53 protein-coding genes and 1 pseudogene (1 of these 54 cut by a window edge) are annotated in these 55,459 nt (G+C 72.6%); 28 read left to right on the top strand and 26 right to left on the bottom strand.

Annotation, left to right across the window (positions count from 1 at the left end; translation table 11 throughout):
- The 6 genes from ACFXG1_RS21960 to ACFXG1_RS21935 all read right to left on the bottom strand — a co-directional run.
- Positions 1-817, bottom strand: partial view of a cysteine desulfurase gene (locus tag ACFXG1_RS21960; RefSeq protein WP_384717783.1) — the 5' portion only. Its footprint begins 443 nt before the window's first position; only the first 817 of its 1,260 coding nucleotides appear in the window; it begins with the start codon at positions 815-817; its stop codon lies beyond the left edge, outside the window.
- The gene (gene sufC / locus ACFXG1_RS21955; protein WP_384744200.1) at positions 814-1,578 is read right to left on the bottom strand and encodes a Fe-S cluster assembly ATPase SufC; all 765 of its coding nucleotides are present in this window, start codon (positions 1,576-1,578) and stop codon (positions 814-816) included. The genes ACFXG1_RS21960 and sufC overlap by 4 nt, the downstream gene beginning before the upstream one ends.
- A gap of 7 nt (positions 1,579-1,585) precedes the next feature.
- Positions 1,586-1,903, bottom strand: a complete 318-nt coding sequence (locus tag ACFXG1_RS21950) for a non-heme iron oxygenase ferredoxin subunit (protein WP_358828862.1) — start codon at positions 1,901-1,903, stop codon at positions 1,586-1,588.
- A complete protein-coding gene (sufD, locus tag ACFXG1_RS21945; RefSeq protein ID WP_384744198.1) occupies positions 1,900-3,081 on the bottom strand; it encodes a Fe-S cluster assembly protein SufD in 1,182 nt (393 codons plus the stop codon). Before sufD ends, ACFXG1_RS21950 begins: the two co-directional genes overlap by 4 nt.
- A gap of 96 nt (positions 3,082-3,177) precedes the next feature.
- Positions 3,178-4,599, bottom strand: a complete 1,422-nt coding sequence (gene sufB / locus ACFXG1_RS21940) for a Fe-S cluster assembly protein SufB (RefSeq protein WP_384718532.1) — start codon at positions 4,597-4,599, stop codon at positions 3,178-3,180.
- On the bottom strand, positions 4,596-5,375 hold the full coding sequence (locus tag ACFXG1_RS21935) for a helix-turn-helix transcriptional regulator (protein WP_384718534.1): 780 nt from the start codon (positions 5,373-5,375) through the stop codon (positions 4,596-4,598). Before ACFXG1_RS21935 ends, sufB begins: the two co-directional genes overlap by 4 nt.
- A gap of 348 nt (positions 5,376-5,723) precedes the next feature.
- On the opposite strand from ACFXG1_RS21935, the gene ACFXG1_RS21930 reads away from it, so the two are divergent.
- From ACFXG1_RS21930 to ACFXG1_RS21920, 3 genes are all read left to right on the top strand, one after another.
- The gene (locus tag ACFXG1_RS21930; protein ID WP_384718536.1) at positions 5,724-6,647 is read left to right on the top strand and encodes an ABC transporter ATP-binding protein; all 924 of its coding nucleotides are present in this window, start codon (positions 5,724-5,726) and stop codon (positions 6,645-6,647) included.
- Positions 6,647-7,423, top strand: a complete 777-nt coding sequence (locus ACFXG1_RS21925) for an ABC transporter permease (protein WP_384718538.1) — start codon at positions 6,647-6,649, stop codon at positions 7,421-7,423. The genes ACFXG1_RS21930 and ACFXG1_RS21925 overlap by 1 nt, the downstream gene beginning before the upstream one ends.
- 88 nt (positions 7,424-7,511) lie before the next feature.
- Entirely contained in the window at positions 7,512-8,471 is a 960-nt protein-coding gene (locus ACFXG1_RS21920; protein WP_384718540.1) for a heme A synthase, read from the top strand.
- Between the two features lie 169 nt (positions 8,472-8,640).
- On the opposite strand, the gene ACFXG1_RS21915 is transcribed toward ACFXG1_RS21920, so the two are convergent.
- The 3 genes from ACFXG1_RS21915 to ACFXG1_RS21905 all read right to left on the bottom strand — a co-directional run bounded on the left by ACFXG1_RS21915 (position 8,641) and on the right by ACFXG1_RS21905 (position 11,365).
- Positions 8,641-9,630, bottom strand: coding sequence for a methyltransferase (locus ACFXG1_RS21915; RefSeq protein ID WP_384710819.1), 990 nt, complete (start codon positions 9,628-9,630; stop codon positions 8,641-8,643).
- A gap of 212 nt (positions 9,631-9,842) precedes the next feature.
- Complete coding sequence (locus tag ACFXG1_RS21910) at positions 9,843-10,757, bottom strand: helix-turn-helix domain-containing protein (protein WP_384710794.1); 915 nt, start codon at positions 10,755-10,757, stop codon at positions 9,843-9,845.
- Positions 10,758-10,876: 119 nt separating this feature from the next.
- Complete coding sequence (locus tag ACFXG1_RS21905) at positions 10,877-11,365, bottom strand: GNAT family N-acetyltransferase (protein WP_384710797.1); 489 nt, start codon at positions 11,363-11,365, stop codon at positions 10,877-10,879.
- A 117-nt stretch (positions 11,366-11,482) separates the two neighbouring features.
- Here ACFXG1_RS21905 and ACFXG1_RS21900 point away from each other — a divergent pair, with 117 nt between their 5' ends.
- The 3 genes from ACFXG1_RS21900 to ACFXG1_RS21890 all read left to right on the top strand — a co-directional run bounded on the left by ACFXG1_RS21900 (position 11,483) and on the right by ACFXG1_RS21890 (position 15,047).
- A complete protein-coding gene (locus ACFXG1_RS21900; protein ID WP_384710800.1) occupies positions 11,483-12,283 on the top strand; it encodes an exodeoxyribonuclease III in 801 nt (266 codons plus the stop codon).
- A gap of 380 nt (positions 12,284-12,663) precedes the next feature.
- Positions 12,664-14,160 carry a flavin-containing monooxygenase gene (locus ACFXG1_RS21895; protein WP_384710822.1) on the top strand — a complete coding sequence of 499 codons (1,497 nt, stop codon included), beginning with the start codon at positions 12,664-12,666 and terminating at the stop codon, positions 14,158-14,160.
- Entirely contained in the window at positions 14,157-15,047 is an 891-nt protein-coding gene (locus ACFXG1_RS21890; protein ID WP_384710804.1) for an alpha/beta fold hydrolase, read from the top strand. Before ACFXG1_RS21895 ends, ACFXG1_RS21890 begins: the two co-directional genes overlap by 4 nt.
- Before the next feature lie 111 nt (positions 15,048-15,158).
- Here ACFXG1_RS21890 and ACFXG1_RS21885 read toward each other — a convergent pair whose 3' ends face one another.
- Together ACFXG1_RS21885 and ACFXG1_RS21880 are read right to left on the bottom strand one after the other, a co-directional pair.
- On the bottom strand, positions 15,159-16,040 hold the full coding sequence (locus ACFXG1_RS21885) for an LLM class F420-dependent oxidoreductase (protein WP_384710807.1): 882 nt from the start codon (positions 16,038-16,040) through the stop codon (positions 15,159-15,161).
- Between the two features lie 29 nt (positions 16,041-16,069).
- Positions 16,070-19,681, bottom strand: a complete 3,612-nt coding sequence (locus ACFXG1_RS21880) for a S41 family peptidase (protein ID WP_384744193.1) — start codon at positions 19,679-19,681, stop codon at positions 16,070-16,072.
- Positions 19,682-19,958: 277 nt separating this feature from the next.
- Between ACFXG1_RS21880 and ACFXG1_RS21875 the strand changes: the two are divergent.
- Both ACFXG1_RS21875 and ACFXG1_RS21870 read left to right on the top strand, forming a co-directional pair.
- Positions 19,959-20,539: pseudogene (locus tag ACFXG1_RS21875) on the top strand (TetR/AcrR family transcriptional regulator).
- 318 nt (positions 20,540-20,857) lie between these two features.
- The gene (locus tag ACFXG1_RS21870) at positions 20,858-23,089 is read left to right on the top strand and encodes an MMPL family transporter (RefSeq protein WP_384710816.1); all 2,232 of its coding nucleotides are present in this window, start codon (positions 20,858-20,860) and stop codon (positions 23,087-23,089) included.
- A 183-nt stretch (positions 23,090-23,272) separates the two neighbouring features.
- Here ACFXG1_RS21870 and ACFXG1_RS21865 read toward each other — a convergent pair whose 3' ends face one another.
- A complete protein-coding gene (locus ACFXG1_RS21865) occupies positions 23,273-23,704 on the bottom strand; it encodes an SsgA family sporulation/cell division regulator (RefSeq protein WP_384717908.1) in 432 nt (143 codons plus the stop codon).
- Between the two features lie 237 nt (positions 23,705-23,941).
- Here ACFXG1_RS21865 and ACFXG1_RS21860 point away from each other — a divergent pair, with 237 nt between their 5' ends.
- The 5 genes from ACFXG1_RS21860 to ACFXG1_RS21840 all read left to right on the top strand — a co-directional run bounded on the left by ACFXG1_RS21860 (position 23,942) and on the right by ACFXG1_RS21840 (position 28,587).
- Positions 23,942-25,210, top strand: a complete 1,269-nt coding sequence (locus ACFXG1_RS21860) for an energy-coupling factor ABC transporter permease (protein WP_384717906.1) — start codon at positions 23,942-23,944, stop codon at positions 25,208-25,210.
- Positions 25,211-25,212: 2 nt separating this feature from the next.
- Entirely contained in the window at positions 25,213-25,986 is a 774-nt protein-coding gene (cbiQ, locus tag ACFXG1_RS21855; protein WP_384717904.1) for a cobalt ECF transporter T component CbiQ, read from the top strand.
- On the top strand, positions 25,983-26,777 hold the full coding sequence (locus tag ACFXG1_RS21850; RefSeq protein WP_384717902.1) for an energy-coupling factor ABC transporter ATP-binding protein: 795 nt from the start codon (positions 25,983-25,985) through the stop codon (positions 26,775-26,777). The genes cbiQ and ACFXG1_RS21850 overlap by 4 nt, the downstream gene beginning before the upstream one ends.
- A gap of 42 nt (positions 26,778-26,819) precedes the next feature.
- Positions 26,820-28,037, top strand: a complete 1,218-nt coding sequence (locus ACFXG1_RS21845) for a serine hydrolase domain-containing protein (protein ID WP_384744189.1) — start codon at positions 26,820-26,822, stop codon at positions 28,035-28,037.
- A 70-nt stretch (positions 28,038-28,107) separates the two neighbouring features.
- Positions 28,108-28,587, top strand: a complete 480-nt coding sequence (locus ACFXG1_RS21840; RefSeq protein WP_384717900.1) for a DUF5680 domain-containing protein — start codon at positions 28,108-28,110, stop codon at positions 28,585-28,587.
- A 30-nt stretch (positions 28,588-28,617) separates the two neighbouring features.
- On the opposite strand, the gene ACFXG1_RS21835 is transcribed toward ACFXG1_RS21840, so the two are convergent.
- Positions 28,618-29,133 carry a hypothetical protein gene (locus tag ACFXG1_RS21835; RefSeq protein ID WP_384717898.1) on the bottom strand — a complete coding sequence of 172 codons (516 nt, stop codon included), beginning with the start codon at positions 29,131-29,133 and terminating at the stop codon, positions 28,618-28,620.
- A 46-nt stretch (positions 29,134-29,179) separates the two neighbouring features.
- Here ACFXG1_RS21835 and ACFXG1_RS21830 point away from each other — a divergent pair, with 46 nt between their 5' ends.
- Entirely contained in the window at positions 29,180-29,953 is a 774-nt protein-coding gene (locus tag ACFXG1_RS21830) for an SDR family NAD(P)-dependent oxidoreductase (RefSeq protein ID WP_384744186.1), read from the top strand.
- 79 nt (positions 29,954-30,032) lie between these two features.
- Here the strand turns inward: ACFXG1_RS21830 and ACFXG1_RS21825 are convergent, their stop codons facing one another.
- Both ACFXG1_RS21825 and ACFXG1_RS21820 read right to left on the bottom strand, forming a co-directional pair.
- A complete protein-coding gene (locus tag ACFXG1_RS21825) occupies positions 30,033-30,353 on the bottom strand; it encodes a 4a-hydroxytetrahydrobiopterin dehydratase (RefSeq protein ID WP_384722232.1) in 321 nt (106 codons plus the stop codon).
- Positions 30,346-31,599, bottom strand: a complete 1,254-nt coding sequence (locus ACFXG1_RS21820) for a Twin-arginine translocation pathway signal (protein ID WP_384722235.1) — start codon at positions 31,597-31,599, stop codon at positions 30,346-30,348. Before ACFXG1_RS21820 ends, ACFXG1_RS21825 begins: the two co-directional genes overlap by 8 nt.
- A gap of 194 nt (positions 31,600-31,793) precedes the next feature.
- Between ACFXG1_RS21820 and ACFXG1_RS21815 the strand changes: the two genes are divergently transcribed.
- From ACFXG1_RS21815 to ACFXG1_RS21805, 3 genes are read left to right on the top strand one after another with little or no spacing between them, the layout of a single operon-like run.
- Positions 31,794-31,988: a hypothetical protein gene (locus ACFXG1_RS21815; protein ID WP_384722238.1), complete on the top strand. Its 195-nt coding sequence runs from the start codon at positions 31,794-31,796 to the stop codon at positions 31,986-31,988.
- A 15-nt stretch (positions 31,989-32,003) separates the two neighbouring features.
- On the top strand, positions 32,004-32,258 hold the full coding sequence (locus ACFXG1_RS21810; protein ID WP_384744184.1) for a hypothetical protein: 255 nt from the start codon (positions 32,004-32,006) through the stop codon (positions 32,256-32,258).
- The gene (locus tag ACFXG1_RS21805) at positions 32,255-32,443 is read left to right on the top strand and encodes a hypothetical protein (RefSeq protein WP_384720246.1); all 189 of its coding nucleotides are present in this window, start codon (positions 32,255-32,257) and stop codon (positions 32,441-32,443) included. The genes ACFXG1_RS21810 and ACFXG1_RS21805 overlap by 4 nt, the downstream gene beginning before the upstream one ends.
- A 388-nt stretch (positions 32,444-32,831) precedes the next feature.
- On the opposite strand, the gene ACFXG1_RS21800 is transcribed toward ACFXG1_RS21805, so the two are convergent.
- The 7 genes from ACFXG1_RS21800 to ACFXG1_RS21770 form a co-directional block, all read right to left on the bottom strand.
- Positions 32,832-33,443, bottom strand: coding sequence for an isochorismatase family protein (locus tag ACFXG1_RS21800; protein WP_384720243.1), 612 nt, complete (start codon positions 33,441-33,443; stop codon positions 32,832-32,834).
- Between the two features lie 85 nt (positions 33,444-33,528).
- Complete coding sequence (locus ACFXG1_RS21795) at positions 33,529-34,530, bottom strand: GlxA family transcriptional regulator (protein ID WP_384720240.1); 1,002 nt, start codon at positions 34,528-34,530, stop codon at positions 33,529-33,531.
- A 78-nt stretch (positions 34,531-34,608) separates the two neighbouring features.
- Entirely contained in the window at positions 34,609-35,466 is an 858-nt protein-coding gene (locus ACFXG1_RS21790; RefSeq protein ID WP_384720237.1) for a hypothetical protein, read from the bottom strand.
- Between the two features lie 101 nt (positions 35,467-35,567).
- A complete protein-coding gene (locus ACFXG1_RS21785; protein WP_384744181.1) occupies positions 35,568-36,848 on the bottom strand; it encodes a penicillin-binding transpeptidase domain-containing protein in 1,281 nt (426 codons plus the stop codon).
- Positions 36,849-36,970: 122 nt separating this feature from the next.
- Positions 36,971-38,071: an NADAR family protein gene (locus tag ACFXG1_RS21780; RefSeq protein WP_384717542.1), complete on the bottom strand. Its 1,101-nt coding sequence runs from the start codon at positions 38,069-38,071 to the stop codon at positions 36,971-36,973.
- 46 nt (positions 38,072-38,117) lie between these two features.
- Complete coding sequence (locus ACFXG1_RS21775) at positions 38,118-39,179, bottom strand: DUF5954 family protein (RefSeq protein ID WP_384717539.1); 1,062 nt, start codon at positions 39,177-39,179, stop codon at positions 38,118-38,120.
- Between the two features lie 46 nt (positions 39,180-39,225).
- Entirely contained in the window at positions 39,226-40,347 is a 1,122-nt protein-coding gene (locus ACFXG1_RS21770; protein WP_384717536.1) for a helix-turn-helix domain-containing protein, read from the bottom strand.
- Positions 40,348-40,567: 220 nt separating this feature from the next.
- Here ACFXG1_RS21770 and ACFXG1_RS21765 point away from each other — a divergent pair, with 220 nt between their 5' ends.
- Both ACFXG1_RS21765 and ACFXG1_RS21760 read left to right on the top strand, forming a co-directional pair.
- Entirely contained in the window at positions 40,568-41,479 is a 912-nt protein-coding gene (locus tag ACFXG1_RS21765) for an ABC transporter ATP-binding protein (RefSeq protein WP_384717533.1), read from the top strand.
- Complete coding sequence (locus ACFXG1_RS21760; protein ID WP_384744178.1) at positions 41,476-42,345, top strand: ABC transporter permease; 870 nt, start codon at positions 41,476-41,478, stop codon at positions 42,343-42,345. The genes ACFXG1_RS21765 and ACFXG1_RS21760 overlap by 4 nt, the downstream gene beginning before the upstream one ends.
- 64 nt (positions 42,346-42,409) lie before the next feature.
- Here ACFXG1_RS21760 and ACFXG1_RS21755 read toward each other — a convergent pair whose 3' ends face one another.
- From ACFXG1_RS21755 to ACFXG1_RS21740, 4 genes are all read right to left on the bottom strand, one after another.
- Positions 42,410-42,793, bottom strand: coding sequence for a winged helix-turn-helix transcriptional regulator (locus ACFXG1_RS21755; RefSeq protein ID WP_384720858.1), 384 nt, complete (start codon positions 42,791-42,793; stop codon positions 42,410-42,412).
- A gap of 141 nt (positions 42,794-42,934) precedes the next feature.
- Positions 42,935-43,471: a YbaK/EbsC family protein gene (locus ACFXG1_RS21750; protein WP_384720855.1), complete on the bottom strand. Its 537-nt coding sequence runs from the start codon at positions 43,469-43,471 to the stop codon at positions 42,935-42,937.
- A 105-nt stretch (positions 43,472-43,576) separates the two neighbouring features.
- Entirely contained in the window at positions 43,577-45,211 is a 1,635-nt protein-coding gene (locus ACFXG1_RS21745; RefSeq protein WP_384720852.1) for a penicillin-binding transpeptidase domain-containing protein, read from the bottom strand.
- A gap of 109 nt (positions 45,212-45,320) precedes the next feature.
- Complete coding sequence (locus ACFXG1_RS21740; RefSeq protein ID WP_384744175.1) at positions 45,321-47,045, bottom strand: dolichyl-phosphate-mannose--protein mannosyltransferase; 1,725 nt, start codon at positions 47,043-47,045, stop codon at positions 45,321-45,323.
- Positions 47,046-47,252: 207 nt separating this feature from the next.
- On the opposite strand from ACFXG1_RS21740, the gene rsmI reads away from it, so the two are divergent.
- The 9 genes from rsmI to ACFXG1_RS21695 all read left to right on the top strand — a co-directional run bounded on the left by rsmI (position 47,253) and on the right by ACFXG1_RS21695 (position 55,271).
- Positions 47,253-48,191 carry a 16S rRNA (cytidine(1402)-2'-O)-methyltransferase gene (gene rsmI, locus ACFXG1_RS21735; RefSeq protein WP_384744173.1) on the top strand — a complete coding sequence of 313 codons (939 nt, stop codon included), beginning with the start codon at positions 47,253-47,255 and terminating at the stop codon, positions 48,189-48,191.
- A 216-nt stretch (positions 48,192-48,407) separates the two neighbouring features.
- Positions 48,408-48,869 (top strand): hypothetical protein, encoded by a 462-nt coding sequence (locus ACFXG1_RS21730; RefSeq protein WP_384715959.1) that lies wholly within the window; start codon positions 48,408-48,410, stop codon positions 48,867-48,869.
- A gap of 95 nt (positions 48,870-48,964) precedes the next feature.
- Complete coding sequence (locus tag ACFXG1_RS21725) at positions 48,965-49,843, top strand: TatD family hydrolase (RefSeq protein ID WP_384715956.1); 879 nt, start codon at positions 48,965-48,967, stop codon at positions 49,841-49,843.
- 74 nt (positions 49,844-49,917) lie between these two features.
- Positions 49,918-51,207, top strand: coding sequence for a ubiquitin-like domain-containing protein (locus tag ACFXG1_RS21720; protein WP_384715953.1), 1,290 nt, complete (start codon positions 49,918-49,920; stop codon positions 51,205-51,207).
- Between the two features lie 202 nt (positions 51,208-51,409).
- On the top strand, positions 51,410-52,243 hold the full coding sequence (gene rsmA / locus ACFXG1_RS21715; protein WP_384715968.1) for a 16S rRNA (adenine(1518)-N(6)/adenine(1519)-N(6))-dimethyltransferase RsmA: 834 nt from the start codon (positions 51,410-51,412) through the stop codon (positions 52,241-52,243).
- Positions 52,240-53,151: a 4-(cytidine 5'-diphospho)-2-C-methyl-D-erythritol kinase gene (locus ACFXG1_RS21710; protein ID WP_384715950.1), complete on the top strand. Its 912-nt coding sequence runs from the start codon at positions 52,240-52,242 to the stop codon at positions 53,149-53,151. The genes rsmA and ACFXG1_RS21710 overlap by 4 nt, the downstream gene beginning before the upstream one ends.
- A 239-nt stretch (positions 53,152-53,390) precedes the next feature.
- Positions 53,391-53,660, top strand: a complete 270-nt coding sequence (locus tag ACFXG1_RS21705) for a hypothetical protein (protein WP_384744170.1) — start codon at positions 53,391-53,393, stop codon at positions 53,658-53,660.
- Positions 53,661-53,796: 136 nt separating this feature from the next.
- Positions 53,797-54,264 (top strand): hypothetical protein, encoded by a 468-nt coding sequence (locus ACFXG1_RS21700; RefSeq protein ID WP_384723723.1) that lies wholly within the window; start codon positions 53,797-53,799, stop codon positions 54,262-54,264.
- A 131-nt stretch (positions 54,265-54,395) separates the two neighbouring features.
- Positions 54,396-55,271, top strand: coding sequence for a glycosyltransferase family 2 protein (locus ACFXG1_RS21695; protein ID WP_384744169.1), 876 nt, complete (start codon positions 54,396-54,398; stop codon positions 55,269-55,271).
- The last annotated feature ends 188 nt before the right edge of the window (positions 55,272-55,459 follow it).

The following is a 55,459-nucleotide window of genomic DNA, read 5'->3' as shown; positions in this document are numbered from 1 at the left end:
GCATCGAAACGGTCTCGATCATCTCGCCGCCGCCGAGGAACGGCGGCAGGTCCTCCAGCAGCTCCTGCCGTCCCCACAGCACGCCGATCCCGGTCGGGCCGCACATCTTGTGGCCGGTGAAGGCCACGAAGTCGGCGCCGAGGGCCTGGACGTCCAGCGGGGAGTGCGGGGCGGCCTGGGAGGCGTCGATCAGCACCAGCGCGCCGACCTCGTGGGCGCGCCGGACGATCGCCTCGACCGGGTTGATCGTGCCCAGGATGTTGGAGACCAGCACAAAGGAGACGATCTTCGTCCGCTCGGTGATGACCTCTTCGATGTTGCTCAGGTCGAGACGGCCGTCGTCGGTGAGGCCGAACCACTTCAGCTTCGCGCCGGTGCGCTGCGCCAGCAGCTGCCACGGCACGATGTTGGAGTGGTGCTCCATCTCCGTGATGACGACCTCGGTCTCACGGTCGACCCGGTAGGGCTCGTCGGCCCAGCCGAGCATGTTGGCGACCAGGTTGAGCGACTCCGAGGCGTTCTTGGTGAAGATCACCTCGTCCCGGCTGGGCGCGTTGATGAACTCCGCGACCTTGGTCCGGGCGTCCTCGTACAGCGCCGTGGCCTCTTCGGCGAGCACATGGACACCACGGTGCACATTGGCGTGGTGCCGCTCGTAGTACGTGCTCATCGCCTCGATGACCTGGCGCGGCTTCTGAGAGCTGGCCGCGCTGTCCAGGTACACGAGCTTCTTGCCGTCGTGGATCACCCGGTCGAGGATCGGGAAGTCCTTACGGATGGCCTCGGTGTCGAGCAGCCCCGGCAGCTCTGCGCTCATGTGGTCACGCCCCCCTTGACGTACTCCTCGTAGCCCTCGGCCTCCAGCTTGTCCGCCAGCTCGGGACCGCCGGACTCGGCGATCCGGCCGGCCGCGAAGACATGCACGTGGTCGGGCTTGATGTACCGCAGGATGCGGGTGTAGTGGGTGATCAGCAGGGTGCCGACCTCGCCGCTCTCGCGGATCCGGTTCACGCCCTCGGAGACGACGCGCAGGGCGTCGACGTCGAGGCCGGAGTCGGTCTCGTCCAGGATCGCGATCTTCGGCTTCAGCAGCTCCAGCTGAAGGATCTCGTGCCGCTTCTTCTCACCGCCGGAGAAGCCCTCGTTGACGTTGCGCTCGGCGAAGGCCGGGTCCATCTGGAGCCGCTCCATCGCCTCCCTGACCTCCTTCACCCAGGTACGCAGCTTGGGCGCCTCGCCGCGGATCGCGGTGGCGGAGGTGCGCAGGAAGTTGGAGACGGAGACACCGGGGACCTCGACCGGGTACTGCATGGCGAGGAAGAGACCGGCGCGGGCGCGCTCGTCGACGGACATCTCCAGGACGTCGTCGCCGTCCAGGGTGACCTGGCCACCGGTGATCGTGTACTTGGGGTGGCCCGCGAGCGAGTAGGCGAGGGTGGACTTGCCGGAGCCGTTGGGGCCCATGATGGCGTGGGTCTCGCCCTGCTTCACGGTCAGGTCGACGCCCTTGAGGATCTCCCGGGAGCCGTTCTCGGCTTCGACGGAGACGTGGAGGTCGCGGATTTCAAGCGTTGCCATGGGTAGCTCAGGACTCCTGGGTGAGGGAGACGAGCACATCGTCCCCTTCGATCTTTACGGGGTATACGGGGACGGGGCGCGTCGCGGGCAGTCCGGACGGCTTTCCGGTACGCAGGTCGAAGCTGGAGCCGTGGAGCCAGCACTCGATCTGACAGTCCTCCACCTCGCCCTCGGAGAGCGAGACGTTGGCGTGCGAGCAGATGTCGTAGATCGCGAAGACCTCGCCCTCGGTACGGACGACCGAGACCGGCAGGCCGTCGAGCTCCACCCGTTTGGGGGTGTCGTCCTCCAGCTCACTGAGCGCGCAGGCTCGGACGAACGTCATGCGACCGACGCCTCCAGCTCTTCCTCGATCTTGGCGATCAGGCGCTCCTCGACATCGGGGAGACCGATCTGCTGGACCAGCTCGGCGAAGAAGCCGCGGACCACCAGACGGCGGGCCTCGTGCTGCGGGATACCCCGGGCCATCAGGTAGAAGAGCTGTTCGTCGTCGAACCGGCCGGTGGCCGACGCGTGTCCGGCGCCGACGATCTCACCGGTCTCGATCTCCAGGTTCGGCACCGAGTCGACCCGGGCGCCGTCCGTGAGGACCAGGTTCCGGTTCATCTCGTAGGTGTCGGTGCCCTCGGCCGCGACCCGGATGACGACGTCGCCGATCCAGACGGCGTGGGCCTCGGCGCCCTGGAGCGCGCCCTTGTAGACCACGTTGGACTTGTTGTGCGGCGCGTTGTGGTCGACCAGGAGGCGGTGCTCCTGGTGCTGTCCGCGGTCGGTGAAGTAGAGCCCGAACAGCTCGGCCTCGCCGCCGGTGGCCGCGTAGGCGACCCGGGGGTGGATCCGTACCAGATCGCCGCCGAAGGTGACGACGACGGACTTGAAGGAGGCGTCCCGGCCCACCAGCGCGTCCTGCTGGGAGACATGGACGGCCTTGTCGTCCCAGTCCTGGACGGAGACGACGGTCAGCTTGGCGCCGTCGCCGAGTACGTACTCGACATTGGCGGCCAGGACCGCGTCACCGGTGTGGTCGATCACGACGACGGCCTCGGCGAAGGCGCCGAGCTCGACGACGAGATGGCCGTAGGCGACCCCGCCCTCGCCGTGGACGGCGATCCGGACCGGCTCGGTCAGCACGGCCTCCTTGGGCACGGTGACGACCGACGCCTGCTCGAAGGAGGTGTACGCCTGGGCCGCCACCCGGTCCACGGGCGTGCCCGCCCGGCCGAGCCGGGCGTCGTCGCGGCCCACGGTCTCGACGGTGACGCCCTCGGGGGCCTCCACGGCCACCTTCACGCCGCCGGAGGCGACGGCGGTGCCGTCGTGGAGTCCGGCGAGCCGCTCCAGCGGGGTGAACCGCCACTCCTCCTCGCGGCCGTGCGGGACCGGGAAGTCCGCCACGTCGAACGACGGGGGCGCGCTCATCCGGGTGGCGACGGTCGATTCGGCGGCCACCGCGATCGCGCCGGCGGTGGTGGAACCCGCCGGGATGTTCTGAGCCTCAGCCATGGCTGTCGTCGTGCTCTCTCTCTGCCTGTGGTGAAGGAAATCTGTCGGCGGGGGCGGGCACGGCGATGCCCGCCCCACAGGGGTGCGGCGGCCGGGTCAGCCGACCGAACCCTCCATCTGGAGCTCGATCAGCCGGTTGAGTTCCAGCGCGTACTCCATCGGCAGTTCCTTGGCGATCGGCTCGACGAAGCCGCGCACGATCATCGCCATCGCCTCGAACTCGGTCATGCCCCGGCTCATCAGGTAGAAGAGCTGGTCCTCGGAGACCTTGGAGACGGTCGCCTCGTGGCCCATGGACACGTCGTCCTCGCGGACGTCGACGTACGGGTAGGTGTCCGAGCGGGAGATCGTGTCCACGAGCAGCGCGTCGCAGAGCACGTTCGACTTGGCGCCGGGGGCGCCCTCGCCGATCTCGATCAGACCGCGGTAGGAGGTGCGTCCGCCGCCCCGCGCCACCGACTTGGAGACGATGTTGGAGGAGGTGTTGGGCGCCATGTGGACCATCTTGGCCCCGGCGTCCTGGTGCTGGCCCTCGCCCGCGAAGGCGATGGAGAGCGTCTCGCCCCTGGCGTGCTCGCCCATCAGGTAGACGGCCGGGTACTTCATGGTGACCTTGGAGCCGATGTTGCCGTCGACCCACTCCATGGTCGCGCCCTCGTAGGCCACGGCGCGCTTGGTGACCAGGTTGTAGACGTTGTTCGACCAGTTCTGGATCGTCGTGTAGCGGCAGCGGCCGCCCTTCTTGACGATGATCTCCACCACGGCGCTGTGCAGCGAGTCGGAGGAGTAGATCGGGGCGGTGCAGCCCTCGACGTAGTGGACGTAGGCGTCCTCGTCGACGACGATCAGGGTCCGCTCGAACTGGCCCATGTTCTCGGTGTTGATCCGGAAGTACGCCTGGAGCGGGATGTCGACGTGGACACCCTTCGGGACGTAGATGAACGAGCCGCCGGACCAGACGGCGGTGTTCAGCGACGCGAACTTGTTGTCGCCGACCGGGATGACGGTGCCGAAGTACTCCTTGAAGAGGTCCTCGTGCTCCTTCAGCGCCGTGTCGGTGTCGACGAAGATGACGCCCTGCTCCTCCAGGTCCTCACGGATCTGGTGGTAGACGACCTCCGACTCGTACTGCGCGGCGACACCGGCGACCAGGCGCTGCTTCTCCGCCTCCGGGATGCCGAGCCGGTCGTAGGTGTTCTTGATGTCCTCGGGCAGGTCCTCCCAGGACGCCGCCTGGCGCTCGGTGGACCGGACGAAGTACTTGATGTTGTCGAAGTCGATGCCGGAGAGGTCGGAGCCCCAGTTCGGCATGGGCTTCCGGTCGAACAGCCGCAGGCCCTTGAGGCGCAGCTTCAGCATCCACTCCGGCTCGTTCTTCTTCCCGGAGATGTCGCGGACGACGTCCTCGGAGAGGCCGCGCTTGGCCGCGGCGCCGGCTGCGTCGGAGTCGGCCCAGCCGAATTCGTAGGTGCCCAGACCCTCCAGTTCGGGGTGAGCAGTCTCCGTGGGGAGAGTCATGCGGGGTTCCTCCCGGCCGTGCGTGTGGATGCTGATGATGTCGTCTGTGGGGCGGATGCCGTCCGCGGACCCCGCGGGGTGCCGCGCGGGCTCCCGGGGATGAACGTCGTACAGACCCCGTCGCCGTGGGCGATCGTGGCCAGCCGCTGTACATGGGTCCCGAGGAGCTCGGAGAAGATCTCGGTCTCCGCCTCGCACAGCTGCGGGTACCGCTCGGCGACGTGCGCGACCGGGCAGTGGTGCTGGCAGAGCTGCTCGCCCTGCTGCCCCCCCGGGGCGGCACGCGCCACAGCAGCGTACCCGTCGGCGCTGAGGGCTTTCGCCAGTGCCGCCGTGCGCCCGTCGGGCGGGGCCGCGGCGACGGCCTCGCGGTAGGGCTTCGCCTGGTGGTCCATGCGGTCGCGGGCGAAGGCGGCGACGGCCGCCTCTCCCCCGGCGTTCCGCTCGATCCAGCGGAGGGCGTCGACCGCGAGGGAGTCGTAGGACTGGTCGAAGGCGTCCCGGCCGCAGTCGGTCAGGACGAAGACCTTGGCCGGCCTGCCGCGGGTCCTGGCGCCGTACACCCGCTTCTCCCGGGCCGCGACGGTGTTCTCCGCGACGAGGGTGTCGAGGTGGCGGCGGACCGCGGCCTGGGTGAGCCCCAGCCGGCCCGCGAGGTCGGCCACCGTGGACGGGCCGTGGTCCAGGATGGAGCGCGCGACCCGGTTGCGCGTCGAATGATCCGACCGCGTCCCGGTCGCGAGTTCCTCCCGAGGAGCCTCGCCGACGTTTTTCACAACGCCATTGTTGCGTAATTCCCGGAGGAGTGACAACCACCATACGGATCCACCCGCGGTGCCGTTCATCACTTAGGGTAACCTAAGCGGGTTTGCCGCCCGCGGACCCTTACAGCGCCCCTGACCAGGTAAAACGACCGATTCAAGGGCTCGTTTCCCACGGGCGTCGGCCCTATGCGCGGAGGTTTTCCCGAAGCGCTCCGAAGCCTCTTTTGCCTCCCGGGACCCGGTGCGCCCCACCCGCCCCGCCCACACCAGAGCATTTTCACCGGCCCCCTGAGGCGGTACCGCCATCGGAGTCGGGGGTACGGCCCCGGGGCGTCAGTACCGGCACCTAGACTTCCCGGCATGCAGAGCGAGCCCGCCGTCCGGATCCAGGGCCTGGTCAAGCGGTACGGATCCAAGGCGGCCGTGAACGGCCTCGACCTCACGGTCCCCCGGGGGTCCGTCACCGCCGTCCTCGGCCCCAACGGAGCCGGAAAGACCACCACCATCGAGACCTGCGAGGGCTACCGCCGTCCCGACGCGGGCACGGTACGCGTCCTCGGTCTCGACCCCGTCGCCGACGCCTCCCGGCTGCGCCCCCGCGTCGGGGTGATGCTCCAGTCCGGCGGGGTCTACTCGGGCGCCCGCGCCGTGGAGATGCTCCGCCATATGGCGAAGCTGCACGCCGACCCGCTGGACGTGGACCTCCTCGTCGAACGGCTCGGACTCGGCGACTGCGGCCGGACCGCCTACCGGCGGCTCTCCGGCGGCCAGCAGCAGCGGCTCTCCCTCGCGATGGCCGTCGTCGGCCGCCCCGAACTGGTCTTCCTCGACGAGCCCACCGCCGGGCTCGACCCCCAGGCCCGCCGCGCCACCTGGAGCCTCGTCCGCGAGCTGCGCGCCGACGGCGTCACGATCGTCCTCACCACCCATTTCATGGACGAGGCCGAGGAGCTGGCCGACGACGTCGCGATCGTCGACGGCGGCCGGGTCATCGCCGGGGGCAGCCCCGAGCAGCTCTGCCGCGGCGGCGCCGAGAACACCCTCCGCTTCACCGGGCGCCCCGGCCTCGACGTCGGCTCCCTCCTCAAGGCCCTCCCGGACGGCACCGAGGCGGCCGAACCGATCCCGGGGACGTACCGGATAACGGGCGATGTCGGGCCGCAGCTGCTGGCCACGGTCACCTCCTGGTGCGCCCAGCACGGCGTCATGCCGGACGGCATCTCGGTGGAGCGCCACACCCTGGAAGACGTCTTCCTGGAGCTGACCGGCAAGGAGCTGCGCTGATGAGCACCGGTACGTACGCACCCCGCCCCGGTGCCGCCCCCCTGGGGCGGATGATCGCCGCGCAGACCGCCCTCGAAACGAGGATGCTGCTGCGCAACGGCGAGCAGCTGCTGCTCACCATCGTCATCCCGTCCCTCGTCCTGGTCCTCTTCTCGACCGTCGACATCGTCGACACCGGGAGCGAGCGGGCGGTGGACTTCCTCGCCCCGGGCGTCCTCGCCCTCGCGGTGCTGTCGACCGCCTTCACCGGCCAGGCCATCGCCACCGGCTTCGAGCGCCGGTACGGGGTCCTCAAACGGCTCGGCGCCTCACCGCTCCCCCGCTGGGCGCTGATGTGCGCCAAGACGCTCTCCGTCCTGCTGACCCAGCTCCTCCAGATCGGTCTGCTGACCGCCATCGCCCTCGGTCTCGGCTGGTCGCCGAAGGGCGGCGCGACCGGGTTCGCCGCCGTCGTCCTGCTGCTCGCCCTCGGGACCGCCGCCTTCTGCGGCCTCGGGCTGCTGATGGCCGGCACCCTGCGCGCCGAGGCGACCCTGGCCGCGGCCAATCTGGTCTTTCTGCTGCTGCTGGTCGGCGGCGGGGTGATCGTCCCGCTGGACCGCTTCCCCGACGGCGCCGCCGACGTCCTCGGGCTGCTGCCGATCTCGGCGCTCTCCGACGGGCTGCGCGACGTCCTCACGGACGGCTCCGGGGTGCCCTGGTCCGCGCTGGGGATCCTCGCTGTGTGGGCGGCCCTCGGTCTCGGCGCCGCGGCCCGCTTCTTCCGCTGGGAGTAGGCGGTACGGCAGGGCTCCGCCCCGGCCCGGCCGACGCGCCGGGCACCCCTCGTGAATCGATGCACAAGGCCCGTCCTACGATGGGCCCGTGCAAACTCCCCTCGACCGCATCGCGCAGCGCTGGACGCCCGCGCCGGGCATCGTCCGGCGGGCCGCGCTCTCCGCCGTCGTGATGACCGTGGTCATCATCGTCACCGGAGGCGCGGTCCGGCTCACCGGATCCGGCCTGGGCTGCGACACCTGGCCCAAGTGCACCGACGACAGCCTCTTCGCCACCCCCGAGCAGGGGCTGCACGGGGCCATCGAGTTCGGCAACCGGATGCTGACGTACGTCCTCTCGGCCGCCGTCGGCTGGACGATCGTCGCCGCGCGCGCCGCGAAGCCGATGCGCCGGTCCCTGACCCGGCTCGGCTGGCTCCAGTTCTGGATCGTGGTCGCCAACGCCGTCCTGGGGGGCATCACGGTCTGGACGGCCCTCAACCCGTGGACCGTCGCCACGCACTTCGTCCTCGCCAACGCGCTGCTCACGGTCGCCGTTCTCACCTGGCACCGGGCCGGCGAGGGTGACGGCCCGCCGCGCCCCCGGGTACCGCGCCCCGTGCGCAGGCTCTCCTGGGCGGTCGTGGTCACCGCCGGTCTCGCGATCGTGCTGGGCACGGCCGTCACCGGCTCGGGCAAGCACGCGGGCGACAGCAGCGATGTGCCCCGGATGCCGTGGGACTGGGCCGCGGCGGCCCAGCTGCACGCCGCGTCGGCCTGGCTGGTCTGCGCGCTCGCGGTCGCGATGTGGCTGGTGCTCCGGGTGGTGGACGCGCCGCGGGACACCCGGGCCCGCGCCCGGGACCTGCTGGTCGTCCTGCTGCTGCAGGGCGGGATCGGCTATCTCCAGTACTTCACCGGGGTGCCCGAGGTCCTCGTCGGGGCCCATATGCTCGGCTCGTCGCTGATGTGGGTCGCGGTGATGCGGCTGCTGCTGAGCGTGCGCGAGCGGCCCGCCGACACGGCGGCCATCCCGGCACAGCCGGACGCGGTCCTCAGCCGGACCTGAGTCCTCACGTCCCTACGTCTCCGCGTCGGACGGGGGGGGGGGGGCCGCGGCACCGGGGGGGGCGCCCCCCCCGCCGGGGGGGGGGCTCCGGGGGCCCCGGGGGGGCACGCCTCGACCGGCGGACCGGCGGACGGCTCGACCGGCGGATCGGCGGATCGGCGGACCGGGGTCAGTCCGCCGCCACGGCCTCGACGAGGCAGAACGGCGGCGCCTTCGGGAGGGGCGTGACCGAGGTGAGGGCGAGCCCCGCCCGCCGGCACACCTCCTCGAAGTCCGCACGGGTCCGTTCGCGTCCGCCCACGTTCACCAGCATGTTGAGGTCGCTCAGATAGGGCCCGCCGCCCGCCGGGTCCACGACCTCCGGAAGCACCGGCTCCACGATGAGGACGAGTCCCTCGGGCGGCAGGACCTTGCGACAGTTGGTGAGGATGGTGACCACTTGGTCGTCCGTCCAGTCGTGCAGGACGCTCTTCATCAGATAGAGGTCGGAGCCCTCGGGGACCGCGCGGAAGAAGTCGCCGGTGAGCAGGTCGCAGCGGTCCCGTACGCCGAGATCCGCCAGGTTTCCCGGCGCCTCGGCCAGGCCCTCCGCCGTGTCGAGGACCGCGCCGGTCAGACCGGGATGCGCGGCGAGTACGGCGCCCAGGAGGGTGCCGTCACCGCCGCCGACATCGGTGACCTTGGTGAAGCGGCCGAAGTCGAAGGCGCCCGGCAGTACGGCGGCGGTGTCCCTGCTGGCCTGGCTCATCGAGCTGTTGAACGCCGCGGACAGCTCGGGGTGCTGCCCGAGATGGCGGAAGAAGTCGGTACCGAAGACCTGGTCGAACGCGATCTCGCCGGTACGGACGCTGTCGTCGAGCCGCTCCCAGGCGCGGGTCATCATCGGATCGGTGAACATCGTCACGAAGGAGGCGAAGGAGTCGGGCCGGTCGGGGTGGAGGAGCGCTCCGGCCGGGGTCACCGAGAAGATCCCGGGGGTGTGCTCCCGGAGCAGGCCCAGACTGGCCAGGGCCCGCAGCAGCCGGGTCATGGGCAGGGTCGCGGTCCCCGCGTCGGCGGCCACCTCGCCGGCCCCGCGCGGCGCGTCGCCGATCAGCTCGACCACCCGCAGCCGGACCGCTGCCCGCAGGGTCTGCGCGGCCATGGTCCCGAACACCATCCGGGCGAGCAGATTCCGGGCGGTGGGGTCGGCGTGAGCGCCGGCCTGGTCGGTGGTGGGGCCGGTGGGGTCCGTGGGGTCCGTGGAGTCGGTGGAGTCGGCGGAGTTCGTCGGACGGGCTTCGTCGCCGGTCATGCGATGGTGTCCCTTCTCGGCTGGTCTCGTCTGATCTCGTCTGATCTCGGCTGGTCTTCTCGGGCGGGTGGTACGGGTCAGCCGGCGGACGTCCGCAGGCCGGTCAGGGCGCCGGGGGTACACCCGGCGAGGGCCAGTACGTCCCGGTGGAGATGGGGCTGGTCGGCGTATCCGCAGGCCACGGCGGTGGCGGCGGCGTTCGCCCCCGCGCTCAGCGCCCGCGCGGCCCGGTCGAAGCGGACCAGTACGGCGGCGCGTTTGGGGGTGATCCCGATCTGGTCGGTGAACCGGGACCACAGTTTCCTGCGGCTCCAGCCGCAGGACGCGGCGAGGTCGTCGACTCTGACCCGGCCACGGCGGGCCACGACGGTCTCCCAGGCGGCGGCGACCTCGGGCGTCAGCCGCGGGGCCCGTACGGACCGCCGCGCGAGGAACTCGTGCGCCAGTGTCAGCCGTTCCTGCCAGTCCGGGGTGCCGGTCATCCGGTCCCTGAGGCGCCGCTCGGGCTCGCCCCACAGGTCCGCGAGATCGGTGACCGCGCCGTCCAGTTCGCGCGGCGGGACGCCCAGCAGGGTGTAGGCGGCGCCGGGGGAGAGCTGGATCTCGACACAGGCGACGCCGGTCCCGAGGACCCGCGCCCGGCCGGGCGACAGCGGGGCGACGAGGCTTCGTACGGCGCGCCGTCCCGTGGCGCTCTCCACCGTGAGCGGCGCTTCGCCGAGCCCGATGACGACGGTCACGACGGGCTGGGGCAGGACACGCAGATCGAGCCCGACGGCGGCCCGGTCGCGGAACCCGGCCATCCGGACGCCCGTGAGAGCCGTACCGTCGGTCGATCCGGTCGATCCGGTCGATCCGGTCGATCCGGTCGATCCGCCCGGTCTGCCGGGTCCGCCCGGCCCGCCCGGTCGGTTCGGCCGGGGGTGGGCGACCTCCCAGCCGTCCGCCGTGTCCTGGTCCGCGGGTACGTGCCCCGCCGCGTCGCCGCTCATGGCCACCATCAGACCCGACCGCGAAGGCCCTGTCTTGGACGAATGTTCCGCGGCGCCGAAATCAGGCCGACCGGTGGAGCCGATCCCGGCCGGGCCGGGGCAGCAGGGGCGGAAGGGGGTCAGGACAGCGGTTTGACGTAGCAGCGGACGTCGTCGTGGTCGCGGTAGTGGCCGAAGGTCGTCGGGGCGGGCTCGTAACCGGAGGACGCGTAGAGCGCGATCGCCTCCGGCTGGGCCGAGCCCGTCGACAGGACCATCCGGCTGCGGCCGGCCGTCCGCGCGTCGTCCTCCAGGGCCGCCAGGATCCGCCGGGCCAGGCCGCGTCCGCGCGCCCGCGGGACCACGTACATCCGCTTCAGCTCGGCGTCCCCGTCCGCGTACCCCTCCGGATTGTCCTCCTGGGCGCGCCAGCCGCCGGTCGCCAGGGGGTCGCCCCCGTCGTCGTACGCGACCAGATACAGCCCGTGCGGCGGGGCGAACATCGTGATGTCGAGCGGGGTGGCGTCGCCGCCGTCCTCGGGGCCGTACAGCTTCATGTATTCGAGCCGTACCTCGTCGCTGAGCTTCACGGCGTCGGGGTGGTCGAACGCGACCCTGCGAATATCCATGCAGCTCATCGTACGTTTTCGGCCCCCTGGGGCGCTTGCTCCGACGGGTGTGACGGGGGTCGCGTAACGGGCCGCCGCGGTCCGGTCACGGGACCGCCGGCGGGTTAGGCTGCCCGGATGCTGACCGTGACTTCCGTGAACGTGAACGGCCTCCGCGCCGCCGCGAAGAAGGGCTTCGTCGAGTGGCTCGCCACGACCGGGGCCGATGTGATCTGCCTCCAGGAGGTACGGGCCGAGCCGGAGCAGCTTCCGGAGTCCGTACGGAATCCGGAGGGCTGGTTCACCGCGCACGCGCCCGCCGCGGCGAAGGGGCGCGCCGGGGTGTCGCTGTACACCCGGCGGGAGCCCGACGCGGTGCGGACCGGATTCGGGTCGGCGGAGTTCGACGACAGCGGCCGGTATCTGGAAGCGGACCTTCCGGGTGTCACGGTCGCCAGCCTGTATCTGCCGTCGGGTGAGGTCGGTACGGAGCGGCAGGACGAGAAGTACCGGTTCATGGACGAGTTCCTGCCCTATCTGCGGGCGCTGCGCGCGCGGGCCGAGGGGGAGGGCCGGGAGGTCGTGGTCTGCGGGGACTGGAACATCGCCCACCGGGAGGCCGACCTCAAGAACTGGCGGGCGAACCGCAAGTCCTCCGGCTTCCTGCCCGAGGAGCGGGAGTGGCTGACCCGGGTCTACGAGGAGGCGGGGTACGTGGACGTGGTCCGCGCCCTCCACCCGGACCAGGAGGGCCCGTACAGCTGGTGGTCCTACCGGGGCCGGGCCTTCGACAACGACACGGGCTGGCGGATCGATCTGCTGGTCGCCACGCCGGGGCTCGCCGCCCGTACGGCCAAGGCGCAGGTGGAGCGCGCCGCCACCCACGCCGACCGGTGGAGCGACCACGCGCCGGTGACGGCGGTCTTCGAGCAGCGGTAGGGCGGGGCGGCGGCGGGGGACCGGGCGGCGCGGGTGTGCCGCCCGTCACGTCCTGTCCCGTCCCACTGTGAGCCGTCGCCGTACGCCGTCCGCTCGGTGGGCCGCTGTCTTATTCTCGGATCATGCCGGTGACTGCCGGCGCGATCGTACGGACTCACCGGAACCACCCGAACCCGCCATCTGCACCGGCGCGTTCACATCCGGCGCATGCGCAGGGCATGGGCACGGGCATACCCGTGGGGAACACCGGGGAGGCGGAATGAGCCGACAGCGGCAGGACGACAGCGGTACGGAGGGGGTCCGGGACCCGGCGGCGGCCCGCGGCGCCCCCGGATCCCGATCCCCCGCATGCCCGCGCCCCGCACGTCAGGGTCGCCGTCATCGGCTCCGGCTTCGGCGGCCTGGGCGCCGCCGTACGCCTGCGCCGGGAAGGCATCACCGACTTCGTCGTCCTCGAACGGGCCGGTTCCGTCGGCGGCACCTGGCGCGACAACAGCTATCCGGGCGCGGGCTGCGACGTACCGTCGCATCTCTACTCCTTCTCCTTCGCCCCCAACCCCGACTGGAGCCGGGTCTTCTCCGGCCGGGACGAGATCCGCGCCTATCTGGAGCGGGTGACCGACCTCTTCGGGATCCGGCCCCATCTGCGCCTCCACCACGAGGTGCGGTCGGCGGCCTGGGACGACGACGAACTGCTGTGGCGGATCGGGACGAGCGGCGGCGATCTCACCGCCGACGTCGTCGTCTCCGCCACCGGGCCCCTCTCCGACGGCCGGATCCCCGATATCCCGGGCGCGGACGGCTTCCCGGGCGAGATCTTCCACTCCTCCCGCTGGAACCACGGTGCGGAGCTGCGCGGCAAGCGGGTCGCCGTCGTCGGTTCGGGCGCGTCGGCCGTCCAGATCGTGCCGGTGATCCAGCCGGAGGCCGCGGCCCTGACGCTCTTCCAGCGCACCCCCAGTTGGGTTCTGCCGAAGGGCGACCGGCCCGTCACCGGCGCCGAACGCTGGCTGCATCGCCATGTCCCGGCTACCGCGACGGCCCGCCGCGCGGGACTGTGGGCCGCGCGGGAACTCCTCGTAGGGTCGTTCACCCGGCATCCGGGCCGGCTGCGGCGCGGTGAGGGCATCGCCCGCGCCCATCTGGCCCGGCAGATCGGGGACCCGGCGCTGCGGGCCGCGCTCACGCCCTCGTACCGCATGGGCTGCAAGCGGATCCTGCTCTCCAACGACTTCTATCCGGCGCTCGCCCGGCCGAATACGACCCTGGTCGGCTCGGCCCTGGCGGAGATCCGGGGCTCCACCCTGATCGCGGCGGACGGTACGGAGACCGAGGCGGACGTCATCGTCTTCTGTACCGGGTTCCGGGTCACCCGCACAGCCGTCGCGGAACGGGTCCGGGGCGTGGGCGGCGTTCTGCTGGCGGACCGCTGGAAGACGGGAATGGAGGCGCTGCGCGGCTCCGCCGTCGACGGATTCCCCAATCTGCTGACGGTCATCGGGCCCAATACGGGCGTCGGGAACACCTCCATGGTCCTGATGATCGAGTCGCAGCTGAACTATCTCGCCGACTTCATGCGCCAGCTGTCCCTGCTCGGGCCGGACCGGGCCCTCGTCGCGAGGCCCGAGGCCGTCGCGGGGTGGCGGGAGTTCATCGACCACCGCATGCGGGACAGCGTCTGGACGACCGGCGGCTGCGAGAGCTGGTATCTGGACGAGTCCGGGCGCAACACGACGCTCTGGCCGGGGTCGGCGACCGAGTTCCGGCGGGCGGTGCGCGAGGTCGATCTGGGGGAGTACGAGATCATCCGCCGGGCGCCACGGGGGTCACAAGCGCCACGGGGGTCACGGGCACCACGGGCGGGGACCGCCGCATGAGCGCCCGCCAGGAGATCCGTACGGCCGATTCCGCCGACGGCACCGTGCTCCATATCGAGGTCCACGGTCCCGACGACGCCCCCGCCGTCGTCCTCGCCCATGGCTGGACCTGCTCCACCCGCTTCTGGTCCGCGCAGATCGCGGCGTTGTCGGCGGACCACCGTGTGATCGTCTACGACCAGCGCGGCCATGGCCGCACCGCGATGGGCCGGGTCGGTACGGATTTCCTCGCCGACGACCTCGAAGCCGTTCTGCGCGCCACCCTGGCCCCCGGTGAACGGGCCGTCGTCGCCGGGCACTCCATGGGCGCCATGACCATCATGGCCGCGGCCGGTCGCCCCGCCCTCACCGAGCATGCGGCGGCCGTCCTGCTGGCCAGTACGGGTGCCGCGCATCTCGTCGAGGAGTCCAAGGTCGTGCCCCGGCTGCCGCGCGGCCCGCTGCGGACCCGGCTCACCCGGGCGCTCCTGCGGACGCGGGCGCCCCTCGGGCCGGTCACGCCGCTCGCCCGCCGGGCGCTGCGCCATATCGCCCTCAGCCCGGCCGCCACGGCGGAACAGGTCGCCGAGTGCGCCCGGATCGTCCATGCCTGCCCCAGGATCGTCCGCTCGTCCTGGGCCCATGTCCTGGACACGCTGGACCTGACCGACGGCGTCCGCGCGCTCGACGTGCCCACGGTCGTCCTGGCGGGGACGGCCGACCGGCTCAGCCCGCCCGTCCTCGCCCACCGGCTCGCGGCGCAGCTGCCCGACTGCCGGGAGCTGGTCCTGCTGGAGGGGGCCGGGCACATGACGCCCGTGGAGGTGCCCGACGAGGTCACCGCGCGGCTGCGCGAACTGGCGCGGACGTTCCTCGGCGGCCGGGAGGAGACCCCGATCGCCGGGTGAGCCCGCCCGGGCGCCCGGACCGGCCCGGTCCGGCCGGTGAGGGAACCGGCGGCCGGACCGTGCCCATGGTCGGGTCGGGCCAGGCGAGGTCAGGTCAGGTCAGGCCGGGGTTCAGGTCAGTTCCAGCGCCGCCGCCAGCTCGCGCCACTGCCGCCGGGGCAGGCCCTCCTCATCCGTCATCACATTCAGGGCGACATGGTCGGCGCCCGCGTCCAGGAACTCCCGCACCCGCTCCCGGGCCCGGTCCACGTCACCGAGGGCGAAGACCGCGTCCAGCAGACGGTCGCTGCCGCCGTCCACGAAGTCGGCGTCGGAGAAGCCGGCCCGCTCGAAGTTGTTCCGATAGTTGGGCAGTTCGAGATAGAAGGAGAGATTGTCCCGGGCGATCCGCCGGGCCCGGTCGAGGTCGGGCTCCAGCACCACCTTCAGATCCGGCGCGAGAGTGGCGTCGGGGCCGAGGAGCTTCCTGGCCTCGGCGGTCTGTCCGGCGGTGACCAGATAGGGGTGCGCGCCCCCGGCCCGGTCCGCGGAGAGCCGCAGCATCTTCGGGCCGAGCGCCGCCAGCAGCCGCCGGTCCGCCGGGACCGGCACCGGGGCCGCGTCCAGCTCGTCGAGATACGCCACCATCGCCCCGTACGGCTTGGCGTACTGGGGGGTGAACTTCTCGTGGCTGACGCCGAGTCCGAGGAAGAACCGGCCGGGCGCGGACTCCTCGATCCGGGCCACGCCCGCCGCGACGTCCGCCGCCGTGTGCTGCCAGATCGACAGAATGCCCGTCGCCACCCGGATCCGGCTCCCGGCCGCCACGACCGGCGCCGACTCGGCGACGGAGGGGCTGCCGCCGATCCACAGCGTGCCGTATCCCAGCTCGTCCAGCTCGGCGACGGCCTCCGCCGTCTCGGCCGTCAGCTCCGTGGCGCCGGGAGCCGCGCGGAGGGCAAGGCTCCAGACGCCGACGCGGCCGAGCTTCCCATGGTCCGAAGAAAAGGTCATGCGGCGTACAACAGCCTTTCCCCGCAAGGCTATTCCGGCTTGGTGTCCCTCTTTCGGGCGACCTTCTTCCGGGCGGGCTTCACACCCTTCACATCCTTCGCGGTTTTAGCTTTCTTCGCGGTTTTAGTTGCCTTCGCCGTCTTCGTGGTCTTTTTACGGGACCCGCGACCGGCACCGGCACCAGTACCGCCACCCCCCGCCTGCGGCCGCGGCGGCAGCGGCGGGCGGCTGAGGTCCGGCACACCCTCGTACCCCGGCGGATCCTGCGCGGGACGCTTCTCCAGCATCTCCAGCGCCACCCGTACCGCGTCGTCCAGCCCCGCGTACCGCCCCTCCGCCCAGTCGAGCGGTGTCCGCAGCGCCTCCAGATCGGGCTCGACACCGCGGTTCTCCACGGACCAGCCGTACTCGTCGAACCAGGCCGCGTTCATCGGCACGGTGATCGAGGTGCCGTCGACCAGCCGGTGCGACCCCGAGATCCCCACCACCCCGCCCCAGGTCCTGGTGCCCACCACGGGACCGATGTTCAGCAGCTTGAACGCCGCCGTGATCATGTCGCCGTCCGACGACGTCGCCTCGTCCGCCAGGGCGACCACCGGGCCGCGCGGTGCGTTGGAGGCGTACGAGACGGGCCGCGCGTCCCGGGTGAGGTCCCAGCCGATGATCTTGCGGGTCAGGTTCTCCACGACCAGCTCGCTGATATGGCCGCCCGCGTTGCCCCGGACGTCCACGATGAGCGCCGGGCGGGAGACTTCGAGGCGCAGATCCCGGTTGAACTGCGCCCAGCCCGAGCCGCCCATGTCGGGGATGTGCAGATAGCCGCACCGGCCGTCGCTCAGCTCCCGGACCACGTCGCGGCGCTTGGCCACCCAGTCCTGGTAGCGGAGCGGCCGTTCGTCGACCAGCGGGACGACCGCGACCCGCCGGGACGCGGGGGCCGCACCGGGCGCCCCCGAGGTGCCGTCCGCCGTACGGAACGTCAGCTCGACCGTCGTACCGCCCGCGGCCGACAGCATCGGGAAGGGACCGGCGACGGGGTCGACCGGACGGCCGTCGACATGAGTGAGGACCGCGCCGTCGCGGATGCCCGTACCGGCCAGCGGGGAGCGGGCCTTGGAGTCCGACGAGTCGCCCGGCAGGATCCGCCCGACCACCCAGCCGTCGTCCCGGCGGACCAGGTTCGCCCCCAGCAGTCCCATGGGCCGCTGGTAGTGCGGCGGGCCCTCGTTGCGGCGCGCGGGGCTGACGTACGCGTGCGATGTGCCCAGTTCGCCGGCGACCTCCCGCAGCAGATCGGCGAACTCGTCCGGGGACGCCACCCGGTCCAGCAGGGGGCGGTACTGGTCGAGTACGCCCCGCCAGTCGATCCCGCTCATGCCCGGGTCCCAGAAGTACGCCCGGAACAGCCGCCCGGCCTCCTCGAACGCCTGGCGCCATTCGGCCGGGGGAATCACCTCGTGATGGACCCGCCGCAGATCGATGTAGACCGTGCTGTCGCCGTCACCGGACTCGGCCGCCGGTACGGCCCGCAGCTCGCCCTCGTCGACCACGACCAGTCTGCTGCCGTCGCCGCTGACCGCGAACCAGTCGAGATGGTCGACGAGTTCGGCACGGCGCGCCTTGGTGATGTCGAAGTGTTCGAGGGTGGGGCGGCCCGAGGTGTCGGCCGGGTTCGCGAACGTCTCGCCCAGCGCGCCGGAGATCGGCCAGCGGAGCCAGACCAGGCCGCCGCCGGCGACCGGGTGGAGCGCCGAGTACTTCGACGCGGCGACCGGGAAGGGCGTCACCCGGTTCTCCAGACCCTCGGTCTCCACCACGACGACCGTGCCGCCGGCGCCCGGCGCCGCGGCACCGTCCGCCGCGCCGTCGGCGGTGGCGGCGGGCGGCTCCGGCTCGTCCAGCGGGTCGAGACCCCCGGCGGCGGGCCGGCCGTCGGGCAGCAGCGCGAAGGGCGACGGGGTCGCCGACGACAGCGGTACGAGATAGGGGCGGCAGCCCAGCGGGAAGGAGAGGTCGCCGGTGTGGACGTCGTACACCGGGTCGAAACCGCGCCAGGAGAGGAAGGCGAGATAGCGGCCGTCGCTGGTGAATACCGGGTTCTCGTCCTCGAAGCGGCCGTTGGTGACATCGACGACCGTACGGTCCCTCATCCGTGCCATCCGGATCTGCCGCAGGGTACGGCCCACCCCGGGCTGGGACCAGGCGAGCCAGGCGCCGTCGGGGGAGAAGGCGAGATCGGCGACCGGGCCGTTGAGGGAGCGCAGCAGCCGTACGACCCCGGAACCGCCGCCCGGCTCCGTACCCCTCTCGGCCCCCGCTTCCGGCGCCGCGGCGTCCTCCGCGGCCTCGGGGCTCTCCGCCTTCTCCGCCTCCCCGGCCTCCCCGGCTTCCTCGGCCTCCTCCGCCTCCCCGGTGTCCAGCAGCAGGAGCCGGCCGTCGTGCGAGGCCACCGCCAGCCGCTTCCCCTGCGGGTCCGACACGAGCTCGCGGACCACCCCCAGCTCACCCGACGCGATCCGGCGGGGCGCGTGCTGCCCGGTCGCCCGGGGCATGTACGCGATCTCCACGGCGTCCTCGCCGTCCGCGTCCGTCACATACGCCACCCGGCCGCCGGACCCCAGCATCACCGGCATCCTGACCCGGACCCCGGGGGTGTCGGCGATGGTGCGGGCCGGTCCGTCGCGGTGGGTGAGCCAGTAGAGGCTGCCGCGTACCGATACGGCGCTGGCCCGCCCGGTGGCGTCCACGGAGATCGCGTCGACATGGTCGGACGCCGGGATCTGATACGTACGCCGGCCCGTGCGCGGCCCGCCGAGCCGTACCGAGACCCGGCGCGGCACCGCGTCCGGGACGGTCGGATCGTCCACGATCCACAGCTCGCCCGCGCACTGGTAGACCACCCGGGTGCCGTCGCTGGACGCGTGCCGGGCGTAGAAGGCGTCGTGGTCGCTGTGGCGCCGCAGGTCGGAGCCGTCGGGCAGACACGAGTACAGATTGCCGACGCCCTCGTGGTCGGAGAGGAAGGCGATCCGGCCGCGGACGAACATCGGACAGTCCAGATGCCCTTCGAGCCCGGCCAGCAGCCGCTTCCCGTGCAGCCAGAGCCGTCCCGTCGCGCCGCCCCGGTAGCGCTTCCACGCGGCGGGTTCGTGCGGCGGCTTCCCGGTGAGCAGCAGGGTCCGCCGCTCGTCGGCGACATCGGCGACCGCGATATCCGATACGGGCCCCCACGGCAGCCGTCCGCCGGGCTCGCCGTCGAGCGGGACGCTGTACGCCCAGGAGAAGTACGAGAACGGCTGGCCGTGCGACGAGACGGCCAGGACGTGTCCGTCGGGGGCCCAGCCGCAGACCCGGGTGTCGACGGACCCCCAATAGGTCAGCCGCCGGGACTCGCCGCCCGCGACCGGGACCACATGGATCTCGGGGTCGAGGCTCCGCCAGGTCGTATAGGCGATCAGGCGTCCGTCGGGGGAGAACCGGGGGTGGCCGACCCGGGTCCGGTCGACGGTGAGCCGCCAGGCCCGTCCCGGGGGTTCGCCCGCCCCGGCGAGGGGCGCCACCCAGAGGTCGTCCTCGGCGGCGAAGCACACCAAGTCGCCGTGGAGATGCGGGTATCGGAGGTACGCCACGTCGTCGCTCACCCCCCAATGCTTTCCATCCGCGGGGGCCGAGGCAACTCGTGCGTCCGGACGAACCCGATTCGGCGGGGGAGGGTTGAGCCCGTGCCGGGTGAGGTAACCCACAGTCGAAACGGAACCGTTTCGCTTTGACCGTGGCCTACTCTTGAAGGGTACGAAACCGTTTCGTTCGGAAGCGGTCGCGGGATCACGTGGAAAGCCGCCGGGCGCGGCGGCTCCGCGACCGGCGGCCGGGATCCGGGGAGACGCCCGACAGGAGCACCAGAGGGGAGGTCGACCGATGTCCCGCAGCCGACTGACACCCGAGCGCGAGAACGAGCTGTTCGAAGCCGTGCTCGAACTGCTGCGCGAGGTCGGATACGACTCCCTGACGATGGACGCCGTCGCGACCAGGACCCGCTCCAGCAAGGCGACTCTCTACCGGCAGTGGCACAACAAGCCCGAGCTGGTGGCGACCGCCCTCCAGCACACCACACCTCCGGGACCGGTGCCGACGCGATCGACACCGGCAGTCTCCGCGGTGACTTCCACGAGATGCTGATGCGGACGGACGACTGCGAGATGGAGAAGGACTCCGCGCTGCTGCGGGGTCTGGTCCACGCGGTCCATACCAACCCGGACCTCTTCGACGCGCTGCGCAAGAAGGTCATCGAGCCGGATACGGCGGCGCTGCGGACCGTGGTCGACCGGGCGGTCGACCGCGGCGAGGTCGGCGCGGACAATCCGGCCCGTGAGTTCGTCCCGCACATGCTCTTCGGTCTCTTCTTCGCCGTCCAGATGATCGAGGACCGCGGCCCCAACCGGGACTTCCTCACCCGGTACGTGGACGCGGTCGTGCTGCCGGCCCTGGAGGCGCGATGAAGCGTCCCGTACGGCCGGTGGACCGGATCCGCCGGGAGCGATCCGGACCGGTACCGGCCCGGGGGAAACCCCTGACCGGGCTCCCCGGGCGGGTCCCCGCCTAGCCCCGGACTTCCCCAGGACCGGACACCCCCACCCCGGCCCTCAGCGGATCACTCTCTTCCCCACTTCCCCATCCCTTGCTCACGCACCACCAGCACCACCAGCACGACCGGAAACACCAGTACGACCCGTACGACCCGTACCTGACGCGCGCCGCTCTCGTCGTCGGGCCGACTCCCCCTGCCCTGTTCGTCTCACCAACGGGAGAACGCCCTCGTGGCCACGTTCCTCTATAAGATCGGGCGGTTCGCCTTCAGGCGCCGCAAGCTCGTCGCCCTCATATGGGTGGCGCTCCTCGTCCTCGCCGGAGTCGCGGCGTCCGCCGCCTCCACGCCCAAGGACCCCGGCTTCGCCCTGCCCGGCACCGAATCCCAGAAGGCGTTCGACCTGCTGGACGAGCGGTTCCCCGGTGCTAGCGCCGACGGGGCCACCGGCCGGGTCGTCTTCAAGGCGCCGGCCGGTCAGAAGATGACCGACCCCAAGAACAAGGCCGAGGTCAACGAGGCCATCGCCGCCCTGAAGAAGGGCTCGACCGAGATCTCGTCGGTCGACGACCCGTACGCCGGAGGCGCGGTCTCCGAGGACGGCTCCACGGCCTACATCGTGGTCACCTACAAGGTCAACTCCATGGAGCTGACCGACAAGAGCAAGGACTCGCTCACCGACGTCGCCAAGGACGCCAGGTCGGCCGGGCTCGCCGTGGAACTCGGCGGCGACGCGACCATGGTCGAGCAGAGCGCCGCGTCGAGCGAGATGATCGGCATCCTGATCGCCGCGATCGTCCTGGTGATCACCTTCGGTTCGCTGATCGCGGCGGGTCTGCCGCTGCTCACCGCCCTGATCGGGGTCGGCGTCGGCATCTCCACCATCGCCGCCCTGGCGAACGTGCTCGACCTGGGCACCACCACCTCCATGCTGGCGATGATGATCGGCCTCGCGGTCGGTATCGACTACGCGCTCTTCATCGTCTCCCGCTACCGTTCCGAGCTGGCCGACGGCCGGGAGCGCGAGGAGGCGGCGGGCCGCGCCGTCGGCACCGCGGGCTCCGCGGTCGTCTTCGCCGGTCTGACGGTGGTCATCGCCCTCGCCGGACTCGCGGTCGTCAATATCCCCATCCTCACCAAGATGGGCTTCGCCGCCGCCGGTACCGTCGTGATCGCGGTGGTCATCGCGATCACCCTGATCCCGGCGCTGCTCGGCTTCGCGGGCGACAAGATCCTCGGCCGCAAGGCGCGCAAGGCCCGCAAGGCCGGGGCCGATCTCAGCCAGGGCGTCCCCGGTGCCAAGCCGAAGGCCGGTGTCCGCTGGGCCGAGTTCGTGCTGCGCCGCCCGGTCGCCGTCCTGCTCACCGCGGTCGTCGGCCTCGGTCTGATCGCGATTCCCGCGGGGTCGCTCCAGGTGGGTCTGCCCGACGAGGGTTCGTCCTCGCCGGCGTCGACCCAGCGCAAGGCGTACGACATGCTCGCCGACGGCTTCGGCCCCGGCTTCAACGGTCCGCTGACGATGGTCGTCGACGGCAAGAAGAGCCAGGACCCCAAGGCCGCGGTCGACAAGGTCGCCGGCGTCGTCGAGAAGATGGACGGCGTGGCCGCGGTGATCGTCCCGGACGGGCTGAACAAGGCCGGTGACACCGGCATGATCACCGTGGTGCCCGAGGACCGGCCGTCCTCCGTCGACACGGAGAAGCTGGTCGAGGAGATCCGCGGGGAGAGCAAGAAGTTCAAGGCCGACACCGGCGCCGCGGTCTTCGTGACCGGTGCCACGGCCCTGAACATCGACTTCTCGCAGAAGATGAACGACGCCCTGGTGCCGTATCTGGCGCTCGTCGTCGGCCTGGCGTTCCTGCTGCTGGTGCTGGTCTTCCGGTCGATCCTGGTGCCGCTGAAGGCGGCCCTCGGCTTCCTGCTCTCGGTGGTGGCCGCGCTCGGCGCGGTCGTCGCGGTCTACCAGTGGGGCTGGATGGCCGATCTGTTCAACGTCGATCAGCCCGGCCCGATCATGTCGATGATGCCGATCTTCATGATCGGTGTGGTCTTCGGTCTCGCGATGGACTACGAGGTCTTCCTCGTCACCCGGATGCGGGAGGCGTACGTCCACGGCGAGACGCCCGGCCAGACCATCGTCACGGGCTTCCGCGACGGGGCCCGGGTGGTCACCGCCGCCGCGGTCATCATGATCGGCGTCTTCGCCGGCTTCATCAGCTCGGGCGAGCAGATGGTCATGATGATGGGCTTCGGCCTGGCGATCGCGGTCTTCTTCGACGCGTTCGTCGTCCGGATGGCGATCGTCCCGGCGGTCCTGGCCCTGCTGGGCGAGAAGGCGTGGTGGCTGCCGCGCTGGCTCGACAAGGCGCTGCCGAACGTGGACGTGGAGGGCGAGAAGCTCCAGCAGGAGCTGGCGCACCGGCCCCAGGACCCGGACGAGGACCGTCGGCTGGTCGGCGTCTGACCCGCCTGAACCGTATGACCGTACGTATGGCCGTGCGCGTGACCGTACGACGATGACTCGCTGATCCGGCCGCTTCGGACGGACCACGGCGACGGGCCGCACCCCCATCGGGGGGTGCGGCCCGTTCGCGTAGGGCGGGGCCTGACGGGCGGGTCGCGCGGAGGTCGCGGAGGTCGCGGGGGGTTACGCCGTCGGAGTGACGGTCCCGTCGGTCCCGGCCGCCGGGGCGGTGGTGATCGGCGGGGCCACCGGGGTGGTGGCCGGGGGCGGGGTCGCCGGGCGGGCCGTCGCGTACGTATGGCGGAGGAACCGGCTCAGTACGTTCGAGTCGAACTGGACGACCGCGACGCCCTCCGGGGAGTGGAACTCCAGTACGGCCTGCGCCCGGCCGCACGGCCAGACCTCCACATCACCGCTTCTGACCGGGGCGCGCAGGCCGCTCTCCAGCAACTCCCGGGGGAAGGTCCATCCCGTGCCGCCGGGGAAGGCGAACCGTACGGCCTTCGGGTCCTCGGCGGGTTCGTACGACATCGAGACGCGGACCGGCCGGTACTGGGGCGCATCGCTGACGATCCGCGCCCAGGCATGGTCCTCGACGGTGGTGGTGGGGGACATCGGCCGCTCCTCACAACGTCTCCTTTACCCTCTAATGTCCCATATTTTGGGGGAGGGCTCGATCGCGCTTTGCTCTCTTTTGACAGTGCGACGCAGTTGCGATGGATATGCAGGGGAGCAGAATCGATGCCGCCAGCCGCGCTTTCCCGTGTTCCGCCTCCTGGTCCTCCCGCTCCTTCCCGGTCCATCCCGGTCCTTCATCGCACTTCCGATCGCCTAACCGATCCGGAGCCCGCCATGCATGTGCCCGACGGATTCATCAACGCACCCGTATCGGCCGCCGCCGGAGCCGTGGCCGTCGCCGCCGTGGCGGTGAGCCTGCGCGGCGCCCGCCGCGAACTGTCCGCCTCCGGCCCCGGCCCTGGCTCCGGTTCCGTTTCCGTTTCCGGTTCCGGTGACGAGCGGGCCGCGCCGCTCGCCGGGCTCGTCGCCGCCTTCGTCTTCGCCGTCCAGATGCTGAACTTCCCGGTCGCGGCCGGGACCAGCGGCCATCTCCTCGGCGGCGCGCTCGCCGCGATCCTCGTCGGCCCCTTCACCGGTGTGCTGTGCGTCGCCGTCGTCCTGCTCCTGCAGAGCGTCCTCTTCGCCGACGGGGGACTCACAGCCCTCGGGGTGAACATCACCCTCATCGGCGTCGTCACCGTCGCGGTCGCCTACGGCCTCTTCCGTGCCCTGCTCCTGGTCCTGCCGCGCCGCCGGAGCGCCGTCACCGTGGCGACCTTCGCCGCGGCGCTGGTGTCCGTACCGGCGTCCGCGGCCGTCTTCGCCGTCCTCTACGGGATCGGCGGCACCACCGACGTCCCCTTCGGCACCGTGCTGGCCGCGATGACCGGGGTCCACGTCCTCATCGGCGTCGGCGAGGCGGTGATCACGACCGCGACGGTCGGCGCGGTCCTCGCCGTCCGTCCCGACCTGGTGTACGGGGCCCGGGACCGGGTCGCCGTACCGCTGAAGGTGTGGGTGGACGGGGCCCTGGTCGACGCGCCCGCCGCGACGCCGGTCCCCGATACCCGGCCCGGCCGTTCGCCCCGGGCCTTTCTGCTCACCGGTCTCGCCGCCGCCGCGGTCCTCGCGGGTGTCGTCTCCTTCTACGCCTCCACCAGCCCCGACGGCCTGGAACGGGTGGCCGGCGACAAGGGCTTCGGGGATGCGGCCGACGACCACGCGACCGCGGACTGGCCGCTCGCGGACTACGAGTTCGGGGACATCGCGAACGACCGGCTGGCGGTCGGGCTCGCGGGCGTCGCCGGGGTCGGCGCCACGGCCGTCGCGGGCACGCTGGTCTTCCGGGCGGTGACGCGCCGGCGGCGGGCGGTCGCGGTACGGACGGCCACGTACTCCCGTCCCCGTCCCCAGTCCCGGCCCCGCCCCCGGCGCGCCGACCCGCCGTCCCCCACCGAGCCGGCGCCGTACCAGTTCCCGCACCCGCCGATCTCATCCTCCGATTCCGGGGGCTCGGGGGGTTCCTCTTCGGATTCCTCTTCGGACTCCTCCTGGGGCGACTGACGATGGGCGCGGCGCCCAGCCGTCGCCTCTACGTCCCCGGGCGCTCCGCCGTCCACGCCCTGCCGCCCCACTGCAAGCTCGTCGCCGTCTTCTGCTTCGTACTCGTCGTGGTCTCCACCCCGCGCCACGCGGTCCCCGCCTTCGTCCTGTACGCCGCCCTGCTCGCCGCCGTCGCCGCCGTGGCCCGCGTCCCGGCCACCACCCTGCTGAAACGGCTGCTGATCGAGGCGCCGTTCGTCGCCTTCGCGCTGCTGCTGCCGTTCACCGTGCCCGCGGGCCCCGGGGAGACCGTCGCCGTCGCGGGGACGACCCTGAGCGAACCGGGCCTGTGGGGCGCGTGGAACATCCTCGCCAAGGGCACCCTCGGCGTCGCCGCGTCCGTCCTGCTCGCCGCCACCACCGAGATCCGCGCCCTGCCGTCCGGCCTCCAGAGGCTCCGGCTGCCCCCGCTCCTCGTCCAGATCGTCTCCTTCATGATCCGCTACGGCGATCTGGTCGCCGACGATCTGCGGCGGATGTCGATCGCCCGCCGTTCGCGCGGCTTCGAGGCGCGGGGCGTACGCCACTGGGGGGTGCTGGCCCGGACGGCGGGCACGCTCTTCGTCCGTACCTATGAACGCGGTGAGCGGGTCCATCTGGCGATGCTCAGCCGCGGCTACGCCGGCACGATGCCCCGCACCGCAACGGCGGCCGCGAGCCGGGCCCAGTGGACGGCCGCCGCCGCCCTGCCCGCCGCCGCGCTCGCCGTCCGCCTCCTGGAATGGAGCGCCCCATGACACCCTCGGAACCGCCACCGCCGTCGACGCCCTCGTCTCCGCCGCCGTCCCTGAGTGTGCGCGGACTCGCGTACGCCTATCCCGACGGCCACCAGGCACTCTTCGGGGTCGATCTGACCGTCGGCCGGGGCGAGCGCGTCGCACTCCTCGGCCCCAACGGCGCCGGGAAGACTACCCTCGTCCTGCATCTCAACGGGATACTCGGCGGCGGCGCGGGGACGGTCGCCGTCGGCGGGCTGCCGGTCGCGCGGCCCCATATCGCCGAGATCAGACGCCGGGTCGGCATCGTCTTCCAGGACCCCGACGACCAGCTCTTCATGCCGACGGTCCGGGAGGACGTCGCCTTCGGCCCGGCCGCCGCCGGGCTGCGCGGGCCCGAACTGGAGCGCCGGGTTTCGGCGGCGCTGGAACGCGTCGGGATGGCCGGATACGCGGACCGTCCGCCGCACCATCTCTCCTTCGGGCAGCGGCGGCGGGTCGCGGTGGCGACCGTCCTCGTCTCGGAGCCGGAGATCCTCGCACTCGACGAACCCTCGTCCAACCTCGACCCGGCGTCCCGCCGGGAGCTGGCGGACGTCCTCCGGTCGCTGGACGTCACCGTGCTGATGGTGACCCACGATCTGCCGTACGCACTGGAACTCTGCCCCAGGTCGGTCGTACTCGCCGACGGTGTGGTGGTCGCGGACGGGCCCACCGGCGGTCTCCTCGCCGACCCCGAACTGCTGCGGACGCACCGGCTGGAGCTGCCGTACGGCTTCGATCCGAAGGCCCTCGCCGCCCTTCCCGACTGACCTGGAAGTCTTCCCGCTCCCCGGACGTTGCACCATGGACGGATGCACGTAGGCGGGAACACGGGGACGGAGGCGGCTGTGGTGGACGTACGCGGCACGGTGGCGGACGGTTTCGAGCCGGTACGCGACGCCTTCGTCCGCAACTTCGAACAGCGGGGCGAGCGGGGCGCGGCGGTCGCGGTCTACCGGGACGGCCACAAGGTCGTGGACCTGTGGGCGGGCACCCGGGACGCCGACGCGCCCACGGACGGCACCGCGCGGCCATGGGCCGTCGACACGGCCCAGATCGTGCGGTCAGCGACCAAAGGGGTCGCCGCCGCCGTCGTCCTGCTGCTGCACCAGCGGGGCCGGATCGACCTCGACGCGCCGGTGGCCACGTACTGGCCGGAGTTCAAGGCGGCGGGCAAGGAACGGGTGCTCGTACGGCATCTCCTCGCGCATCGCGCAGGACTGCCCGCGCTCGACCGCCCGCTGACCCCGGCCGAGGCGATCGACGGCGTCAGCGGCCCGGCGGCGCTGGCCGCCCAGGCCCCCGTGTGGGAGCCGGGCACGGACCACGGCTACCACGTGCAGACGTACGGCTGGCTGCTCGCCGAGCTGGTGCCGCGGGTCACCGGACGGACCGTGGGCCGCTGGGTCGCCGAGGAGATCGCCCGCCCCCTCGGGCTCGACCTCTGGATCGGGCTCCCGGCGGACGAGGCCCACCGGGTGGGGCGGATCGCGCCGGTGGAGGAGCCCCCGGCGGCCGCGGGCGGCGGCTTGGCACTGCGGCCGAAGCGGTCCGTGGCGGAGGCCTACCGGGACCCGGACTCGCTGACGCGGCGCGCGTTCGGGGTGATATCCCCGCCGCCGGACGAGAACGACCCGGCGTACCGCGCCGCCGAACAGCCCGCGTCCGGCGGGATCTCCACCGCCAGGGCGCTGGCCCGCTTCTACGCCGCGACGATCGGCGACGTCGACGGCGGCCACCGGCTGTTCGCGCCCGCGACGCTGACCCTGGCCAGGACCGAGGAGTCCGCGGGCCCCGACCGGGTCCTCGTCGTCCCCACCCGCTTCGGCCTCGGCTTCATGCTCCACGGCCCGGCGGCGCCCCTGCTGGGCCCCGGCTCCTTCGGCCACCCCGGCCGGGGCGGCTCCCTCGGCTTCGCCGACCCGGACACGGGCACCGCCTTCGGCTATGTCACCAACGGCCTCCGCAAGGGCGTGACCGCCGACCCCCGCGCCCAGGCGCTGATCCGGGCGGTGCGGTCGGTGTCGTGAACTCCCCGGCCGGAGCCGAAGCGGAATGGATGCTTCTCGTTTGTCGGACCGGGCGCGTACAACGGTGAACATGAGCACAGCACCTGTGATGAGCCCGGCGGAGCTGGAATCCTTCGTCGTCCGGGCGAAGGCGGCGACCTATGCGGGCGGCGGCGGGAAGATCCCGTCCGTCCGCACCGCGTCCCACGATCTGGAGTACCGAGAGGGCGATCTGGTCTACCGCGACAGCTACTTCGGCGGGACGGACTTCCTCGGCCAGGAGACGGTCCACCTGGCCGACCGCCCCCTGTGGGGCATGAACTACTACGGATACGTCCTGACCGGCGACATCGACGCCGGCCGGGCCGGGAAGGTCGTCACCGCGTCCCTGACGGCGCTCTACCGGGAGGGCCGGTTCCTCGGCGGTTTCCGGTACGAGATCGACGGGCTGACGTACACGGACGAGTCGACGGGCGACGTGGCCCGCTTCCGGGGCGTCGAGCACATCACGACGGCGTCGGGGATACGGGCGTACGAGCTGCGCTACCACGGGGGCCGCGTCCTCGACTGACGAACTTCCCCGCCGTCGACGGGCCCCGCGTCAGCCGGTGGGGCCCGACCAGTAGGCGTCGTCCCACCGGCCCGCGTCGGGGTTGAACTCGACCTCGACGCGGTCCGCGGCCGCGGGCGGGAGGGAGAAGGCGTATGTGCCGACGGCCTGCCTGCCGGGGAGGACGTAGCCGGTGATGACCTTCTGGCGGCCGCTGCCGTCGATCAGCAGCTCGGCCGTGGCCCCGTCCGCGTCGGTGACATCGGGCAGGCCCGTCTCGACCTCGATCCGCTCCGTGCCGGTGTTGACGACGGTGACCGTCACCGAGATCGCCTTGTTGCCCTTGGCGTGGCCCATGGCGAACTCGTCCGGGACGAACGGCCCCGGCCGGGCCACGGTGACCTTCAGACCGTTCTCGAACACGAACGGCTCACCGAAGGAGAGCCGCCGGGCCGCGGCCTCCGCCGCCGCGTCCTTCCGCGCCTGCTCGTCCGCCGCGGCCGCGGACGCCGCCGACCTCTTGTCCGCCGCCCGCTCCTCGTCGGTGACCCAGGGGCGGATTCCCACCGCCGACCTATCGGAAGGGCTTGATCGGGACGGTACTTTCGATCTTATGAAACGCTTCGAGGGTTACGGGGTCCTGATCACGGGCGCGGCCCGCGGCATCGGCGCGGCGACCGCGCGCAGGCTGGCGGACGAGGGCGCGCGGGTACTGCTCACCGATATCGACGGCCCCGCCGCCGAAGCCGCGGCGGCGGATATACCGGGCGCGGAGGCCCTCGTCTGCGACGTCGGCGACCTGGCCCAGGTCGACGCGGCCGTCGCCCACGCCGTCGAACGCTTCGGCGGCCTCGACGTCCTGGTGAACAACGCCTTCGCCTCCGCCCCCGACACCGATATCGCCGAGGACGACATCGACACGCTCTGGCGGCGCGACCTCGACATCACCCTGATGGGCGCGGTGCGCTGCGCCCGTGCCGCCCTGCCCCATCTCGCCGCGACGGGCGGCCGGGGCGCGATCGTCAACATCGGCTCCGTCAACGCCGAGGCGGACTTCGGCAACCACGCCTACAGCGCGGCCAAGGCGGGCCTGGCGTCCCTGACCCGTACCCTCGCGGGCGACGCGGCGGCGCGCGGCGTCCGCGTCAACCAGATCAACCCCGGCACGATCCGCACCGGCAACTGGGACGGTCGTGAGGACCTCCTCGACGCCCTGGCCGACCAGCTCTACCCCCTGGGCCGGATCGGCGAACCGGACGACATCGCGGCGGCGGTCGCCTTCCTGGCCTCCCGCGACGCGTCCTGGATCACGGGCACCGTCCTCCGCGTGGACGGCGGCCTCCTGGCGGTCAACAAGGGGTTCGCGGCCATCAACCGCGACGGCTGACGGCCCACCGGCGGCGGCCCGGGCCCGGCGTTCCGCTGCGGGGCCCGGACCGCTACCGGTCCCACCGGTCGTGAGGCGTTCACCCGCCGACCGGCTCGGCGCCGTGCGCCGCCGCGATGCCGTCGATACGGCGCGCCAGATCGAAATCCGCGGCGGTGAGCCGGTGTCCCACGTCGTGGGTGGTGATCCCGAAGCGGAGGCCGTCCCAGCGGAGGTCGATATCGGCGTGATGCCCGATGAGCCGCTCGACATCGGCGACATGCACGATCATCGCGACCCCGCCGTGGTACCGGATACGGAAACTCCGACTGATCTCGTCGCCCTCACGCGACCAGCCGGGGGCGTCCCGCAGGGCCGAAACGATCTCGTCCTCCGTCAGCGGAACAGGTGCCTCAGTCATGCGCTCCCCTCAGGATGACAGGCGCCAGGACATCGGAGAGTTCCCGGCCTACGGAAGTAGCGTGCCACGGGCTCATGGACCGCTCCAGAGTGTCCAACTCCTTTGCCAGGCGGGCTGAGCGTGTTTCGACCGCAACGGGAGAGACGCTACGGGCCAATTCAAGCGCTTGGTCCGGATCCCCGGCCATAGCGGCAGCCGTCGCATAGCGCGCCAGGTACACGCCTCGATCCCTGCGAGCTGTTTCCGGCACCAGTGAGAGGACCTGGCCCCAGAGGGATACCGCCTCGCCGCCACAGCCAAGACGGCCGTAGCACGTAGCCCGCTGGACCTCCAGATAGCCCGGGGTGCGACGGCAAGCGTTTCCCCACGGCAGGTTGTCATCGACGCGAGGCAACAGCGTTGCGGCCTCGTCAAGAAGTTGGTCCACAGCTCTGCGATCGCCGGTGAGGCTCGCGCCGTGCGCCTGCTGCTGAAGCGACATGACCCGAACTTTCGGCGTCAGCGCCGCCACATGCTCAAGGGCTGCTCCGCACAAGTCGATGGTTGCGTCTCCGTCCCCCAAGTCCGTCCGGACCTGAGCTTGATTGACAAGGGCGTACCCCATCAGATTCGGGTCGCGGGAGCGGGTTGCCAACTCGTGCGTGATGCCACGCCAGAAGGCGGCGCCGCTCATGTCGCCCGCGTCCTGGTACAACCAGCCGACGAGTGCGGCGTAGGCGGCGCCGATTCGCAGTAAGCCCCGCCGGGTCTCCCCTTTTGCGGAGCGCACGAGTTTGTCAATGAGTTGGTACTGGGCGGATACCGTCCCGATCAAGTCATGTGGACCCAGGAACATATCCGCGCGGTAGTGCCCTTCCAGCTGGTCCTGAAAATAGCTGATGAGGGCAGGATCGACATGCTGGATCGGCGCCGGTCCGGGAACGAGAGCCGCCGCAGTGACGGAGACGAACCCACGGCGTTTCACATCGTCCTCCCGCTGCTCCAATGGGCGGATCCACCCGGGTGGCGTGGTGAACCCGAGGTCCTCCGGCCAACGTCCTAAAGCGTCCCTGAGTACATGCGCGGTTTCCTCGGGCGGCCATCCAGGACGGGCGCCCTCCCAGCGGCGCCACGTTCGTGCGGAGATCGTGAAATGCGGGTCGTCGAGCAGTGTCTGCCCATGCTGCTGGAGCTTCGCAGCCGCCTGCTCGACGGTGCGCCAACCGGCGTGGAGCCGTGCGGCTCGGAGTGCGTCGTTGCGACTCATGGTGCCAGTGTGCGATGTGCGACCTCTGCTATGGAGCCGTGGCCGTGATCTGGCCGCGCGTGGCCACCCCGCGACCTATTGGTGACTCTTGGTGGTTGGTCATGATCGGTACGTGAAACCGGAGTGTCAAAGCACTCCGGAACGTGCCGTCGAAGCCCGGCGTCGGGCTCCGCACTGAAGAAGGACGCAACGCCATGGTGGCTTCGAAGGCGACCACGAATCTCCCCCCGGTCTTCCGCCTGTCGCTGGATCCCCCGAGCCCGGTGCCCGGCTGCGCGGCGTGCGCGGCGCTCGTCGCCGAGCGAGGCAAGGCACGGGCCACGGGGGACATGTCGCGGGTCAGCGACTGCAATGTGCTGCTGCGACGGCACCCCGAACACCACCACTGACCGGAGCCGAACGCCATGCGTGATCTCGTACGCCGTCTTCTGCTGCGGGCGTTGGACCGGCTGGGGCCGGTCGAGCCTCAGCCCATACCGGCGCCCACGCGGGCCGTCGCGGTGGATCCATGGACGCGGCCGTGGACCGGGCCGACCAAGGAAGACGCGCGGGAGATCTTCCGGCGCGAAGCCGAGGAGCGGCGCGGGCGGCGCAAGGTGCTGGTGGTGGTTCCGGACGGGATGTGGCTGCCGTGTCTGTACGAAGGACTGCGCCGGTGACCGTGGAGGGGCTGACTACCCCACCCCCGGAGCCGCTGACCGCCGTGTGCTGTGTCTGCGCCCGCACGACGACCGCTCCGGTCGAGGTGGCCTACATCGAGCGGGCGAGCGGCCCGGGGCGGGTCGTGTACGCCTGCCCCGAGGACGCCGCAATTCCCACCCCCGGTCCCGGGCGCCACGATTGACCCGGAGGCACCGAAAGGGGATGTGGTGCGGAGTTCCGGTCAACCGTCCGGGGGGTCGCCCGAAGGAAGGACATCCGTGCTGGTGGGGACGGCGCGTGGCTACGCTCCCGATATGGCCGTAGCCGAGCCCCCGCGATGTCCCCAGTGTCCTGCCCGGCCCCTGCTCTGGAAGGACACGACGACGGTTCTTCCTGCCAGGCCCGACCGCTGGCGCTGGTACTGCACGGGGTGTCGAAGCTACTGGGAGCCGACCTTTGACCAGAGGATGGCGTTTACCTATGGCTCATACGGAGGATCGAACAGTCCCGTGTATGAGACGGCTCCCCGACCCGAATGAAGGGCGTCCGACTCCGTCGGCCGGCTCGTGTGCGGAGCGGGCGGCTGTGGGTCAGGTGCCCGTGACGTCCTTCACCCCGGGGGCCACCAGGCCGAAGAGGTCGGCGATCGTGGTCAGGGCCGCCGTGTGGAGGGCGGCGGCCGGGAGCGGGGCGCCGTCCGGGGTGGGGAGGGCGCGGGTGGCCGTGGCCTCGGCGACGACCGTGGGGCGGTAGCCCCGGTTGAAGGCGCCCTGCGCGGTGAACGTGACGCACATATGGGTCATCAGACCGGCCAGCACCAGGTCTGGGCCCGCGTCCAGGGCGCGGAGGGTCTGCTCCAGGTCGGTGGCGTGGAAGGAGTCGGGGAACCGCTTGACCACCACCGGCTCCCCGTCCACGGGGGCGACCTCGGGGCTGATGGCGCCGATCTCGGCACGGATGTCGTACGGGGTGCCCTCACCGCCGTCGTTGATCACATGCACCACGGGCGCGCCCTGGGCGCGGGCGGCGGCCAGCAACCGGGCACCGGCGGCGACGGCCTCGTCGACACCCTCCAGGGCCATGACCCCGGTGCGGTAGGTGTTCTGGAAATCGATCAGGATCAGGGTGCTGTCGGCGAGCCGGGGCGGGCGGGCGTCCAGGCCGATGACGTCGCGGAGCGTGCGGGAAACGGAAACGGGCATGGCTGTGTTCCTTCGCGGTGATGGTGGGTGATGTCGGGAAGGGGGTGTCGGGAAAGGGATGCCGAACGGCGTGCGCGCCGCCGGGTCAGCTCGCCGTGGGCGTGGTGCGGAAGCGGCGCCGGTACGCGGCGGGGCTGGTGGAGATCTGCCGCCGGAACGCCCGGTGGAGGGTTTCCACCGAACGGAGCCCGGTCACCCGGGCGATCCGGTCCAGCGGCTGGTCGGTGGTCTCCAGCAGCCGCCGGGCGGTCTCGACGCGCAGCGCCTCGACGTATCCGGCGGGTGTCGCCCCGGTCTCCCGGGTGAAGACGCGGGCGAAGTGCCGGTCGCTCAGGCACATCCGCGCCGCCAGCGCGCCCGCCGTCAGATCGCCGTCGAGATGGTCGGCGATGTACCTGCGTATCTCGTCGACGTCCCGGCGGGCCGTGGGCGGGCGGCTGATCGGCACACTGAACTGGCTCTGGCCGCCCTGGCGTTTGAGATAGACGACGAGCTGCCGGGCCACGGTGAGCGCCAGCTCCTCGCCGTGGTCCTCGGCGACCAGGGCGAGCGCCAGGTCGAGACAGGCGCTGATGCCCGCCCCGGTCCATACCCGGCCCGAACGGACGAAGATCGGGTCGGGGTCGACGGTGACCGCCGGATGGTCGGCGGCGAGCCGGGCGGCCGTCGACCAGTGCGTGGTCGCGGTCAGCCCGTCCAGCAGCCCGGCCGCCGCGAGCAGATGCGCGCCCACGCAGACGGAGGCGATCCGCCGGGCGTACGGCGCGGTCGCCCCGACCCAGGCGACGACGTCCGGGTCGATCCGGGGTACGAGTCCTTCGGGCCCGTCGTCCACGGCGCCGGGTACGAGGAGGGTGTCGACGTCCGTGCCGACCTCCGCGAATCCGACGTCGGTCACCAGCCGTACCCCGGCGGACGTCGCCACCGCGTCGCCGCCCGCGCCGGGACCGGCGAGCCGTACCTCATAACGGGGACGGCCGCCGGACTCCCGGTTGGCGAGCGCGAAGACCTCGGCCGGTCCCGTGACGTCGAGCAGGTCGACGTCGGGGAAGACCGCGATCACGACGCGATGACTGAAGTCGGGCATGGGTCCATCGTCGGCCGAGGGCCGGGACGACCGCAATGACGGGGATCTGTCACATCCGGACACGCCCCGGACACCGGCCTACGGGGCCACGGGGCCGACGTGCCAGCCGTAGCGGATGCCCGCGAGGATCTCGACCACGGCGCGGCCCGAGGCGTCCTTCGCGCCGGTCTCGTGGGACAGGAAGGTCTCGGCCAGGAACGTCTGGTCGAGGGGGATCGCGCCGTCGACCCTGGTCTGCGGCGCGTCGTTGAAGTTGCAGACCTCGGTGCCGTGGACCGAGGTCAGCCCGCCGTCCATGTAGTACGGGTTCGCCCGGCCCATGTTGTCGATCTCGGGCGGGCGGTTCGCGCCGGTGCCCCGGGTGCGGACGACCTGGATCCAGCGCAGGGTCTCGTGGATGCCGGGATCCCCGCGGCGGACGTCGGGCTCGTAGACGGCGTACAGTCCGCCGCCGAAGGACACCCCCGGCGGCTCGCCCGGTCCGGGCCCGGCGGCGATCACCCCGTACGACTGGACCCGGAACACCGACCGGCCGCGCAGACCGCCCCGGTAGCGGAAGGCGTAGTAGGCGCCGAAGCCCGCTTCGAGGGTCGCCGCGAACGCGATGTCCGGGTCCCCCGGGGTCCGGAGGTAGACGGGGTGCGGTGCGTCGCCGGGCTGCCCGAACGGGAGCAGGGCGATCCGGTGCGCGGCTCCGTTGAAGGTGAACGCCGCCGACGGGATGTGCCCGCCGATGGTGCCCGGCGGCTTCCCGGGGTGCTCGGGCCAGCCGGTCGGCCGGCTCGGCCGGTAGTCCGGCAGCAGATGCCCGCCGGACCTGGCCGTCGCCGCCCCGGCGGGCGGGGCGACGAGCCCCGCGGCACCCGCGGCTCCGGCGGCGGTTCCGGCGGCGAGCAGCGACCTGCGGGACACTCCGGACGGTTTCGACCAACTCATACGTCACCTCGTGTGGGCGGGACTTCGCGGACACGGCCTGGGCCCCGGCCCATTCGAGTCGACGGGAGGTTTCCGTACGGTTAGCGCCCGTCCTCAGCGGGTCAGCCGGTGGTGATACGCCGCGCGATCGCGGCGGCCTCCGCGGTGCCGTCGGTGCCGTCGGTGGCGGAGGAGAAGTTCACGGCGACGGCCAGCGTGCGGCCCGACCGCGTGCGGCCCGCCGACAGGGCCCAGGTCACCGACGCGGAGGGGACCCGGGCGGTGACCGAGGGGCCGAGGGCCGTGCGCAGTTGCTCCGCCGTACGGGCCGATACGGCGCGTACGGCGGGCCCGGAGTCCCCGGGTGTGGTCGTCAGCCGGGGCGCGGGCAGGGTGCCGTCACCGGCGACGACCGCCATCACCCGGGCCAGCTGTATAGGGGTGGCCTTGACGTCGGAGAGCCCGTTGGCGGCGAGTGCGAGCTGCGCCGGGCTCGCCGGGCGGTCCGGCCAGACGCTCTCCCCCGCGCGCCAGGGCGTGTCCAGGGTGCTGTTGAAGCCGAAGGCGGCGGCCGTCGACTCCAGCGCGTCGGCGCCCAGGTCGGCCGCGATCCCGGCGAAGACATTCGTACAGGCGTGGTTCAGGGCGATCCGCAGACTGGCGTTCGCGCACCGCGGGGAGGGGCCGGTGAACCGGGTGGTGCTCCCGGGGACGGTATGGGCGAGCGGACTGTCGGTGGGGGTGTCGACCGAGGCGATCAGACCCTTCTCCAGCGCGGCGGCGGCGGTCACGACATGGGCGGCCGAGCCCGGGTTCTCGTCGCCCCGCAGGGCCCGGTTCATCATGGGCTTGCCGGCGTCCGACGTCAGCCGCTGCCACGCCTTCTCGTCCGAGCGCGAGTTCCCGGCGAAGGAGGCGGGATCGTAGGAGGGCGAGCTGACCATGGCGACGATCTCACCGGTCCGTGTGTCGACGGCGACCGCGGAGCCCGTCCGTCCGCGCAGCCCTTCGAAGGCGGCTCGCTGAGCGGCGGGGTCGATGGTCGTCGCGACGTCCTTCCCCGCGTCGGTCTCGGCCTTCAGGAGCTTTTCGAGCCCCGAGGTGCCGAAGACCATGGAGCGGTAGCCGGTGACGGACGCGTACAACTCACCCTCGGTGTAGGTGCGCCGGAACGGCACCTTGGGGATGCCCGACGGCTCGGAGCCGGTGACGGGCTGTCCGGCGACGAGGATGTCCCCGAGCCCCCCGGCGTGCTTCGGCTCCACCCGGGGCGCCCCGGACGACAAGACCGGCGACGGTGGCGCCCCGCCGCCCCCGGAACACCCCGCGAGCCCGACCGCCACCACGGTGGCGAACACGGGGACGGCGACGGCGGGACGGCGGAGGCGGGGCGGTAGCGGCATCGGATCATCCTAGGCCGCGCCCGTCGAACGGATCTGCGGCACAGGGGACTTGACCGGATCGGCCCGACCGCCCCAGGGGCGCCCGGGAGCCCGGGAGCCCGGCAAGATCCGAAAGAGACGACCTACGCCGGGGGGAGTCCCGCCCGGGTGAGTTCGAGGAGGCGGCCCAGCCAGTTGCGGCCCCGGCCGCCGTTGTCGCCCCAGAAGTCGTCGTCGGGGGCGGAGTCGTACTTGTGGTAGACGATCGTCGCGTCGCCGGTGGCCCGCAGGACCGAAGCCAGGGCCGGGTGCTGGGCGAACTGGGCCGCCAGCAGCCGGGCCATCAGCGCCGTGCGGGTGCGTTCGGCGTCCGGGACGGGCGGCGCTCCGGCGGCCAGGGCGCGCGCCCGGCCGGGGGTGTCCGCCGCCGTGATCGCGGCGCGGGCGGCCGGGTCGGCGGTCGACAGGGCTTGGAACGCGTGCTCCACCGTGGGGTAGGTGATGCCCTCGAAGGTGAAGGGCGCGGGGTAGGTCGTACGGAGCGCCTCCTTCCCGGGATCGTCCGAGCCCCGCGCGTAGGTGTGGGGGATCTCCACGGAGGTGAACGCGGGTGCGGGCGGTGCGCTGCCGGCCGGTGCCGGGCCCCACCGTTCGAGCTGCTCGAAGTAGTCGATCGCGTCCTCCTGGTAGATCTCCCGGGTGATCACCTCCCCCGTCTCCTCGTCCGTGCCGCCGACGCCCGCGACGAGCACCCGCAGGGGCTGGTCCTTGCAGTCCATGTCGCCCAGCGCGTAGCGCCGCAGCGTCTCCGGTATCGCGTGGTACGCGTCGCGGACCGCGAGCCGGTTCGCCTCCGTGCGGTCGGCGAGGAAGACGTCGAGCAGGGCCCGGCAGCGGCCCGTGGAGTCGGGACGGCCGTTCAGCTCGTCGATGGTGTCGCGGACCTCGGCGAGCAGCAGTTCCGGGGTGTACCAAGTCTCGGGCTCCTCGAACCGCCAGGCCGCCAGGTGGTGCGCGGACGCCTGCCCGCCCTCCGGCAGGGACGTCGCCACCCAGCCGGACGCCAGCTTCCGCTCGAACTCGTCGAGCGTGAGCAGGCCCCACGCGTCGACCATGCCGTCCGCCCAGATGTACAGCTCGGTGAGGAAGTACGTACCGCAGTTGCGGATGAAGGTCTGGCGCCAGGTGCCGCGGATCCGTCGGCCGTCCGCCTCCCGGTGGACGATCTGCTTGCTGGAGATCATCCCCGTATTGTGCAACGCCCCCCGCTGCCGGACGGCGGGCCGTCCGCTACTCGTCGTCGTAGTGGAGCGTGCCGTCGTCGTCCATCGTCGGATGCAGCTTCATCGGACCCCAGCCGTCCGGATCGGAGGGCCGCGGCGGCTCGGGCCCGTCCGGGCCGCAGCGCAGCGCCCGTTCGATCCGGCAGACCCGGTAGAGGGAGTCGGCGACCCGTGCCTCGTCGGCCCGGCCCGCGGCCTTGAACTCCGCCGCCGCCCGCGCGTACTCCTCGCGCTCCTCCTCGTCGAACTCGTACAGCATGGGCCAGAACTCGTTCATCCCGTCGAACAGGCTGCGCCGGGCGTCGTGCGGGGACGGCAGCAGGATGCCCCGGGTCGTCCAGCGCCCGTCGGCCAGCTCGACGACGCTGAAGCCGACCGGGAGCAGCGCGATATCGGGGTGGCACTCGGTGGCGCGTTCGGAGTCGTGCCGCACCTGGTCGGGGAAGAGGGGGCCGGAGTACGAGAAGGAGCGCAGGCCCAGTTTCATCGCCCCCGCCATCAGGCCGTCCTCCCGGTCGGGGTCGATGTCCAGCCCGACTTCCGGCCAGATCCGTTCGCGCTCGCCCTCCCAGGAGTAGTCGTTGCCGGGCTCGGGGTCGGTGGGGCGCGGCGGCTCAAGGCCGTCGTCGCCGCGGCGGGCGAACTCGTCGGCGCGCACCACCCGGTAGCGGCAGCCGAGTACCTCGATCTCGTCGACGGGCTCGTTCTCCAGCACGGTGACGGCGTCGAGGAGACGGCGGCGGAGGAGGGGATCGTCGGTGTCGTCCTTGGCGCGGAACCAGAGGAAGGAGTTGAGGCTGTCGCGGGCCTCCTGCGGGGAGCCGCTGATCACGGGTTTCAGTACCCGCCACGCGCCGTCGTCACCGCCGTCGCACCACGGCCCGCGATCGGGGGCCCGGCCGCCGGTGTGCTGCGCGGCGAGCCCGAACACCGGTCCGCGGACCAGGAGATCCGGATAGCGGTACGAGGCCTCGACGGCGTCGGCCTCGGTCACCCAGGCCGCGGGGTCGTCGCGCTGCACCAGATTCTCGTGGAGCCGGTCGATCCGTCGCTTCCAGTCATCAGCCATGCGCACATTGTTGTGGCGCTGGTTCAAAATTCATGCTGATGGGACATCAACTGGCCGGAAGAGTGCGTCTCGTGCCGGAATCGTCGAACGTCCGCTCCTCATCGCGGCCCGGTGGGCGTGCGTGTTCGAGCGGTGGAGCCGGGGGCGATCGGCGCCCCGGTCCTCCGTGGTCCTTCATGGTCCGTCGCGGTCCGCCGTGGTCCTTCGCAGGCGCCGCGGTCGCCACCGGCGCCGTGTGCGCCGCGAGCGCCTCCAGGGCCGCGCGCTGTGCCGGGCCGAGCCGGTCCCGCCTGGCCACCGCCGTATACGTATCGGGCGCCACCCGCAGCGGTGCGACGGGATCCGTCAGATACGGATACCGCTCGGCCGTCCCGACGGCCCGGACGGCCCGCTCCCCGGACCAGCCCAGCGCCGCCGCCAGCGCGTCCGTCGTCAACGGAACGCCCGCACAGGTCAGCGCCGCGAGCAAGGTCATGGCGTCCTCCCCGTCCGGCAGGGGCGCGGGCCCGGCGTCCATGTCGTCGGCGAGCCTGGCGAAGAGCGACGCCATCCGGTCGAGCCGGGCGCCCGCGCGGGTCGCGGCGCCGACGATCTCCGTACCGCGCCGCGCGGTATCCGCCCAGACGGTGATCGACCGGGTGCTCGACGCCCACGCCCCGGTCCACATGTCGTCGTCGAGCACATACCGCTCGCGCCGCAGCCCCGGGTCCTTCACCCGCCGTACCGCGCCGAGCGGCGCCAGATAGCCGACCGCGTTGGACACCGACGCCGGGCTGACCCGCAGCCGCCGGACCAGCTCGGCCGAGGTCAGTCCTTCGGCGTCGGTGGTGAACAGCTCGGTCAGGACGCGGGCGGCCATCCGGGGCAGGCCCGTCGCGACCATCATCCCGGCGAACTCGGCGCGGAAGGACAGCAGGCCGGGATCGGTTTCGGCGTCCGGGGGCGTACGGTCGCCGGATCCCTCGCCCGGGCGGCGGGCCCGCCAGGCCGTGGCCCGGTGGGCGTGCTCCGCCCGGTATCCGCCGGGTCCGCCGTTACGGGCCACCTCCCGGCTCACCGTCGACGTGGGCCGCCCGAGCCGCCGGGCCGTCTCCGCGTACCCCAGCCCCTCGGACAGCGCGTCGGCGATCAGCCGCCGCTCGTCCCGGGTCAGCCTGCCACCGGGCATCGGTCCCCCTTCCCTTCCGGCGCGCCCTTCCGGCACGCACCGGTTTTCATCCCCAGCCCATTGCAACGGTTATCGGCGACCGGTGATGCGTTCACCGGCAAACCCGTTGCAACAAAAGGCCGTTCAGCGGCTCCGACAAGGCGATTGCGCCCTTCAGTCGCTGTTGACGGATATCAACGCACCATAGCTTTCAGCGCACTGTGAACAGAAGGGCAGTGCAATGAAGGAACCCGATTCCCGTCCTGTCGGCCCCGTCGTGATCGAGGTCGCCGGGCTGCGGATGCGTTACGGCACCCATGACGTCCTGCACGACGTCACCTTCCGCGCCCACCGGGGCGAGATCGTCGCCCTCCTCGGACCCAACGGCGCGGGCAAGTCCACCACCGTCGAGATCCTCGAAGGCTTCCGGGCCCGGTCGGCGGGCCGGGTCTCGGTCCTCGGCACGGATCCGGCGCGCGGCGACGAGGCGTGGCGCGCCCGTACCGGTGTGGTCCTCCAGTCCTGGCGCGACCACGGCAAATGGCGCGTACGGGAACTCCTCGCCCACCTCGGTACCTACTACGCCCCGTACGGCACCCCCGACACACCCCGCCCCCGGGACCCCGACGAGCTGATCGCCGCCGTGGGTCTCACCGCGCGGGCGGGCGCCGCGATCCGTACCCTCTCCGGCGGCCAGCGCCGCCGTCTCGATGTCGCGATCGGGGTCGTCGGCCGCCCCGAGGTGCTCTTCCTCGACGAGCCGACGACGGGCCTCGACCCCGAGGCGCGGGCCTCGTTCCATGCCCTGGTCCGGCGGCTCGCCGCCGACGAGGCCACGACCGTGCTGCTCACGACCCACGATCTGGACGAGGCGGAGCGGATCGCCGACCGCGTCCTCGTCCTCTCCGGCGGCCGGATCGTCGCCGACGGCACCACGGCGGAGCTGGCCCGCGGGCACGCCGTCGCCGACGAGGTCCGCTGGACGGCCGGGGGCCGCCGCCGTACCGCGACCACCTCCGATTCCACCGGGCTCGCCCGCGAACTCTTCCGCCGCCACGGCGAAGGGCTGCGCGAACTGGAGATCCGCCGGGCGTCGCTCGCCGAAACCTACGCCGCCCTGCTGGCGACGAGCCGGAAGGGGGACGTACGGTGACCGCCCCCACGCCCGCCCCCACCCCCGCCCGTACCGCCGTGCGCGCGGGCGTCCGGCGCGGACTGACCGAACTGCGGCAGTCCTTCACCAACGCCGCCGATCTGACCTCCCACCTCCTCTGGCCGGCCCTGCTGCTGGCCGTCCTGTTCCTCCTCAGGGACCGGGACTTCGGGGCGTCCGGGCTGCCGTTCGGCACCCTCGTCCTGCCCGGCGTCCTGGGGATGAACATCGCCATGGGCATGGTGATGATGAGCCAGAACCTCACCGCCGACCGCGAGGACGGCACCCTGCTGCGGGCCCGCGCCACCCCGCACGGCATACGGGGCTATCTCATCGGCAAGGTCGTCTCCGTCGGCGGCGGGCTCATCGCGGACCTGGCGATCTTCCTCGTACCCGGGCTGCTGATCGTCGACGGCCTCGTCCTCGGCGCCGCCGCCTGGCCCACCCTCGGCTGGGTCGTCGTCCTCGGTGTCCTGGCGACCTTGCCGGTGGGCGCGGTCCTCGGGTCCCTGATCTCCTCCAGCCGCGCCCAGGGGCTGGTCCAGCTGCCCGTCCTGGGAGCCGTCGCGATCTCCGGGATCTTCCACCCCGTCACGGCCCTGCCCGACGCCGTCCAGTGGCTCGCCCGGCTCACCCCCGTCTACTGGCTCGGCCACGGCACCCGCTCGGCGCTGCTGCCCGCCGAGGCCGCCGCCGCCGCCGAGATCGGCGGCTCCTGGCGGCTGTGGGAAACGGCCGGGGTGCTGGGCCTGTGGGCGGTGGCGGGCCTGGCGCTCGCCCCGGTGGTGCTGCGCCGGATGGCCCGCCGCGAGTCCGGCTCGGCGGTGTCGGCCCGCCGGGAACGGGCCATGCGCCGTACCGGCTGAGCGATGCGGGCCGTGCGCGCCGTACCGGTTGAGTGCTGACGGCGCCGGCACCGGGCGTCAGCCGTCAGCCGTCGAAGCGGCGGCGCGCCTCCTCGATCCGGTCGAGGTACTCATGGGTCCAGCCGCACATGGCGTCGACCGTCGCCCGCAGGCCCTGCCCCGGCTCGGTGAGCGTGTACTCGACCCTCGGCGGCACGGTGGCGTGCGCCGTCCGCTCGACGAGGCCGTTGCGTTCCAGCATGCGGAGGTTCTGGGCGAGCATCTTGTGGCTGACGCCCTCCACCTCCTTCCGCAGCTCACCGAAGCGCAGCGTGCCCTCGCCGAGCGCCTCGATGATCAGGAACGCCCACTTGTTGGCGACGTCCGAGAAGATCTCGCGCGCCAGGGAGTCCGCGCGCCGCAGATCCGCGTCCGCGGGCAGGCCGTGCAGCAATCGCTTGGTCACCATCTGGTTACCCCGTTACTAGAAAGTGCGTTCCTCCAGTTCAGCCCAGACTCTCCTACGGTTTCCAAGTAACCGCAAGAGAGCATGGAAGAGGGGCGAGAGCCATGGCTGAGCGGTCGGCGGTCGGCGGTCGGCGGTCGGCTGTCAGCTGTCGGCAGCCGGTTGTCCCACCCGCTCGCGGACGTCCACGACCGCGGCGCCCGCGTACTCGACCAGGGACCGGGGGTCGAGCGGGAACACCGCGTGCGGGTTCCCGGCCGCCGCCCACACCACGTCGTGCGCGAGCAGCCCCCGGTCGGCCAGGACCCGGGTCTTCGTCAGATGGCCGAAGGGGGGTACGCCTCCGATCGCGTAGCCGGTCGTCGCGCGGACGAGATCGGCGTCGGCGCGCTTGACCTTCCCGGCGCCCAGCTCGGCCCGTACCCGCTCGACGTCGACCCGGGACGAGCCGTCCATCAGCACCAGTACCGGCTCCCCGTCCGCCGTGAAGATCAGCGACTTGACGATCTCGCTCACATCGCAGCCGATGGCGGCGGCGGCCTCGACGGCGGTCCTGGTCGCGTCCGGGAACCGCCGTACCGGGACGTCGAGCCCCAGCTCCCGGAGCGCGGCGGCGAACCGGGGGTGGGCCGCGGTGCCATCTGTGCTGGTGCTGTCGGTGGTGCTGTCATCAGTGCTCATGCCCGGCCACGGTAGTGGCGGCCGGGACCGGGCTGCGACCGGCTTTCGGCGCCGGGCGCCGGACGGCGGACGGCGGCACCGGACGGCGGGGGCCGGCCGCACCCGTCAGCGGGACGTGAGGACCTGGGCCACCACCGGGCCCGCCGCGTCGCCGCCCCGGCCGCCCGACTGGACCGAGGCCGCCGCCGCGAGATCGCCCGCGTACCCCGCGAACCAGGCGTTGCTCGTCTCCTGGCCGCCCATCTCCGCCGAACCGGTCTTCGACCCCTTGTCGCCGCCGACCGGCGCCATCGCCTTGCTGCCCGAACCCGAGGTCGCGTCCGCCCGCATCAGCGCGCGCAGGGTGTCCGCCATGGCCGGGGGCAGCGCCTCCGCCGTGGCGAACTCCGTGCCGTCCATCGCCTCGGCGAGGATCGTCGGCTGCTTGAACGCGCCGTTCTTCACCGTCGCCGCCACCGACGCCAGGTTCAGCGCGTTCATGGTGATCCGGCCCTGGCCGATGTAGGAGGCCGCGGTCTCCGTCCCCGACGACTCGGGCACGCTGCCGTCATGGGTCGATGCGCCCGTCTTCCAGTCGAGGCCCAGACCGAAGTACTTCCGGGCCGTCTCGCCCAGCGCCGTACCCGCGACACCCTTCTCCGTCAGCGGCTTGATCGCCTTGATGAAGGTGGTGTTGCAGGAGCGGGCGAACGCCTGCCGGAAGGTGGCGCCGGGCACCTCGAAGCGCTTCAGGTTCTCGAAGGTCCGGCCGTTCCACTGCACGGTCGCCGGACACTCCACCGGGCTGTCCGCCCCCTCGACCAGACCGTGCTCCAGCATCATCGCCGCCGTCACGATCTTCATGGTGGAGCCGGGGGCCTGGGCGCCCAGCAGAGCCGTGTTGAAGCCGCCCGCCGGGCTGTTGGCGATCGCGCGTATCCGCCCCGTACTGGGCTGGACCGCGACGACCGAAGCGCTCGGTCTGCTCGCCACCGCCCGCTCCGCCGCGGCCTGCGTCCCGGCGTCGATGGTGGTCTTCAGCTCGCCCGGCTTCCCCTCGGTGAGGGTGAGCAGGGACCGGTCCGGCGTGGACCCGTTCGCGGACTCCACGACCAGTTCGACGCCCGGCTCGCCGCCGCCCGCCGCGCCGTACTTGCTCCGCAGCCCGTCCAGTACGGCCGCGAGCGACGGGTACTTCTCCTTCGTCAGCTCGTGCCCCGCCCGGTCGACCGCCTTGATCGGCGGGGCGTCCGCCGGTCCCGTCACCAGCTTGGTGTTCTCCGTCAGCCGCGGATGCACCACCGACGGCCGCCAGTCGACGACCGCCCGGCCGGTCGACGCGCCGCGCACCACGGTCAGTTCGGACGCGTACGTCCACGGCTTGCTGTGGCCCTCCCAGGTCACCGTCGCCTTGACGGTGAACGGCACCTGCGGGCCCACGGCCGTGCCGGGGGTGATCTCGGCGGCCGACACCTTGGCCACCGAGCGGTAGCCGCCGAGCGCCGGACCGGCCGCGACCGGGTCGTCGGTGAGCTGTGCCGCGGTCTCCGCCTCGCCTCTCGCCCACGCCGTGAGGAAGTCCCGCGCCGTCCGCTCGACCTCGTCGACGGTCGGAGGCCCGGTCTTCTCGGCCGTCGAAAGACCGTTCTCGCGATTGCCGCCGGTGACCCCCTCGTAGAGGTTGTAGCCGCCGTACGCGACCCCTCCCGCGACGACCAGGAACACCCCGCCGACGACTGCCGTCTTCGCCCCGCTGCGCATGATCCGCGCCCCTCCCCGTTTGTTGAACGCGTTCAAAGATAGAGTCGTACGGGGCGGTCCCGCGGCACCGTTACGCGACCGGGACACACCGGGCCCGGAAAGGCCGGGTCTATACCCAGGTATCCAGCCACATACGATCCTGCCACTCGCTCATCGGGATCACCGTGCCCGTGTACAGCGGGTGGAAGTAGACGAAGTTCCAGAGGATCAGCAGGACGAGGACGCCCGCGCCGATCGCCCCCACCGCCCGCCGGGTCTCCGACGCCCCCGGCGGCCCCAGGATCGCCCCCACCAGCATCGCGATCGCCAGACACAGGAACGGGACGAAGACCACCGCGTAGAACACGAAGATCGTCCGCTCCTGGTAGAAGAACCAGGGCACCCAGCCCGCGGCGATCGCGCAGGCGATCGCGCCCGCCCGCCAGTCCCGGCGGAAGAGCCACCGCCACACCACGTACACCAGCGCCGCGCACCCCGCCCACCACAGCAGCGGGGTGCCGAGCGCCAGCACCTCGGAGGCGCAGCCACCCGGGGTGTCCGCCGCACAGCCGCCGCTGCCCGGCTTCAGGTCCTTGTAGTAGTAGGACACCGGGCGGCCCATCACGATCCAGCTCCACGGATTGGACTCGTAGGTGTGCCCCGAGGTCAGGTTCACATGGAACTCGTAGACCTCCGCCTCGTAGTGCCACAGACTGCGCAGCCAGTCCGGTACGAACGGCCAGGCGGTGTCGCGGCCCCCGCCGGTCGACGCCCAGTTCCGCAGATGGCCCCGGTCGGTGAAGATCCAGCCGGACCAGGTGACGAGATACGTCGCCAGCGCCACGGGCACGGTCGCGACGAACGCGGGCACCAGATCGCGCCGCAGGACCGCCCGGTACGGGCTCACCGCGCCCGCGGTCTTCCGGGCGCCGACGTCCCACAGAACGGTCAGCAGCCCGAACGCCGCCATCACGTACAGACCGTTCCACTTCGTCCCGGCGGCCAGACCCAGCATCACACCCGCCGCGATCCGCCACGGGCGGGCGCCCAGGCGCAGGGTCGCGGCGGTCACGGCATCCGGCCGTGTCACCCCCTCGTCGTCCACGGGCAGCGCCGCCGCGAGCCGGGCTCTGGCCCGGTCCCGGTCGATCAGGAGGCAGCCGAAGGCCGCCACCACGAAGAACATCAGCACCAGGTCGAGCAGGGCGGTCCGGCTCATCACGAAGTGCAGACCGTCGACGGCGAGCAGCAGTCCCGCGACACAGCCGAGGAAGGTGGAGCGGAAGAGTCGCCGGCCGATCCGGCAGATCATCAGCACCGACAGGGTGCCGAGCAGCGCGACCATGAAGCGCCAGCCGAACGGTTCGAAGCCGAAGAGCTTCTCGCCCAGGCCGATGACCCATTTGCCGACCGGCGGATGGACGACGTACCCGGGGTCGGCGGGGATCGGCACGGCGGACGGGTCCGCGAGGATCCGCTTGTCGACGTCCTTGGGCCAGTGGCCCTCGTACCCCTGGTTGATCAGCGCCCAGGCGTCCTTGGCGTAGTACGTCTCGTCGAATATCACCGCGTTCGGCTTGCCCAGGTTCCAGAACCTGATCACCCCGGCGAACAGCGCCACCAGCAGCGGCCCCGCCCACGCGGAGATCCGCAGCAGCGGCCCGACCCGGTGCGCGGGCACACCGAGGACCGGCCACAGCCGCTCCGACGGCCGGGCGTACGGGGGCACGAGCCGCTCCCGCAGCCCGGTCTCCGCCCGCGGCGCGTATCCGAAACGCCGCAGACGCGCGGGCCAGGCGGGGGGCGGCGGGTCGTCGTCCCCCCGCTTGAGGGGCGAAGGCGCGGTACTGGTCACCGCGCCATCGTAGGGACATCCCCGCGCGCCCCGGGCCACCCGCGTCCCACGCGGTCGCAGTTCCGCCCGGCCCGGGGACGCCCGGCTGATCCCTCCTGCGTGCGGTGGAGGTATTCAGGGGCGCGAGGAACCGCGCGACCGGCCACCCACGGTCCGCGGGGGATCACCGGCGGCTCCCACCCCACCCGCCCGGGAGACAATGGCACCGTGAACGACAAGACGCGCGCCGCCACCGAGAACACCGCACCCCGCCCGGAGGGCACCGGCACCGGCACCGGCAAGGGGACGCTCGTACTCGCCGGGACGCCCATCGGGGACCTCGGCGACGCCCCGCCGCGGCTCGCCGATGAGCTGCGCGCCGCGGATGTCGTCGCCGCCGAGGACACCCGGCGGCTGCGGCGCCTCACCCAGGCGCTCGACATCCGGCCCGGCGGCCGGGTCGTCTCGTACTTCGAGGGGAACGAGTCCGCCCGCACCCCCGAGCTGGTGGACGCCCTCACCGGCGGCGCCCGGGTCCTGCTGGTGACCGACGCGGGGATGCCCTCGGTATCGGACCCGGGCTACCGGCTCGTCGCCGCCGCCGTCGCCGCGGACATCCGGGTGACCGCCGTCCCCGGCCCCTCCGCCGTACTGACGGCCCTCGCGCTCTCCGGGCTCCCGGTGGACCGCTTCTGCTTCGAGGGTTTCCTGCCCCGCAAGTCGGGCGAGCGGCTCGCCCGGCTCCGCGAGAACGAGCAGGAGCGCCGGACCCTGGTCTACTTCGAGGCCACCCACCGCATCGAGGAGACGCTGCGCGCGATGGCCGAGGTCTTCGGCCCGGACCGCAGGGCCGCGGTCTGCCGTGAGCTGACGAAGACGTACGAGGAGGTCAGGCGCGGCGGCCTCGCCGATCTCGCCGCCTGGGCCGCCGACGGGGTACGCGGTGAGATCACCGTCGTCGTCGAGGGCGCGCCCGCCCCCGGCCCCGGGGACCTCACCCCGGCCGATCTCGTCGCCCGGGTCAGGGTCCGGGAGGAGGCGGGGGAGCGCCGCAAGGAGGCGATCGCCGCGGTCGCCGCCGAGGCGGGGCTGCCGAAGCGGGACGTGTTCGACGCGGTGGTGGCGGCGAAGCGCGAAGCGGGCGCCGACGCGCCGGGCACGGCGTAGCCAGGACATGGCGGCGTCGCCAGGGCATGGCCAAGGCCCGGCCACCGGTCGCCGACCGGTCGCCCGGCGGGTAAAGGGCTAGCCTGGAAGGCAAAGCGAGGACCGTGTCCGAGGGCTCCCGGGCATGGGAAGTGCCAAGACCGCACCATCTTTCGACAGGCGCTGTCGCGCTCCCGCCGGAATGGGCGTCCACTGGATCAGTGGAGAGGAGCTGGCATGAGTGAGATCACCGGCGTGGCGAGGGTCCACGAGGCGTACGCCTTCGCCTGCATGCGCTGCGGGCACGGCTGGGAGCAGGCGTACGAGATCGAGCACCACGTCGACGCGGGGGGGCGCCAGTACGTGGTCTACCGTGCGGACGGCACCCGAGTGCCGTCCCCGTTGTCCAGTCCCACCTGCGCCAACTGCGGGGGACATGTCGTCAGGATCATGCGCGCGGGCCAGGTGTCGTCCGTGCTGAACGGGGCCGCGAGAAAGGGCCGTACCGGCCGGATCGTGGAGGAGCGGCCGGTACCGATCGCCGGGCCCATCGGCGCCACGGACTACCGGCTGGAGGCCGACGGCGAGCCGGATGTCGCCCCGGCGGCGGCGACCGCCGCTGTGCCGGACGCGCGGGAGCCCCGGCACCACTGGCATCTGTCGGATCTGCTGCACCCGTTCCAGCACCGCCGCCACTGAGTCCGCCGGGCCCACGGGGCCCGGAGCCCCCGGGGCCCGTGCCCCGGGAACCGGCTCCGGGCCCCGTGCCGTGCCCGGTCCGTAGGATCGCGTCCATGAGTACGCAGTCCACGTCGTCGCCACCGCCGCTGCCCGAGCCCCTGAGGGTGCCCGTCGCCGACTCGCACACCCACCTCGACATGCAGGAGGGGACCGTCGACGAGGCGCTGGCCAGGGCGGCGGCCGTGGGGGTGACCACGGTGGTCCAGGTCGGCTGCGACATCGCGGGCTCCCGCTGGGCCGCCCGTACCGCCGCCGCGTACGACGCCGTGCACGCGGCCGTCGCGCTGCACCCCAACGAGGCGCCCCGGATCGTCCTCGGGGACCCCGGCGACGGCGGCCCCCGGCGGTCGGCGCGCCCGCCCGGCGGGGACGGCGCCCTCGACGCGGCCCTCGCCGAGATCGACGCGCTCGCCGCCCGGCCCGAGGTGCGGGCCGTCGGCGAGACCGGGCTCGACTACTTCCGCACCGGCGAGGAGGGCGTCGCCGCCCAGGAGCGGTCGTTCCGCGCGCATATCGAGATCGCCAAGCGCCACGGCAAGGCGCTCGTCATCCACGACCGGGACGCCCACGCGGACGTGCTGCGGGTCCTCGCCGAGGAGGGCGCGCCCGACCGTACGGTCTTCCACTGCTACTCCGGCGACGCCGACATGGCGAAGATCTGCGCCGACGCGGGCTACTACATGTCCTTCGCGGGCAATGTCACCTTCAAGAACGCCCAGCCGCTGCGGGACGCCCTCGCGGTCGCGCCGCGCGAACTGGTCCTCGTGGAGACCGACGCGCCCTTCCTGACGCCCGCGCCGTACCGCGGACGGCCCAACGCCCCGTATCTCATTCCGGTCACGCTGCGGGCGATGGCGGCGGTGAAGGGCCTCGACGAGGACACGCTGGCCGCGGCCGTCGCGGCCAATACGGCGGAGGCGTTCGGCTACTGAAGATCACGGCACGATAACGCGTTCCGGCCCGTACGGACGCGCTCCGGCCGCCGTTCGCGACACGACGTGACCGGATGGCTTTGGAGAGTGACGGCGGCTCGGCTAGCGTCCCGGCGCACCACACAGCGACCAGTGGGCAGCGACCAGTGGGCAGCGGGCGGACGGAGCGCGGCGTGAGCACGGAGCAGCACGGCGAGGGCGCCGCACCGGCGGCACCCGGCATCCTCGGGAAGGGCTCCCGTCGGCGCCCGCGCCCGCGCCCGGCCGCGCCCGGCCGGTCCCTCGTCCTGCGGCGGCTCGTCCCGCAGGCCCTCGTCGTCGCCTGCCTCGCGGGCGGCACCTCGGCGTTCCTCGTCTCCGACAAGGCGGTCCTGCTGACCGTCGACGGGGTGCCCCGCGCCCTGCACACCTTCGCCGACGACGTCGGAGAGCTGCTGGAGGCGGAGGGGGTGGCCGTCGGGGCGCACGACATCGTCGCGCCGGGCCCCGCAGCCGCCCTCGCCGACGGCGACGAGGTCGTCGTCCGCTACGGCCGCCCCCTGACGCTCACGCTCGACGGCGCCCGCCGCACGGTCTGGACCACGGCCGACACCGTCGACGACGCGCTGCGCCGGCTCGGCGTACGGGCCGAGGGCGCCTATCTGTCGGTGTCCCGGTCGGCCGGGATCTCCCGGACCGGCCGCGCCCTCGACGTCCGTACGGAACGCGCCGTGACCTTCCTCGCCGACGGACGGGCCCGCACCCTGCGCACCAACGCGGCGACCGTCGCCGAGGCCCTCGCGGAGGCGGGGATCGCGCTCGGCGGCCAGGACACCGCCTCCGTACCGCTCGGCGACTTCCCGCGCGACGGCCGGACGATCACGGTCACCCGGATCACCGGCTCCCGCCAGGTCCGGGAGGAACCGGTCCCGTACCGCACCGTGCGCACCGCCGACCCCCGCGCCTTCACGGGGACGGAGACCGTGGTCCGCCAGGGCCGGGCGGGCACCCGCCGGGTCACCTACGCCCTGCGGACCGTCGACGGGGTCCGGGAGAAGCCCCGGAAGGTGGCGGAGGAGCTTATCCGCCGCCCCGTCACCCAGCGCGTCCGCTACGGCACCCGCCCGCGCCCCCGGTCGGTCGCGGGCGCGGACGGTCTCAACTGGGCCGCGCTGGCCCGCTGCGAGTCCGGCGGCCGCCCGGGCGCGGTCGACCCCTCGGGCACCTACGGGGGCCTGTACCAGTTCGACGTCCCCACCTGGCGCTCCCTCGGCGGCACCGGCCGCCCCCAGGACGCCTCCGCGCCGGAACAGACCTTCCGCGCGAAAAAGCTCTACGTCCAGCGCGGCGCGGCCCCGTGGCCGCACTGCGGACGGCTGCTCTGAGGGTGTCGCCCACCCCGCCGCCGTAGTGGGCGGGCCCGGGGCCTGGGACCCGTAGGCTGTAGCGGTGAGCAGCACCGACCCCGAAACGACCGGCGACGACGAGTCCTCCGGCGGTACCGAGACCGACCCGATCGACGTCACCGACCCGACCGATGTCACCGACGGCCGCGACGTCGCCGACGGTCCCGATGCCGCGGACGCCCTGCTCGGGCCCGCCGAGATCCGGGAACTCGCCGCAGCGCTCGGCGTCCGGCCCACCAAGCAGCGCGGGCAGAACTTCGTCATCGACGCGAACACCGTCCGGCGGATCGTCCGTACCGCCGGCGTCCGGCCCGACGACACCGTCGTCGAGGTCGGGCCCGGGCTCGGGTCCCTCACCCTCGCCCTGCTGGAGGCCGCCGAGCAGGTCGTCGCCGTCGAGATCGACGACGTGCTCGCCGCCGCCCTGCCCGGTACCGTCCTCGCGCGGCTGCCGGAGCGCGCCCCCCGCTTCTCCCTCGTCCACGCCGACGCGATGGTCGTCGAAGAGCTGCCGGGGCCGCCGCCCACGGCGCTCGTCGCCAACCTGCCGTACAACGTCGCCGTCCCCGTGCTGCTGCATATGCTGGACCGGTTCCCCAGCATCGAGCGGACCCTCGTCATGGTCCAGGCCGAGGTCGCGGACCGGCTCGCCGCCGACCCCGGCAACAAGGTGTACGGCGTCCCCTCCGTGAAGGCCAACTGGTACGCCGACGTCAAGCGCGCCGGATCCATCGGCCGCAATGTGTTCTGGCCCGCGCCCAACGTCGACTCGGGACTGGTCTCCCTCGTCCGCCGCGAACCGCCCCGGACGACCGCCACCAAGCGGGAGGTCTTCGCCGTCGTCGACGCGGCCTTCGCCCAGCGCCGCAAGACGCTGCGCGCCGCCCTCGCCGGCTGGGCGGGCTCCCCGGCGCTCGCGGAGAAGGCCCTGGTCGCCGCCGGAGTGTCGCCCCAGGCGCGCGGCGAGTCCCTGACCGTCGAGGAGTTCGCCAGGATCGCGGAGGCCAAGGCGTGACCGGCGGTACGGACCGGCAGGTCACCGTACGCGTACCGGCGAAGGTCAATGTGCGGCTCGCCGTCGGCGCCGCCCGCCCCGACGGCTTCCACGACCTGGCCAATGTCTTCCTCGCCGTCTCCCTCCACGACGAGGTGACGGTACGTCCCGCGGACACCCTGACCGTCACCTGCGAAGGCCCCGACGCCGACCGCGTACCGCTGGACCGGACGAACCTGGCCGCCCGCGCCGCGGTCCTGCTCGCCGCCCGCCATGGCATCGAACCCGCCGTCCACCTGCACATCGCCAAGGACATCCCCGTCGCGGGCGGCATGGCGGGCGGCAGCGCCGACGGCGCGGGCGCGCTGCTCGCCTGCGACGCGCTCTGGGGGCTCGGCTCGACCCGGGCCGAACTCCTCGACATCTGCGCCGAACTCGGCTCCGACGTCCCCTTCAGCCTCGTCGGCGGCGCCGCCCTCGGCACCGGCCGGGGCGAGCGGCTCACCCCCGTCGACGTCGGCGGTACGTTCCACTGGGTCTTCGCGGTCGCCGACGGCGGGCTCTCCACCCCGGCGGTCTACGGCGAGTTCGACCGGCTCACCGCCGACACCGACGTCCCCGACCCCGAGGCGTCCCCCGCGCTCCTCGCGGCCCTGCGCTCCGGCGACGCCACGGCGCTGGCCGCCGCCCTCGCCAACGACCTCCAGCCCGCGGCGCTCTCCCTGCGCCCGGCGCTGCGGGCCACGCTCGACGCCGGTCTCGCGGCGGGCGCCCTCGCCTCGATCGTCTCCGGCTCGGGCCCGACGACCGCGCATCTGGTGGCGGACCGGGAGACGGCGGACACCGTCGCGGCGGCGCTGACCGCTTCGGGCACCTGCCGTACCGCCCGGATCGCCACATCCCCGGCGGCGGGCGCGACGATCATCTGACGCGGCGGACGCCGGTGCGGGACGGGACGAGGCGTACGCCTATACACCCCGGGCTCCGGTCCTGTCCGCCGAACGCCCCCACGCGCCCCTCCGGACGCGCGTGCGTCCACGGGCCGTAGGCCGCCCGATCTTTCGGGTGATCGGCGGGGCCCTCCGGTGTGTGGTGCCGTCCGCGTCCCGTACCCCGTGGTCGATTGGGGCCGAGCCCCGTCCCGATGACCGGGCTCGGAGAGGAACCCATGAAGAGCATCCTGGGCAAGGCACTGGTGACCGCCGGTGCCGCGCTGGCCCTGGCCGCCGTCGCGGCCCCCGCGCACGCGCACGAGCCGGTGACGGCGGGCGGCGGCGGGCAGTACATCGCCTCCGGCGAACCGCACCACATCTTCGCCGCGGGCGAGATCCACGGCTTCGCCGAGACGGCCCACGCCTACGCCGCCGGCTTCGGCATCGGCTGGGCCACGGACGTCGCCTCCGGCGGCGCCTTCGAAGGCATCGCGGGCACCCGCTGACACCACCGCGCCCGGACGGACGGGACATCCCGCCGTCCGGGCGCGGCCGGCCCGCGGGTCTCCTCGCCGCCCGGTGACGGCGTGACGTCAACCAGCAGTTGACGCGGTGCGCCCCCATGGCCAAAGATCCGGGCTCATGGCCTCCGTGAACAACGTGCTCCTGCACGGCCGCCGCGCCCTGATGGGTGCCGTCGCCCTGCTGCTGCTCGTCGCGGGCGCCTGGGCGTCCTGGGACTCCGCGCGGCACGTCCTGTTCGGCGGCGACCGCGAGCAGGGCACCATCACCGTCGCCGCGTGCGGCGCCGACACCTGCACGGGCCGGTACGTCCCCCGGGACTCGGCCCCCGCCCGTACCGGGCTCACCATCGAGAAGTCGGTCGCCGTCGAGAAGGGCGCCGTCCTGGAGGTCGTCCTCAAGCCCGGGACGAAGGAACTCGTCAGGACCGGCCCCGCCGGCGCCATCCACGCCTGGCTCCCCCTCGCGGGCGCCCTGCTGCTCGCCTCGATCATCGTCGCGGGCGGGGTCGCCCTCCCCAAGGTCGCCGTCGTCATGGCCGCCGCGGGCGGCGCGATCACCCTGGCGACGTTCACCGCCCTGCTGTGACGTTCACGTTCCCGCGGTAGAGCCGGGACGGTCACGTCCCCGCGGTAGAGCCGCCAGGACCCGGGACCGCCCTCCGCTCCGCGAACGGTTAGCATCCGAACGCATCACCCTTGAGGAGTGGAGAGTTCATCGTGTCTCAACCGCGCGTCGGCGTCGCGATCCTGACCATGGGCAATCGCCCCGCCGAACTGGCGGAGCTGCTCGAATCCGTCGCACGGCAGGACACCCCGGCGAGCCGGATCGTGGTCGTCGGCAACGGTGCGCCGCTGCCGCCGCTCCCCGACGGGGTCAGCGGTGTCGAACTGCCCGAGAACCTCGGTGTCACCGGCGGGCGCAACGCCGCCATCGCGAAGCTCCGCGAGCTGGGCGACGTCGACGTCGTCGTCGACCTCGACGACGACGGGCTCCTCGTCGACACCGACGTCTTCTCCCGGCTGGTGAAGCTCTACGAGCAGGACGACACCCTCGGCGTCGTCAGCTTCCGCATCTCCGACGAGCTGGGCAGGACCGCCCGCCGCCATGTACCGCGACTGCGGGCGAGCGACCCGATGCGCCGCGGATACGTCACCACCTTCCTCGGCGGCGGCCACGGCCTCTCCATGAAGATGCTCGACCAGACCGGCGACTGGCCCGAGGCGTTCTTCTACGCCCACGAGGAGACCGACCTCGCCTGGCGCGCCCTCGACCACGGCTGGAAGATCCTCTACGAGCCCGAGCTGGTGCTGCGCCACCCGTGGACGTCGCCCACCCGGCACGCCGTCTTCCACCGGATGGTCGCCCGCAACCGGGTCTGGCTCGCCAAGCGCCATCTGCCGATCCCGCTGGTACCGCTGTACCTCGGGGTGTGGACGGCGCTCACCCTGCTGCGGACCCGGTCCGCGAGCGGCCTGCGCGCCTGGTTCGGCGGCTTCGTCGAGGGCGTCAGGACACCGTGCCCGCCGCGGCGTCCCATGAGCTGGAAGACGGTCTGGCGCATGACGCGCCTGGGCCGCCCGCCGATCATCTGACGGGTGCCGCCGCCCCGGCTGCGCCTGGGCCCCGGGTTGCCGGGAGTGCCGCGCCCCGGGTTGCCGGGAGTGCCCGGGCCCCCGGGGGTGCCGGACGCGTCCGGCGACCGCGGGTGTTCTACGGTCCGCGGACCGTAGCCGGCTGGTCGCGCAGTTCCTCGCGCCCCTGGACCCCGTGGCTCAGCCGT

The sequence above is a fragment of the Streptomyces sp. NPDC059248 genome (assembly GCF_042753905.1).
Taxonomy (GTDB): domain Bacteria; phylum Actinomycetota; class Actinomycetes; order Streptomycetales; family Streptomycetaceae; genus Streptomyces.
This window is presented reverse-complemented; position numbering and strand designations above follow the sequence as displayed.

Bases quoted from the DNA above. Each gene is read 5' to 3' on its own strand.
- ACFXG1_RS21785 (WP_384744181.1), bottom strand. From the start codon at position 36,848: ATGCCGCTACCGCCCCGCCTCCGCCGTCCCGCCGTCGCCGTCCCCGTG.
- ACFXG1_RS21845 (WP_384744189.1), top strand. From the start codon at position 26,820: ATGCACGTAGGCGGGAACACGGGGACGGAGGCGGCTGTGGTGGACGTA.
- ACFXG1_RS21860 (WP_384717906.1), top strand. From the start codon at position 23,942: ATGCATGTGCCCGACGGATTCATCAACGCACCCGTATCGGCCGCCGCC.
- ACFXG1_RS21755 (WP_384720858.1), bottom strand. From the start codon at position 42,793: ATGGTGACCAAGCGATTGCTGCACGGCCTGCCCGCGGACGCGGATCTG.
- ACFXG1_RS21865 (WP_384717908.1), bottom strand. From the start codon at position 23,704: ATGTCCCCCACCACCACCGTCGAGGACCATGCCTGGGCGCGGATCGTC.
- ACFXG1_RS21810 (WP_384744184.1), top strand. From the start codon at position 32,004: ATGCGTGATCTCGTACGCCGTCTTCTGCTGCGGGCGTTGGACCGGCTG.
- ACFXG1_RS21905 (WP_384710797.1), bottom strand. From the start codon at position 11,365: ATGGATATTCGCAGGGTCGCGTTCGACCACCCCGACGCCGTGAAGCTC.
- sufC (WP_384744200.1), bottom strand. From the start codon at position 1,578: ATGGCAACGCTTGAAATCCGCGACCTCCACGTCTCCGTCGAAGCCGAG.
- ACFXG1_RS21750 (WP_384720855.1), bottom strand. From the start codon at position 43,471: ATGAGCACTGATGACAGCACCACCGACAGCACCAGCACAGATGGCACC.
- ACFXG1_RS21795 (WP_384720240.1), bottom strand. From the start codon at position 34,530: ATGCCCGACTTCAGTCATCGCGTCGTGATCGCGGTCTTCCCCGACGTC.
- ACFXG1_RS21890 (WP_384710804.1), top strand. From the start codon at position 14,157: ATGAGCGCCCGCCAGGAGATCCGTACGGCCGATTCCGCCGACGGCACC.
- ACFXG1_RS21915 (WP_384710819.1), bottom strand. From the start codon at position 9,630: ATGGTGTTCGGGACCATGGCCGCGCAGACCCTGCGGGCAGCGGTCCGG.
- ACFXG1_RS21745 (WP_384720852.1), bottom strand. From the start codon at position 45,211: ATGCGCAGCGGGGCGAAGACGGCAGTCGTCGGCGGGGTGTTCCTGGTC.
- ACFXG1_RS21775 (WP_384717539.1), bottom strand. From the start codon at position 39,179: ATGGCTGATGACTGGAAGCGACGGATCGACCGGCTCCACGAGAATCTG.
- ACFXG1_RS21850 (WP_384717902.1), top strand. From the start codon at position 25,983: ATGACACCCTCGGAACCGCCACCGCCGTCGACGCCCTCGTCTCCGCCG.
- sufD (WP_384744198.1), bottom strand. From the start codon at position 3,081: ATGGCTGAGGCTCAGAACATCCCGGCGGGTTCCACCACCGCCGGCGCG.
- ACFXG1_RS21800 (WP_384720243.1), bottom strand. From the start codon at position 33,443: ATGCCCGTTTCCGTTTCCCGCACGCTCCGCGACGTCATCGGCCTGGAC.
- ACFXG1_RS21705 (WP_384744170.1), top strand. From the start codon at position 53,391: ATGAAGAGCATCCTGGGCAAGGCACTGGTGACCGCCGGTGCCGCGCTG.
- ACFXG1_RS21770 (WP_384717536.1), bottom strand. From the start codon at position 40,347: ATGCCCGGTGGCAGGCTGACCCGGGACGAGCGGCGGCTGATCGCCGAC.
- ACFXG1_RS21825 (WP_384722232.1), bottom strand. From the start codon at position 30,353: ATGACTGAGGCACCTGTTCCGCTGACGGAGGACGAGATCGTTTCGGCC.
- ACFXG1_RS21930 (WP_384718536.1), top strand. From the start codon at position 5,724: ATGCAGAGCGAGCCCGCCGTCCGGATCCAGGGCCTGGTCAAGCGGTAC.
- ACFXG1_RS21820 (WP_384722235.1), bottom strand. From the start codon at position 31,599: ATGAGTCGCAACGACGCACTCCGAGCCGCACGGCTCCACGCCGGTTGG.
- ACFXG1_RS21925 (WP_384718538.1), top strand. From the start codon at position 6,647: ATGAGCACCGGTACGTACGCACCCCGCCCCGGTGCCGCCCCCCTGGGG.
- ACFXG1_RS21725 (WP_384715956.1), top strand. From the start codon at position 48,965: ATGAGTACGCAGTCCACGTCGTCGCCACCGCCGCTGCCCGAGCCCCTG.
- ACFXG1_RS21910 (WP_384710794.1), bottom strand. From the start codon at position 10,757: ATGAGCGGCGACGCGGCGGGGCACGTACCCGCGGACCAGGACACGGCG.
- ACFXG1_RS21730 (WP_384715959.1), top strand. From the start codon at position 48,408: ATGAGTGAGATCACCGGCGTGGCGAGGGTCCACGAGGCGTACGCCTTC.
- ACFXG1_RS21950 (WP_358828862.1), bottom strand. From the start codon at position 1,903: ATGACGTTCGTCCGAGCCTGCGCGCTCAGTGAGCTGGAGGACGACACC.
- sufB (WP_384718532.1), bottom strand. From the start codon at position 4,599: ATGACTCTCCCCACGGAGACTGCTCACCCCGAACTGGAGGGTCTGGGC.
- cbiQ (WP_384717904.1), top strand. From the start codon at position 25,213: ATGGGCGCGGCGCCCAGCCGTCGCCTCTACGTCCCCGGGCGCTCCGCC.
- ACFXG1_RS21815 (WP_384722238.1), top strand. From the start codon at position 31,794: ATGGTGGCTTCGAAGGCGACCACGAATCTCCCCCCGGTCTTCCGCCTG.
- ACFXG1_RS21780 (WP_384717542.1), bottom strand. From the start codon at position 38,071: ATGATCTCCAGCAAGCAGATCGTCCACCGGGAGGCGGACGGCCGACGG.
- ACFXG1_RS21765 (WP_384717533.1), top strand. From the start codon at position 40,568: ATGAAGGAACCCGATTCCCGTCCTGTCGGCCCCGTCGTGATCGAGGTC.
- ACFXG1_RS21700 (WP_384723723.1), top strand. From the start codon at position 53,797: ATGGCCTCCGTGAACAACGTGCTCCTGCACGGCCGCCGCGCCCTGATG.
- ACFXG1_RS21830 (WP_384744186.1), top strand. From the start codon at position 29,180: ATGAAACGCTTCGAGGGTTACGGGGTCCTGATCACGGGCGCGGCCCGC.
- ACFXG1_RS21900 (WP_384710800.1), top strand. From the start codon at position 11,483: ATGCTGACCGTGACTTCCGTGAACGTGAACGGCCTCCGCGCCGCCGCG.
- ACFXG1_RS21885 (WP_384710807.1), bottom strand. From the start codon at position 16,040: ATGACCTTTTCTTCGGACCATGGGAAGCTCGGCCGCGTCGGCGTCTGG.
- ACFXG1_RS21720 (WP_384715953.1), top strand. From the start codon at position 49,918: ATGGCTTTGGAGAGTGACGGCGGCTCGGCTAGCGTCCCGGCGCACCAC.
- ACFXG1_RS21790 (WP_384720237.1), bottom strand. From the start codon at position 35,466: ATGAGTTGGTCGAAACCGTCCGGAGTGTCCCGCAGGTCGCTGCTCGCC.
- ACFXG1_RS21840 (WP_384717900.1), top strand. From the start codon at position 28,108: ATGAGCACAGCACCTGTGATGAGCCCGGCGGAGCTGGAATCCTTCGTC.